Origin of the sequence: Bradyrhizobium rifense, from assembly GCF_008123425.1 — a bacterium.
GTDB classification, from domain to species: Bacteria; Pseudomonadota; Alphaproteobacteria; order Rhizobiales; family Xanthobacteraceae; genus Bradyrhizobium; species Bradyrhizobium rifense.
In genome coordinates this window covers 113,966-171,636 of sequence record NZ_VSSS01000033.1, presented here as the reverse complement: position 1 = coordinate 171,636, position 57,671 = coordinate 113,966, and the positions used below count along the sequence as shown (strand labels likewise).

Annotated in this window: 50 protein-coding genes (1 of these 50 cut by a window edge); 15 read left to right on the top strand and 35 right to left on the bottom strand. The window is 64.1% G+C overall.

Annotated features, from left to right (window positions below; genetic code table 11):
- A protein-coding gene (locus FXB40_RS23060; RefSeq protein ID WP_148774499.1) for a B12-binding domain-containing radical SAM protein crosses the window boundary here: on the bottom strand, positions 1-1,524 show its 5' portion. It extends 63 nt beyond the left edge of the window; the window shows 1,524 of its 1,587 coding nt (coding positions 1-1,524); the start codon lies at positions 1,522-1,524; its stop codon lies beyond the left edge, outside the window.
- Between the two features lie 170 nt (positions 1,525-1,694).
- On the bottom strand, positions 1,695-3,077 hold the full coding sequence (locus tag FXB40_RS23055; RefSeq protein ID WP_148774498.1) for an ethanolamine ammonia-lyase subunit EutB: 1,383 nt from the start codon (positions 3,075-3,077) through the stop codon (positions 1,695-1,697).
- Between the two features lie 275 nt (positions 3,078-3,352).
- Here FXB40_RS23055 and FXB40_RS23050 point away from each other — a divergent pair, with 275 nt between their 5' ends.
- The 3 genes from FXB40_RS23050 to FXB40_RS23040 all read left to right on the top strand — a co-directional run bounded on the left by FXB40_RS23050 (position 3,353) and on the right by FXB40_RS23040 (position 6,518).
- Positions 3,353-5,083, top strand: coding sequence for a methyl-accepting chemotaxis protein (locus FXB40_RS23050; protein WP_148774497.1), 1,731 nt, complete (start codon positions 3,353-3,355; stop codon positions 5,081-5,083).
- Between the two features lie 376 nt (positions 5,084-5,459).
- On the top strand, positions 5,460-5,957 hold the full coding sequence (locus tag FXB40_RS23045; RefSeq protein ID WP_148774517.1) for a YkgB family protein: 498 nt from the start codon (positions 5,460-5,462) through the stop codon (positions 5,955-5,957).
- A gap of 105 nt (positions 5,958-6,062) precedes the next feature.
- Entirely contained in the window at positions 6,063-6,518 is a 456-nt protein-coding gene (locus tag FXB40_RS23040; protein ID WP_148774496.1) for an arsenate-mycothiol transferase ArsC, read from the top strand.
- A 19-nt stretch (positions 6,519-6,537) separates the two neighbouring features.
- On the opposite strand, the gene FXB40_RS23035 is transcribed toward FXB40_RS23040, so the two are convergent.
- Together FXB40_RS23035 and FXB40_RS23030 are read right to left on the bottom strand one after the other, a co-directional pair.
- Positions 6,538-7,554 (bottom strand): zinc-dependent alcohol dehydrogenase family protein, encoded by a 1,017-nt coding sequence (locus tag FXB40_RS23035; RefSeq protein ID WP_148774495.1) that lies wholly within the window; start codon positions 7,552-7,554, stop codon positions 6,538-6,540.
- The gene (locus tag FXB40_RS23030; protein ID WP_148774494.1) at positions 7,551-7,970 is read right to left on the bottom strand and encodes a (R)-mandelonitrile lyase; all 420 of its coding nucleotides are present in this window, start codon (positions 7,968-7,970) and stop codon (positions 7,551-7,553) included. The genes FXB40_RS23035 and FXB40_RS23030 overlap by 4 nt, the downstream gene beginning before the upstream one ends.
- Positions 7,971-8,116: 146 nt before the next feature.
- On the opposite strand from FXB40_RS23030, the gene FXB40_RS23025 reads away from it, so the two are divergent.
- Positions 8,117-9,025, top strand: coding sequence for a LysR family transcriptional regulator (locus FXB40_RS23025; RefSeq protein ID WP_148774493.1), 909 nt, complete (start codon positions 8,117-8,119; stop codon positions 9,023-9,025).
- A 313-nt stretch (positions 9,026-9,338) separates the two neighbouring features.
- Here the strand turns inward: FXB40_RS23025 and FXB40_RS23020 are convergent, their stop codons facing one another.
- The 3 genes from FXB40_RS23020 to FXB40_RS23010 all read right to left on the bottom strand — a co-directional run bounded on the left by FXB40_RS23020 (position 9,339) and on the right by FXB40_RS23010 (position 10,869).
- Complete coding sequence (locus tag FXB40_RS23020) at positions 9,339-10,112, bottom strand: Crp/Fnr family transcriptional regulator (protein WP_148774492.1); 774 nt, start codon at positions 10,110-10,112, stop codon at positions 9,339-9,341.
- Positions 10,113-10,261: 149 nt separating this feature from the next.
- Positions 10,262-10,648 (bottom strand): response regulator, encoded by a 387-nt coding sequence (locus FXB40_RS23015; protein WP_148774491.1) that lies wholly within the window; start codon positions 10,646-10,648, stop codon positions 10,262-10,264.
- Entirely contained in the window at positions 10,645-10,869 is a 225-nt protein-coding gene (locus tag FXB40_RS23010; protein ID WP_148774490.1) for a hypothetical protein, read from the bottom strand. The genes FXB40_RS23015 and FXB40_RS23010 overlap by 4 nt, the downstream gene beginning before the upstream one ends.
- 214 nt (positions 10,870-11,083) lie before the next feature.
- Between FXB40_RS23010 and FXB40_RS23005 the strand changes: the two genes are divergently transcribed.
- Complete coding sequence (locus FXB40_RS23005) at positions 11,084-12,307, top strand: sensor histidine kinase (protein ID WP_148774489.1); 1,224 nt, start codon at positions 11,084-11,086, stop codon at positions 12,305-12,307.
- A 186-nt stretch (positions 12,308-12,493) separates the two neighbouring features.
- Here the strand turns inward: FXB40_RS23005 and FXB40_RS23000 are convergent, their stop codons facing one another.
- From FXB40_RS23000 to hpaR, 21 genes are all read right to left on the bottom strand, one after another.
- Positions 12,494-13,012: a P-loop nucleotide/nucleoside kinase family protein gene (locus FXB40_RS23000; protein WP_187437077.1), complete on the bottom strand. Its 519-nt coding sequence runs from the start codon at positions 13,010-13,012 to the stop codon at positions 12,494-12,496.
- Positions 13,013-13,053: 41 nt separating this feature from the next.
- A complete protein-coding gene (locus tag FXB40_RS22995; RefSeq protein WP_148774488.1) occupies positions 13,054-13,545 on the bottom strand; it encodes a septal ring lytic transglycosylase RlpA family protein in 492 nt (163 codons plus the stop codon).
- A gap of 338 nt (positions 13,546-13,883) precedes the next feature.
- Positions 13,884-14,555: a Rossmann-fold NAD(P)-binding domain-containing protein gene (locus FXB40_RS22990; protein WP_246207841.1), complete on the bottom strand. Its 672-nt coding sequence runs from the start codon at positions 14,553-14,555 to the stop codon at positions 13,884-13,886.
- Between the two features lie 45 nt (positions 14,556-14,600).
- Complete coding sequence (locus FXB40_RS22985; protein WP_148774486.1) at positions 14,601-15,830, bottom strand: acyl-CoA dehydrogenase family protein; 1,230 nt, start codon at positions 15,828-15,830, stop codon at positions 14,601-14,603.
- A gap of 145 nt (positions 15,831-15,975) precedes the next feature.
- Positions 15,976-17,187 (bottom strand): ABC transporter substrate-binding protein, encoded by a 1,212-nt coding sequence (locus tag FXB40_RS22980; protein ID WP_148774485.1) that lies wholly within the window; start codon positions 17,185-17,187, stop codon positions 15,976-15,978.
- Positions 17,188-17,304: 117 nt separating this feature from the next.
- On the bottom strand, positions 17,305-17,880 hold the full coding sequence (locus FXB40_RS22975) for an HdeD family acid-resistance protein (protein WP_148774484.1): 576 nt from the start codon (positions 17,878-17,880) through the stop codon (positions 17,305-17,307).
- A gap of 108 nt (positions 17,881-17,988) precedes the next feature.
- The gene (locus FXB40_RS22970; protein ID WP_187437076.1) at positions 17,989-19,512 is read right to left on the bottom strand and encodes an FAD-dependent oxidoreductase; all 1,524 of its coding nucleotides are present in this window, start codon (positions 19,510-19,512) and stop codon (positions 17,989-17,991) included.
- Positions 19,513-19,590: 78 nt separating this feature from the next.
- Positions 19,591-20,487 carry an alpha/beta fold hydrolase gene (locus FXB40_RS22965; protein WP_148774482.1) on the bottom strand — a complete coding sequence of 299 codons (897 nt, stop codon included), beginning with the start codon at positions 20,485-20,487 and terminating at the stop codon, positions 19,591-19,593.
- A 53-nt stretch (positions 20,488-20,540) separates the two neighbouring features.
- Positions 20,541-21,368 (bottom strand): 3',5'-cyclic nucleotide phosphodiesterase, encoded by an 828-nt coding sequence (locus FXB40_RS22960; protein ID WP_148774481.1) that lies wholly within the window; start codon positions 21,366-21,368, stop codon positions 20,541-20,543.
- Between the two features lie 316 nt (positions 21,369-21,684).
- Positions 21,685-23,319, bottom strand: coding sequence for a tetratricopeptide repeat protein (locus tag FXB40_RS22955; RefSeq protein ID WP_187437075.1), 1,635 nt, complete (start codon positions 23,317-23,319; stop codon positions 21,685-21,687).
- Entirely contained in the window at positions 23,316-23,990 is a 675-nt protein-coding gene (locus FXB40_RS22950) for a formyltransferase family protein (RefSeq protein ID WP_148774479.1), read from the bottom strand. The genes FXB40_RS22955 and FXB40_RS22950 overlap by 4 nt, the downstream gene beginning before the upstream one ends.
- A gap of 160 nt (positions 23,991-24,150) precedes the next feature.
- Positions 24,151-25,029, bottom strand: coding sequence for a transglutaminase family protein (locus tag FXB40_RS22945; RefSeq protein ID WP_148774478.1), 879 nt, complete (start codon positions 25,027-25,029; stop codon positions 24,151-24,153).
- The gene (locus tag FXB40_RS22940; RefSeq protein ID WP_148774477.1) at positions 25,026-27,551 is read right to left on the bottom strand and encodes a circularly permuted type 2 ATP-grasp protein; all 2,526 of its coding nucleotides are present in this window, start codon (positions 27,549-27,551) and stop codon (positions 25,026-25,028) included. Before FXB40_RS22940 ends, FXB40_RS22945 begins: the two co-directional genes overlap by 4 nt.
- A 27-nt stretch (positions 27,552-27,578) precedes the next feature.
- Positions 27,579-30,851, bottom strand: a complete 3,273-nt coding sequence (locus FXB40_RS22935) for a transglutaminase family protein (protein WP_148774476.1) — start codon at positions 30,849-30,851, stop codon at positions 27,579-27,581.
- A 226-nt stretch (positions 30,852-31,077) separates the two neighbouring features.
- Positions 31,078-32,601, bottom strand: a complete 1,524-nt coding sequence (locus FXB40_RS22930) for a UxaA family hydrolase (protein WP_148774475.1) — start codon at positions 32,599-32,601, stop codon at positions 31,078-31,080.
- A gap of 64 nt (positions 32,602-32,665) precedes the next feature.
- Positions 32,666-33,442 carry an HpcH/HpaI aldolase family protein gene (locus FXB40_RS22925; RefSeq protein WP_148774474.1) on the bottom strand — a complete coding sequence of 259 codons (777 nt, stop codon included), beginning with the start codon at positions 33,440-33,442 and terminating at the stop codon, positions 32,666-32,668.
- 251 nt (positions 33,443-33,693) lie between these two features.
- The gene (locus FXB40_RS22920) at positions 33,694-34,422 is read right to left on the bottom strand and encodes an ABC transporter ATP-binding protein (protein ID WP_148774473.1); all 729 of its coding nucleotides are present in this window, start codon (positions 34,420-34,422) and stop codon (positions 33,694-33,696) included.
- Positions 34,422-36,200, bottom strand: coding sequence for a branched-chain amino acid ABC transporter ATP-binding protein/permease (locus FXB40_RS22915; protein ID WP_148774472.1), 1,779 nt, complete (start codon positions 36,198-36,200; stop codon positions 34,422-34,424). The genes FXB40_RS22920 and FXB40_RS22915 overlap by 1 nt, the downstream gene beginning before the upstream one ends.
- Entirely contained in the window at positions 36,197-37,069 is an 873-nt protein-coding gene (locus FXB40_RS22910) for a branched-chain amino acid ABC transporter permease (protein WP_148774471.1), read from the bottom strand. Before FXB40_RS22910 ends, FXB40_RS22915 begins: the two co-directional genes overlap by 4 nt.
- Before the next feature lie 83 nt (positions 37,070-37,152).
- Entirely contained in the window at positions 37,153-38,298 is a 1,146-nt protein-coding gene (locus FXB40_RS22905; protein ID WP_148774470.1) for an ABC transporter substrate-binding protein, read from the bottom strand.
- 305 nt (positions 38,299-38,603) lie between these two features.
- Positions 38,604-39,122, bottom strand: a complete 519-nt coding sequence (gene hpaR / locus FXB40_RS22900) for a homoprotocatechuate degradation operon regulator HpaR (protein ID WP_148774469.1) — start codon at positions 39,120-39,122, stop codon at positions 38,604-38,606.
- A gap of 112 nt (positions 39,123-39,234) precedes the next feature.
- Between hpaR and hpaH the strand changes: the two genes are divergently transcribed.
- From hpaH to FXB40_RS22870, 6 genes are read left to right on the top strand one after another with little or no spacing between them, the layout of a single operon-like run.
- A complete protein-coding gene (gene hpaH / locus FXB40_RS22895; RefSeq protein WP_148774468.1) occupies positions 39,235-40,041 on the top strand; it encodes a 2-oxo-hept-4-ene-1,7-dioate hydratase in 807 nt (268 codons plus the stop codon).
- 32 nt (positions 40,042-40,073) lie between these two features.
- A complete protein-coding gene (locus tag FXB40_RS22890) occupies positions 40,074-40,472 on the top strand; it encodes a 5-carboxymethyl-2-hydroxymuconate Delta-isomerase (RefSeq protein ID WP_148774467.1) in 399 nt (132 codons plus the stop codon).
- The gene (hpaE, locus tag FXB40_RS22885) at positions 40,465-42,003 is read left to right on the top strand and encodes a 5-carboxymethyl-2-hydroxymuconate semialdehyde dehydrogenase (protein ID WP_148774466.1); all 1,539 of its coding nucleotides are present in this window, start codon (positions 40,465-40,467) and stop codon (positions 42,001-42,003) included. The genes FXB40_RS22890 and hpaE overlap by 8 nt, the downstream gene beginning before the upstream one ends.
- 26 nt (positions 42,004-42,029) lie before the next feature.
- On the top strand, positions 42,030-43,013 hold the full coding sequence (gene hpaD, locus FXB40_RS22880) for a 3,4-dihydroxyphenylacetate 2,3-dioxygenase (RefSeq protein WP_148774465.1): 984 nt from the start codon (positions 42,030-42,032) through the stop codon (positions 43,011-43,013).
- A gap of 3 nt (positions 43,014-43,016) precedes the next feature.
- The gene (locus tag FXB40_RS22875) at positions 43,017-43,886 is read left to right on the top strand and encodes a fumarylacetoacetate hydrolase family protein (protein WP_148774464.1); all 870 of its coding nucleotides are present in this window, start codon (positions 43,017-43,019) and stop codon (positions 43,884-43,886) included.
- 25 nt (positions 43,887-43,911) lie between these two features.
- Positions 43,912-45,537, top strand: a complete 1,626-nt coding sequence (locus tag FXB40_RS22870; protein ID WP_148774463.1) for a thiamine pyrophosphate-dependent enzyme — start codon at positions 43,912-43,914, stop codon at positions 45,535-45,537.
- 3 nt (positions 45,538-45,540) lie between these two features.
- Here the strand turns inward: FXB40_RS22870 and alkB are convergent, their stop codons facing one another.
- From alkB to FXB40_RS22850, 4 genes are all read right to left on the bottom strand, one after another.
- Positions 45,541-46,194 carry a DNA oxidative demethylase AlkB gene (gene alkB / locus FXB40_RS22865; protein WP_148774462.1) on the bottom strand — a complete coding sequence of 218 codons (654 nt, stop codon included), beginning with the start codon at positions 46,192-46,194 and terminating at the stop codon, positions 45,541-45,543.
- Positions 46,195-46,203: 9 nt separating this feature from the next.
- Positions 46,204-46,950: a 2OG-Fe(II) oxygenase gene (locus FXB40_RS22860; RefSeq protein ID WP_148774461.1), complete on the bottom strand. Its 747-nt coding sequence runs from the start codon at positions 46,948-46,950 to the stop codon at positions 46,204-46,206.
- Between the two features lie 158 nt (positions 46,951-47,108).
- The gene (locus FXB40_RS22855) at positions 47,109-47,795 is read right to left on the bottom strand and encodes a DUF2848 domain-containing protein (protein ID WP_148774460.1); all 687 of its coding nucleotides are present in this window, start codon (positions 47,793-47,795) and stop codon (positions 47,109-47,111) included.
- Entirely contained in the window at positions 47,788-49,137 is a 1,350-nt protein-coding gene (locus FXB40_RS22850; RefSeq protein ID WP_148774459.1) for an amidase, read from the bottom strand. The genes FXB40_RS22855 and FXB40_RS22850 overlap by 8 nt, the downstream gene beginning before the upstream one ends.
- Before the next feature lie 174 nt (positions 49,138-49,311).
- Between FXB40_RS22850 and FXB40_RS22845 the strand changes: the two genes are divergently transcribed.
- From FXB40_RS22845 to FXB40_RS22830, 4 genes are all read left to right on the top strand, one after another.
- A complete protein-coding gene (locus tag FXB40_RS22845; RefSeq protein WP_148774458.1) occupies positions 49,312-49,725 on the top strand; it encodes a Zn-ribbon domain-containing OB-fold protein in 414 nt (137 codons plus the stop codon).
- A gap of 3 nt (positions 49,726-49,728) precedes the next feature.
- Positions 49,729-50,868 carry a thiolase C-terminal domain-containing protein gene (locus tag FXB40_RS22840; protein ID WP_148774457.1) on the top strand — a complete coding sequence of 380 codons (1,140 nt, stop codon included), beginning with the start codon at positions 49,729-49,731 and terminating at the stop codon, positions 50,866-50,868.
- Positions 50,869-50,873: 5 nt separating this feature from the next.
- Complete coding sequence (locus tag FXB40_RS22835) at positions 50,874-51,788, top strand: SDR family oxidoreductase (RefSeq protein WP_148774456.1); 915 nt, start codon at positions 50,874-50,876, stop codon at positions 51,786-51,788.
- A 116-nt stretch (positions 51,789-51,904) separates the two neighbouring features.
- On the top strand, positions 51,905-53,026 hold the full coding sequence (locus FXB40_RS22830) for an SMP-30/gluconolactonase/LRE family protein (RefSeq protein WP_148774455.1): 1,122 nt from the start codon (positions 51,905-51,907) through the stop codon (positions 53,024-53,026).
- Positions 53,027-53,089: 63 nt separating this feature from the next.
- On the opposite strand, the gene ppc is transcribed toward FXB40_RS22830, so the two are convergent.
- The 3 genes from ppc to FXB40_RS22815 all read right to left on the bottom strand — a co-directional run bounded on the left by ppc (position 53,090) and on the right by FXB40_RS22815 (position 57,507).
- A complete protein-coding gene (gene ppc / locus FXB40_RS22825) occupies positions 53,090-55,879 on the bottom strand; it encodes a phosphoenolpyruvate carboxylase (protein ID WP_148774454.1) in 2,790 nt (929 codons plus the stop codon).
- Between the two features lie 107 nt (positions 55,880-55,986).
- Entirely contained in the window at positions 55,987-56,391 is a 405-nt protein-coding gene (locus FXB40_RS22820) for a YccF domain-containing protein (protein ID WP_148774453.1), read from the bottom strand.
- A gap of 63 nt (positions 56,392-56,454) precedes the next feature.
- Positions 56,455-57,507: a rhomboid family intramembrane serine protease gene (locus FXB40_RS22815; protein ID WP_148774452.1), complete on the bottom strand. Its 1,053-nt coding sequence runs from the start codon at positions 57,505-57,507 to the stop codon at positions 56,455-56,457.
- Positions 57,508-57,671: the final 164 nt, after the last annotated feature.

Here is a 57,671-nt window from a genome sequence, read left to right as displayed (position 1 = left end):
GCTCGTGGCAGCCCGCGCAAAGGTAATGAGGTGATGCGCGATCATGGTGCAGCCGATCAGGCCTTCCATGTCACCGCGGCGGATCCGCCCGAGCGCGAATTTCCAGAACACGCGCCTGTAGTCGCCGAGCACGCCGACCTTCCAGAAGATGTTGCGCATCATGACGAGGCCGCGCCGGATGTTGGCCCAGGTCTTCATCTCGTCGGGCACCGGCATCTTCAGGCGATGGGGATAAACCTCGTCGCATTGATACTGGAAGCGCGCATAGACCTTCTCGGGCTCGTAGGCGACGCTCATGGCGTGCTTCCAGGATGCGACGACCTCGTCATAAGGCAGCAGGAAGTTGACGTTGGAATCGCGGCCGTCGTCATCGACCAGGCGCCCTTCCTTCTCCAACCGATCCCAAAGCGGCGTCTTCGGCAGGGCCTGAAGCAGGTTGATCGTGAGCAGCGGAATCTTGGACTCATCGACGAAGGCAAGCAGTGCCTCCGCCGTGTTCGGCTTATCGGTGTCGAGCCCCATGATGATGCCGGACACCACCTCCATGCCGTAGGAATTGATGGTGCGCACGCCCTCGAGGATCGGGACCATCATGTTGTGGTCCTTGTGCATCGCCTTCAGCGCGTCCGGGTCCGGCGTCTCGATGCCGCAGAAGATCGTAATGAAATAGGCCTCGCGCATCTTCTTGAGGATCTCGGGGCGCTTGGCGATGTTGAGCGTCGCCTCGCAGGCGAGCCGCACGACGTAACCGGTCTTCTTCTGCCACTCGATCAGATGCGGCAACAGGTCCATCGCCGCTTTGCGGTTGCCGATGAAATTGTCGTCGACGAAATAGACCGTGTCGGTCATGCCGCATTCGCGCAGGCGGTCGAGCTCGGCGATGATCTGCTCCGGCGATTTGAGGCGCGGGTTGCGGCCGTAGAGGCCGGGGATGTCGCAGAACTCGCACTCATAGGGACAGCCGCTGGAATACTGGATGCTGCCGAGGAAATACCGTTTCACATCGGCGAGCTCATAGGCCGGGATCGGAAACTCCGTCATCGGAATGCGATCCTTAGTGTTCAGCACGACCTGCTGCTCGGGACGCGAGGTGTCGCGCGCCAAAATTTCGACCAGCTGATTGGTGGCGTCGCCGAGCTCGCCGACATGGAGATAGTCGAACGACGGATAATAATCCGGGCACGCACTGACCGAGGGCCCACCGAGCGCTACCGGAAGATCGAAGTCATGCGCGCGATGACAGATGTCGTTCATCTGCTGGCGCTGGATGTGCATGCCGCTGACGAAGACGGCCTCCGCCCATTCGAACTCTTCCTTCGTCGCACGGCGAAGATTCTCGTCGACGAATTTGACCTGCCACTCCTTCGGCAGATAGGCCGCGAGCAGCAACAGGCCCTGCGGCGGCATGAAGGCGCGGACGCCGTCGGTCAGCGGATAGGCGTGCTCGAAGGTGCCGAAGGACGACGTGTAACGCGGGAAGACACAGAGAATATGCCGGCTCGTTCCGTTGCTTTCAGCGCGCATCGAACTTCCCCCAACCACGTTCTAGGAACGGTACTGACGAGGTCTCCAGAAACATAGCGTAACGCTGCAACCGGAATTCCTCAATATTGTGGCACCGAACTAATTCGTGAGACGCGCCAATGGTTTCCCCGGTTCACGCCGGCGGATGGGTTTTTCGCGCCAATTTCGCTTCACGCAATCAGCCGGGAGGCAAAATCGGGCAAAAGGCCTGCGTCACCGGCAAGCCGGAAGTCGGCACCCGTAATTCCGGTCTGGACCAGCCAGTCATCGAACTCCGGCGCACGGGCCGCGCCGAAGACGTCGCGGACATAGAGCGCATCGTGGAACGAGGTGGACTGGTAGTTCAGCATGACGTCGTCGGCGCCGGGCACCCCCATGATGAAGGTGACGCCGGCAGCGGCAAGAAGCGTCAGCAGATTGTCCATGTCGTCCTGGTCCGCCTCGGCATGGTTGGTGTAGCAGATGTCGATGCCGAGCGGCAGCCCGAGCAGCTTGCCGCAGAAATGATCCTCCAGCCCCGCCCGGATGATCTCCTTGCCATCATAGAGATATTCGGGGCCGATGAAGCCGACCACGCTGTTGACCAGCAGCGGCGCATAAGCACGGGCCACCGCATAGGCGCGTGCCTCGCAGGTCTGCTGGTCGACGCCGTGATGGGCGTTGGCCGACAGCGCCGAGCCCTGCCCGGTCTCGAAATACATCACGTTCTCGCCGACCGTGCCGCGCTTCTGCGACAGCCCGGCCTCCTGCGCCTCCTTCAGCAAAGAGAGGTCGATGCCAAAGCTGCGATTGGCGGCCTCGGTGCCGGCGACAGACTGAAAGACGAGGTCGACCGGCACGCCCTGCCCGATCAGCGCCAGCGTCGTGGTGACATGGGTCAGCACGCAGCCCTGGGTCGGGATCTTCAGCCGCGCGATGACCTCGTCCAGGAGCCGCAGCAATTGCGCGATCACGGCCGGATCGTCGCTGGCCGGGTTGATGCCGATGCAGGCATCGCCGGCCCCCAGCAGCAGGCCGTCAAGGATCGAGGCGGTGATGCCCCTGGCATCGTCGAAGGGATGGTTGGGCTGCAGCCGCGTGCTCATCCGGCCCTTCAGGCCGATGGTGTTGCGGAAGGCGGTGACGACCTCGCATTTCCGCGCCGCCAGGATCAGGTCCTGGTTGCGCATCAGCTTGGACACCGCGGCCGCCATCTCCGGCGTGATGCCGGGCGCGAGCTTGCGCAAGGCCTCCGCCGTGGCGGCGTCCGACAGCAGCCAATCGCGGAAGGCCCCGACCGTCCGCGAGGCCACGGGGGCGAACGCCCTGGCGTCATGGCTGTCGATGACGAGACGGGTGACCTCGTCGGCCTCATAGGGGATGACGGCCTCGTTCAGGAATTGACTTAAGGGAACGTCCGCCAGCGCCATCCGAGCGGCAATCATCTGCTCGGCGCTGCCTGCGGCAATGCCGGCCAGCCGGTCGCCGGAGCGCGGCGGCGTCGCCTTGGCGAGGAGGTCGCGCAGGTCCGGGAAGGTGTAGGTCGTGGCGTCGATAGTGTGGCGGTAGACCAAAGGCAGCTCCGCAGGTTCGTCGGCCAGTGAATACGCGCTTGGCGGCCCGCGTGCACGCCGATGTTTGGGGCATTCCGGACAATCCCCTGGGCGACTTGCCGAGAACCGATAGAATTGCACCAAATCCCTGAGATAGCTCGCCTTTCCTGCGACCTTTGGCGCACACCCCTGACTTGCGCGTTAACGCTGCGTCCATCTTCATTCTGCATAGTTTTGCATCAATTTTAGAAGACCGCGCTGTCCGGCCGCTCCTGGCCATTCGGGCCCCGAACATCATGCAAACCGACCGATCTGGGAATGCCGCCGGCCTGGCAGGCCGTTTTACGCTGACCACCAAGCTCTACGCGATCTTCGCGCTGTTCGCCCTGCTCACCGCTGGAATCGCGATGCTGTCCGACTACAACAGCCGCCGCAGCGCCGAGCTGACCAGCGCGATCGAGACGGCGAATGCGGCCGCGCTGAACGTCGAGCGCGTCAACTCGCTGGTCTATGCGGTCGTGATGGAGTCGCGCGGCGTCTACATGTCGTCCGAGCCGGCCGTCGTGAAGAAATACGGCGAGGGCCTGCTCAAGTTCAACGAGCAAATCCTCAATGTCGTGAAAGGCTGGGAGACCATCGTCAGGTCCGACGATGCCGAGCAGTTCGCCACCTTCAAGAAACGCATCGAGCAATTCGTCGACTTCCGCAAGGAGCTGGTGCGCCGCGGCGTCGAGATCGATGCGGCCGCGGGCCGCGAATGGGGTGACAACGACGCCAACCGCGCCGTGCGCTCGGCGCTGAACAAGGATCTCGAGGCGCTCTCCAAGGTCTATGCCGGGCGTGCCAGGCAGATCGCGCAGGAGACCGAGACCAACCGCACGCTATCCTTCGTGCTGACCTGCCTCGGCGGCGTCGCGCTGGCGCTGGTCGTGATCGGCATCATCATCATCGCCCGCTCGATCGCGCGGCCACTTGCCGCGATCACCGCGACCATCAAGCAGGTCGCCGACGGCGCCGAGAATGTCGTGGTGCCGCACTCCGGCCGTGCCGACGAGATTGGCGCACTGGCCCGCGCCATCGAAGTGTTCCAGGACGCGATGGGGCGCAACCGTAACCTCGCCTCGCAGGTCTCGCAGGATTCCGCGGCACGCGAACAGCGCGCACACCACATCGAGCAATCCGTCGAAGCATTCCGCGAGGCGATCGGCGCGATCATGCGCGGCCTCAGCGACAACGCCTCGGTCATGCGCGAGACCGCGCAGACCATCACCCGCGTCACCGCGGATGCCAATAGCCGCGCCGGCACGGCGGCCAACGCCACCGAGCAGGCCTCGCACAACGTCACAGCCGTGGCCAGTGCCGCCGAGGAGCTGTCGGCGTCGGTGGAAGAGATCGGCCGCCAGGTGCGGGCTTCCGCGGGCGCGGTCGAGCAGACCGGCCAGCGCACCGAGAAATCGATCGCCGAGATCGAGAGCCTCGCCGCGGCCACGCAGCGCATCGACGGCGTGCTGACCCTCATTCAGACCATCGCCGAGCAGACCAACCTGCTCGCGCTCAACGCCACCATCGAAGCCGCGCGTGCCGGTGACGCCGGCCGCGGCTTTGCCGTCGTCGCGCACGAGGTCAAGGCACTGGCGGGACAGACCGCGAAGGCGACCGCCGACATCAGCGCGAACGTCGCCATGATCCAGTCGTCCACTCGCAACGCGGTCGATGCCGTCCGCGAGATCGGCGGCGCGGTGCGCGAGATCAACGAGGTCACCTCCGCGATTGCCGGCGCCGTCGGCCAGCAGGACCAGGCGACGCGCGAGATCTCCTCCAATGCGCAATCGGCCGCCCAGGGCAACGAGACGCTGGTCGCCAACATCACCTCGCTGCGCGACGCTATCGGCGAGACCGACACGGCGGCGACGTCCGTGTTGACGGCCGCGAGCAGCCTGACCGCGACGGCGGACACGCTGTCGCGCGAGGTGGAAAAGTTCTTCCAGAACCTGCGCTCGGACAGCCGCGTCGCGAAGGCGGGATGATCGCGCGCGTCTGCCGTCCACAGAGCAGGCTCGCTTCAACCAAAAACGCGAAAACAACCCCATGCGCAGTAGACGGGATGAGCTAAATCAATGGCTTGACCGCTGGAGCCACACGACTGCTGATTTTACGAAATTTGTTTGACACGTCGGGCAAAACACCGGCATGATGTCATCATGGCGATGCTCCCCGAACCGAACCCCAGGGCGGGCCAGAGACGATCGGGACACACGTACAGCGGACGTGTCCAACGACTATTTTCGTGATCCGAGCCGGGCCGTGCTGCACACAATCGTGAACTGAAACGCGCCCCTCCGCACGTAACGAGCCCAAATGTGCGGCCGTACCGCCAGTAATGCATCATCCAGGGCCGGTGAAATGAAAGAGCTAGCAAGAGCAACCTTCCACATTGCAGAGGACGGGGCGGGGTCCTATCGACCTTTGGCGATCCTGCGCTGGGTCATGGTCGTGATCTTCGTGTCGTTCGGCATGCAGAAGTTCACGCTGCAGTCGGCCCAGGGCATCGCGCAATTCATCAGCAACAGCCCGTTTGTCTCGTGGCTGTCGATCTTCGGATTGAGGGGCGAAGCCTATGTCCTCGGTGTCACCGAATTCGTGATTGCGGCCCTGTTGGTTGCCGGTGCATTCAGCCCGATCCTCTCGGCGCTGGGATCATTGATGGGAGTGGTCACTTTCGCCGTCACCTGGTCGTTCTTTTTCACCACGCCCGGCGTCGTGACATGGAGCATCTCAACCGACCCGATGGCCTGGAATCTGGCAGGCGAGTTCCTGTTCAAGGACATTGTGCTGTTTTGCGTCTGCGTCGTGCTGCTGCTGGCGTCACTGCCACAGGTTGTTACGCGGCTGCGCTGTTAAGAAGCCACGTGTCTTTCGGCACGAACCCGTGTTAGCTTCTTCGAATTGCGGGACCACATGACATGCCTATGGCATGTGGCAGATCGTTGATGGAAATACGACTTGATGAACAAGACCAATCGCGTGCTGTTTCTCTGCACGGGCAACTACTATCGAAGCCGCTATGCCGAGGAGATTTTCAACCATCAGGCCGTGCTCGAAGGGCTGGGTTGGCAGGCCTTCTCGCGCGGCGTCGCCGAAGATCTTCTCTTTCCTGAAAACGTGGGGCCGATGTCGCCCTACACGGTGAATGCCTTGCAAGCCAAAGGCATTGTGCCTGAAGGCGCTGCGCGCGATCCGGTGCTCTGCACTGTCCACGACTTTGCGCAAGCAGCCCTTGTGGTCGCACTGAAGGATGCCGAGCATCGCCCCATGATCGAGCGCCGCTTTGCCGGTGTCGCCCATCGCGTCGAATATTGGAACGTGGACGATATCGAATTCCTCGATCCGCCGACGGCGCTGAGCAAGATCGATGAGCTGGTTGGGCGACTGATCGGGAACCTGCAAAGCCGGGAGCGATAGACAGCGCCCTGCCCCGCCGTCACACCGTCAGCATCGTCTTGATCGCGCGGCGCTGGTCCATCGCCTTGTAGCCTTCGGCGACCTGGTCGATCGGCAGCGTGAGATCGAACACCTTGCCCGGCTGAATCCGTCCATTGAGCACCCGATCCATGAGATCGGGCAGGAACCGCCGCACCGGAGCGGGACCGCCCAGCATGCGCCGCTGCCCGAAGAACAACGCCTGGCCATCGAAAGTCACACCATGGGGAACGCCGACATAGCCGATCGTGCCGCCCGGACGCGTGCATTCGAGCGCTTGTGACATGGCTTCCTGCGTGCCGACGCATTCGAGCACTGAGTCGGCGCCGACGCCCCGGGTCAGTTCCTTGACGCGCGCGATGCCCTCGAGGCCACGCTCGACGACGATATCGGTGGCGCCGAATTCCCGGGCGAGATTCTGCCGCGTCTTGTGGCGGCTCATGGCGATGATGCGCTCCGCGCCCATCTCTTTCGCTGCAAGCACACCCATGAGGCCGACCGCACCGTCGCCGACCACCGCGACCACGGAGCCTTGCTTCACATTCGCAGCGTCCGCCGCGTACCAGCCGGTCCCGAGCACGTCGGAGGTCGCAAGCAGATGCGGGATGAGATCGCGTCCCGGCATCTCCCTGGTCGCGACCAGCGTGCCATCGGCGAGTGCAACGCGCGCGTAAGGGGCCTGCGCGCCCGACATGAATTCGCGCTGCTCACACGACGACTGGAAACCGAATTTGCAGTGCGGGCAAGTGTTGTCCGAAAGACAGAACGAGCCGACGACGAACTGGCCTGGCCTGATGGTCCGCACCGCGCTGCCGACCTCAATGACGACGCCGCAATATTCGTGGCCCATATGCGCGGGGCCATCTTTCGGTTGCAGGCCGCGATAAGGCCAGAGATCGGAACCGCAGATGCAGGTGGCCGACAGCTTGATGATGGCATCGGTCGGGCGAATGATCTTGGGATCGTCAACGCTTTCGTAGCGGACATCGCCGGGTCCGTAGAGGACGGTTGCCTTCATTGTTGGTCTCCGATGGCGGCGGCCGCGCCATACTGTTCGTCTGTTACCTTTTCCATCCACGCGACCGGACTGCCGTCGAGCGCTTCCTGAATCGCGATATGGCTCATGGCTGCCGTCGCTGACGCGCCATGCCAGTGCTTCTCGCCGGGTTCGAACGAGACCACGTCGCCCGGACGGATGTCCTCGATCGGGCCGCCCCAGCGCTGCACGTGGCCGCGGCCGGACGTGACGATCAGCGTCTGGCCGAAAGGATGCGTGTGCCACGCGGTGCGCGCGCCGGGCTCAAAGGTGACGTGATTGCCGGCGACACGAGAGGGATCGACGGCCGGAAACAAGGGATCGATACGGACCGTGCCGCTGAAATACTCCGCCGGAGCCCGGGCCGAGGGCTGGGAGCCTGCGTGCCGGATTTGCATGTCATTCCTCCTCGAGGTGTTCGTTGCAACGATCGAAGCGCCCAGACTGGCGCTGGTCACAGCAATACATAGCGCCGCCGGCAGCATTCGATTAGCCGGTATAATTTGCTTGCATTAATCGATGTGGGCCATAAATAGTGGCGGCCATGGCAGCTCAGGATTTCAACGATCTGCTGGCCTTCGTGGCCGTCGCCCGCGAGCGCAGCTTCACGAAGGCCGCCGCGAAACTGGGGGTCGTACAGTCGACGCTCAGCCATACGATCAAGCGCCTGGAGTCGCAGATGGGCCTGCGGCTGCTCACGCGTACGACCCGCAGCGTCGGTCTGACCGAGGCCGGCGAGCGGCTTCAGCAATCGGTTGCGCCGCGCATCGAGGAGATCGAGCGCGATATCGCCGCGCTGATGTCCCTGCGCGACAAGCCGTCGGGCACCATCCGGATCACGCTCGCGGACCATGCCCTCGAAAAAGCGGTCTGGCCGAAGCTGGCGCCGGTCCTGACGAAATATCCCGACATCAAGGTCGAGTTCAACGTCGACACGGCTTTCCGCAACATCGTCGAAGACGGCTTCGATGCAGGCGTCCGCCTCGGCGAGAGCGTCGAGAAAGACATGATCGCGGTGCGCATCGGTCCGGACTGGCGGCTCGTCGCCGTCGCCTCGCCCGCCTATCTGAAAGAGCATCCGAAGCCGAAGCATCCGCAGGATCTCCTGAAGCATGTCTGCATCAAGCGGCGCGCGGCGGCCGGCGGTCATTATGTATGGGAGTTCGCCAAAAACGGTCCCGACCTCCGGGTGCGGGTCGAGGGGCAACTGACCTTCAACGACTCCCGCGCCATGATCGAAGCCGCGGTCAAAGGCTTCGGCATCGCCTATCTTCCGGAAGACATGGTGACGCCGCATGTCCGGTCCGGCGAGCTCGTCATCGTGCTCGACGACTGGTCGCCGAAATTCGACGGCTATTACATCTATTATCCGACCTCGCGGCAGAACTCGGCTGCATTCAAGGTGATCGTCGACGCGCTCCGCTACAACGAAGCGCGAAGAAAGCGCGGCTAGCCACGCTGATGCTTACATCAAAACGAAAAGCCCCGGCACGAAGGCCGAGGCTTGCGATGCAGTCCGCGTACATCCGGCGAACCAATCGTCACGTGGAAGACTAGCAACGGATTTTGAACGGATGATGACGGGGTTTGACGCCGACAAAATGTCGCGGCGGGGTCGGACCGGATCATGCAGGACAGCAAGCATACGCGATTCGATCGCCTCGCGGCATGGGTCAACCAACAGCGGGGCACCCGATCTCGTCACGAATATGGATCTCCACCCGTTCGAGCAGGCGATCAATTGAATCATGGCGTCGAAGGAGCCCTCAATTCTTTTCGTTCTGGTCGCTTCGGCTTCTGTTGTGGCCCGGGACCGCAGTCGACGGCGGCGTGAGGAATGCATCGAAGCGCTCCTGCACGATCGCGTAGCATTCGCACGAGGCCTTTTCCAGGGCCGGACGATCCAGTACCTGAATCGCTCCCCGGTGATAGCTGATGAGGCCCGCGGTCTGCATCGACTGCGCGGCCAGCGTCACGGATTTCCGGTTGGCGCCCAGGATGTGTGAGAGAAATTCATGGGTGTAGGGAAGAGCTTCGCCCTCGGCCCTGTCGTGCATCATCAGAAGCCAGCGGCACATCCGCTCCTCCGTCGAATGCATCGTATTGCATGCGACCGTCTGCTGGACCTGGGACAGCAGCGTTTCCGAGTAGCTTACGAAGAGATCGCGCACGTGCTCGCTGTTCCTGAACTCATACTGCAACAGCTGAATGGGACAGCGAACCGTATGGCCCTCGAGCTGGACGATGCACCGGTTGAAGGAGACGCGGCTGTACATGGCGGCGAACAGGCCGAACGCCCCCTCCCGGCCGATATTGGCGGTCTCGATCCCCGCGCCATTTTCCAGCACGGTCAGAAGCGACAGCACGGAACCCTGAGGAAAATAGGCGTGCTTGAGCAGGCCTCCCGCGTCGCAGACCATATCGCCAAGCTTGAACGAGATCGGCTCGAGATGGGGATCTATTCGCTTGCGGCTGGCGGACTCCAACGCGCCCAGGAGTCGGTTGCTTCGCAGATCATGGTCCGTTTGCACCTTGGCCATGGCCTCATATCGTTCCGGTTCGCCTTCCTGCCCAATCCGGACAACGGGCATGTCGATGGGAGCGCGTGGGATCGGAACCATGATTTGCGCACTCATTCTGCACTGAGTCTGAGCAAAAACGCTCATTCACCGGCGTGGGATTCGCGCGATCAAGAGGAAGCAATGATCGATCGAAGCTCCTCGACCAATGCCGACGCCTGGTAAGGCTTGCTGAGAAAGCAACTGTTCGACGGGAGATCGGAGAATTGAAATGGCTGTTTGCCCGACACGACAAGGATCTTGATCGGGGGCCAGCGGTTGCGCACCGCATGGGCCAGTTTCAGCCCGTCCATACTGCCGGGCATGTTGATATCCGTGAAAACCAGAGCAATATCTGTACGCAGTTCCAGTAGAGCAACCGCTTCGTCCGCATCGCTGGCCTCGATCGCCGTGAAGCCCGCTTCCTCGACGACTTCGACGGCGAGTATCCGCAGTAGCGGTTCATCCTCCACGACAAGGACGACTGGCAGTGATTTGCCGGCAGGGGCGCTCATCATTCGCCTAAATCCTTATCGACCCCGGTATCGTCCACTTCGGTATCGCTCACTTCGCTATCGTCTTGGGCCGGTTCATTTTCCTCGCCGGACCACTGCCTTGCCATTCGCAGCCAATGTTCTTTCAAATCGGGGGCACTCGTTTCCTTGGCGAGTTGCCTGAGGTCCGAAGCCAAGCGCAGGCGCTCGAGTTCGGATTTACGATCGTTGTCTGAATCAGGCATGGTCCTCCGAAACCGGAGGTGAGTAATCGCACACCGACGTTGCCGGTGTCGGTGGTCCAGACCACAGAGCCGAAGCCGCTACAGGAGCGATTGGAACTCGGCAGGTGATCAATTTTGCTCAGATTTCCCGAAAGAGGACGGCCACACTTCAACTGAACCACATTGAAAGTTTCGGGATGCACTGCCGGGCGCAACCCGTGTTCGGAGAGTTCGTATGCATGAGGTATATGACGCGAGCCGGGAATCACTCGACACATCGTCCGCCCCTCTCAATCGAGACGAACTTCGCTATCGGCTGCGACAACAGTCGCTACTCGGCGAATTCGGTCGCACCGCCATGCAGACCCGCAATTTGCGGGAAATTCTGCAACGCGCCACCGAACTGTGCGCCATCGGATTGCAGGCGCCGTTCGTCAAGGTTCTCGAATATGAACCGGATGAAGAACGTCTGATGGTGCGCGCGGGGGTCGGCTGGGCGCCGGGCACCATCGATGTCGTCTCGCTCGCTTCCGACACGGGATCGCCGGCCGGCTACGCCTATCGGACCGGAGCGCCCGTCATTTCGAACCATGTGGACGTGGATACCCGCTTCCGCATGCCACAGCTGTTGGCGGATCACGGCATCAGGCGCGCCATCAACGTGCTGATCGAAAAGGGCGGAGAAGGTAAGGCATTTTTCGGCGTGCTCGAAGTCGACAGTGCCGATCCCGGCCAGTTCGACCAGGACGACGCCAATTTTCTCGCCGGCTTTGCCGGCCTGCTCGGGATCGCGATCGAGCGTCAACAGGCTGATGCGAGACTTCATGAAGCGCTCAAGCACCAGGCGCTGCTGACGCGGGAGATGAGCCACCGCGTCAAGAACAGCCTCGCATCGGTCGTGGGCCTACTCCGCGTCCAGGCGCGCAGCGCCCAGTCCGAGGATGTCAAAAATGCACTGCAAGACGCGAGTCTGCGGGTGTCGACCATTGCCGAGGTGCACGATCACCTGTGGCGCAGTTCGCACATCGGCTTTGTCGAACTTTCGGACTTCATGACCGAGCTCTGCAAGAAGCTGCGGGGCAATATCGAAGGGCACGCTCTGCACTGCCGCGCCGACCCGATGCTGCTCGCGGCCGACCACGCCATTCCCCTGGGACTGCTGATCAACGAACTGGTCACCAACGCAGTCAAGTACGCCTATCCGGAAGGAAGCGGCGACATCGAAGTCTCGGCCCGGGAAATCGACGGAAACCTCCACGTCGAAATCTCCGACCATGGCGTCGGTCTTCCGGAAGGGTTCGACATCGATCAGCCGCGGGCAAGCCTGGGCTTCAAGGTGGTCACCGGCATGGTGAGGCAGCTTCAGGGCGATCTTACGCTTTCAAGAGATCGAACGGGCACTCATTTCCTGCTCGATCTGCCCATCCTATCCAGCACTCACGGAGACGGTTCGGCTTGACCGACATGGGGATGTGCTTCGATCAGCTTAGAGCAAGTAGAGGCACTCACCATGAGAGCCGAGGCTTGCGATGCAGTTCGCGTACATCCGGCGAACCAAGCGTCGAATGAAAGACCAGCAACGGATTTTTGAACGGATGACGACGGGGGTGGGCATCCGACAAAATGTCGCGGGAGCGGAACCAGATCACCTAATCCCGTCGCGAAGATAGATCTCCGTCAGTTCGAGCAGGCGATCGATCGAATCATTTGCGGTATCGAGCACCAGATGGTCGCGATCCCACGGTTCATAATGCCGGCCGACGATGTCCTGCCAGGTGGGCAGTTTGAGGCCGGCGATATCGGAGGTGCGCGCTTCCGCGCGCTGCCGGTGCAGAGCCACGTCGCTGCAGACCACTTCGATCTCGGCGATGCGCGCCGATGCTTGCATCGCCGTTTGCCGCCAGCCGTCGCGGCTTGCCGGCACCGGATTGACGCAGTCCGCGACAACCACCCGGCCGAGCCGCAGGTTCTCGGCCGCCAGTGCATTGGCGATGACGTAGCCCATCGGGCCGACATCGTGGCCCGCCGCACGTAACGTCTGTTCGATCGCGTCGACGCGGATATAGGTGGCTCCGAGCCGTTTCGTCAGTTCGCGGGAGAGTGTGGTCTTCCCGGTGCCGGGAAGGCCGCCGAAGACGATGAGAATGGGTTGCCCGCCTGTCATGCGTCATCATCCATCGGCCTGCTACGGCCTGCAATGGGCATTCAGCCAACCGGCCCAGGCGTCCAATCGTCGCCGGACAGCGGCCTGACCGTGACGTCGGGAATCACTCCGAGCTCCATGCTCGGATCGAAATGGCGCATCGTCCGCTCATTGAGATCGATGATGCGACCGGGCCTGAGCGGCCCCACGTCATTGATCTTGACGATGACCTTCTTGCCGACGGCCTCGACGAGCGCAAATGTCGGTCTCGCTCCGAACTGAACCCCGCCAAATTTCTGACGCAAGCTCGTCTTGATGGCGGCTGTCCACACCTCGGGATCATAACGCTCGCCGGAGGCTGTTTTCGGGCCACCCTCCTCCTTGCCGGGCTTGAACGGATTATACGTGGATGCTGCGCCAGCGATCGCATCTCCACAGGCGGCATCGACGAGGGTGCTTGAATGAACCCCGCTTGTTTCACTGCGGGCAACGGTAACGGACACGGCAAGCGTAACCAGGGCGCCGCAAATTGCGGCGCTCGAGCGGAACACCATCAGATCTCCTTTGATTTTTCGTACGGTTCCCGATGCCGCAGAACTTGGCCAAGCGAACGCGTCAGCGTTTTCGCACTTGCGCCAGTCTCTTGCGGATTCGCGCCAACCCTTGGGCTGCGGAACCGTTGCGAGAACCTGAGTGGTTCCCGCGTCGTGTTTTCGTTGTCGCCGTCTAAGACAGGGAATGAGTCAGCAACGTGACCTCTGGAGTCATTGGGTCTTGATCCCCGGAGTCTTACGCGCTCAGCGCGTGAGAGCCATTGCGCAACGCCCGTGAAAACCGCAATGACGCGGAACTTCAGGACATTTGCCTATCGTGGTTTTGCAACTGGGGGACTTTAGTCGCGACTCGTCAGAGCGTGAGACCTCTGCCTCATCGCGTCGTTTTCGAGATAGACGATCCCGTCCGGGGCCGCGCCGTCGATGAATTCAGCGACAAAGGCGCGCCCGATATCGTCCTGCTCGATCGTGCCGAAACGTCCGGGAACAAGACGCCCCAACCAGGCGACGTAACCCGGCGTGTGAACATTGCCCGCGATAATTCCGGGGCGAAAAATCGCAAGGCGCTGGAAGCCAATATTTTGGACTGTCTCTTCCTTCAGGCCCATAATTCGCACATAGCGGATTCTGCTTTTCGCGGTGCTTCCCGCAGCCGAGAGCAGCGAAAACCGCGTGGTGCCGCCGGCATGACAACCGCGCGCAAAGCCGCCGACGACGCCGATTTCGAGGGCCGTCAGCTCTTCCTCGCTCCACTTCGTGCTGCCTTTGCCGACGCCGACACAGGACGCCCCGTAGACGGGATCACCTTGCGCAGCCAGGCCCTGCGCGAGCCTGGTCACTTCCGCCGGAAACTGAGGAGATGCCGTATCCAGGACCACCTGCCGCACGCGGGAACCAGCGTTGAGAGACGCCGGTCTGCGATTGACCATTATGACTTCAGCGCACGACGGCTCCGCCGCCAGTGCCCGCACCACCACATCGCCGACCTGTCCCGTGCCGCCGATGATCAAGACGCGAAATGCCATTTTGAGCCTTTGTTGAAGATGCCGTAGCGCCTACCCTATCACCCCGCCGCGCTTGATCAGCTCCTTGCCGACGGCGGCGAGGTGGACCTGGTCCGGGCCGTCACCAATGCGGATGAAGCGGGCATAGACATAGGCGCGGGCGAGGAACGTGTCCTGCGAGACGCCGGCGGCGCCGTGGATCTGGATGGCGCGGTCGATGACGCGGGCGGCCATGCTGGGGACCACGATCTTGGCCGCGGCGATCAGGTCGCGCGCGGCCTTGTTGCCTTCGCGGTCCATCTTGTCGGCGGCTTGCAAGGTCAACAGCCGCGCCTGCGCGATCTCGCAGAAGGAGTGGGCGATGTCCTCGCGCACCGAGCCCTGCTCGGCGAGCGGCTTGCCGAACGCCACGCGCGAGACCGAGCGCTGGCACATCAATTCCAGCGCGCGCTGGGCGCAGCCGATCAGCCGCATGCAATGATGGATGCGGCCCGGACCGAGCCGCCCTTGCGCGATCTCAAAACCGCGGCCCTCGCCGAGCAGCATGTTTTCCGCGGGCACGCGGACGTTCTCGTAGACGATCTCGGGATGACCGACCGGCGCGTCATCATAGCCGTAGGTCAGCATGTCGCGGACGATGCGGACGCCGGGCGTGGCTCTCGGCACCAGGATCATGGATTGCTGGCGATGGCGGTCGGGATGGTCGGGCGCGGTCTTGCCCATCACGATCAGGATCTCGCAATCCTCGTTCATCGCGCCCGAGGTGAACCACTTCCGGCCGTTGATGACGTAGTTGTCGCCATCGCGCGTGATCGCGCACTGGATGTTGGTGGCATCGCTGGAGGCGACCTGCGGCTCGGTCATCGAGAAGCCGGAGCGGATGCGCCCTTCCAGCAGCGGCTTCAGCCAGCGCTCCCGCTGCGCCTTGGTGCCGTAGTTTGCGAGCACCTCCATGTTGCCGACATCGGGCGCCGAGCAATTGAACACTTCGGGCGCCCAGAGGATGCGCCCCATGATCTCCTTCACGGGCGCGTATTCGAGATTGGTCAGGCTTGGATTGGTAAGGTCTGGTCCGTGCTCGCCTGAGAGAAACAGGTTCCAGAGCCCCTGCTCCCGCGCCAGCCGCTTCAAATCCTGCAGCACCTGCGGCGTCTTGTAGCGTGCGGCTTCCGGCTTCACCTGCTCGTAATAGAGCTCCTCGACCGGCTCGACATGCGCCCGCATGAACTGGCGGACGCGCTCCTGCAGCTCCAGCGAACGGGCGGAGTGTTGAAAATCCATGGGGGTCTCTCCACAAGCACCAAGTATCGTAGGGTGGGCAAAGCGAAGCGTGCCCACCATTTCTCTCGAATCATTGATAGGTGGTGGGCACGGCGCAAGTGCGCCTTTGCCCACGCTACGGCACCGAACGCGCGGAGAGCGCCCCTCACGTCCCGCGCAGCAGCTCGCTGGCCACGACCCAATCGTTGCCGTCGAACTGGAGCATATAGCCGTCCTTGATCGGGCGAAAATCCTGCGGCGTGGTGTTGAGGGTGATGCCGGGCAGCAGCAGCGACAGCGGCACGTTCTTCAGGTTGGAGGCCTGCGCCATGATGTTGTCGCGGGTCAGATTGTCCTTGCACTGCTTCAGCACCACCACCAGCGCCTCGGCGACCGTATAGCCGTAGAGCGCGGCGACGTTGTTGATGTCGGCATTGGGCAAACGGCGCTTCATGAAGTCGATATAGGCCGACATTGCCGAATCATCCTTCGGCTCGGCCGTGAACGGCTTGAGCGAGCCGAGCGACAGCACGCCCTTGCCGGCATCGAGGCCGGCCGGCGCCATCACGGTCGCCTTGTTGGCACAGCCGGAAGCGAGAAAGCGCGTCGGCTGCCAGCCGACCTCATAGGCTTTGCGGATCGCCTGCGCGCAGGCGCGCGGCGTCACCGAGTAGATCATGAAGACATCGGCCTTGGTGTTGGCGAGCGTCAGCACCTGGGAGTCGACGGTGGGATCGGTAACCTCGAAGCTCGAGGCCAGCGCGATTGCCTTGTCGGCGTCGGCGCCAAGCGCTTCCTTGACGCCGCGGAAATACTCCTTGCCGGCATCGTCGTTCTGATAGAGCACGGCGAAGCGCGCATTCGGGTTCTTGGCGCGGGCATAGGCGACGTCGATGGCGGCCTCGCTTGTGTAGTTCGGCGCCCACGGCAGCGCCATCGACCACGGCATGTTGGCGGGGTCGTTCCACTTCGAGGCCGAGCTGATCAGGAACAGCTGCGGCACCTTGTTGCTGTTGAGATATTTTGCGATCGCCGAGCTCGGCGCCGTGCCCATGGTCGCGAAGATGAAGGCGACGCCATCGCCCTCGACCAGCCGGCGTGCCGCTTCCATGGTCTTGGGCGGCGAGAACGCGTCGTCGAGCGAGAGCAGATTGAGCTTGCGGCCGTTGACGCCGCCCTTCTCGTTGATCTCTTCAAAATAGGCGGTGAGCACCCGCCCGGTGATGCCGAGCGGCGACGCCGGCCCGCTATAGGGCATGGTGTTGCCGATCTTGATCTCGGTGTCGGTAACCCCTGGACCGTAGGATTTCTGTGCGGAGGCAGGCACGGACAGACAGGCGGCAGCCAGCGCTGCGGCCAGGACCAAAGCGGCTTTCATGGTTTCTCCCCGGAGCTTCATCGTCCGCGCGAGGCGACCACGCGGCGTGCTGCCTTTTGCCAGCACGTCAGATCAGCGGAGTTCCGCAAGATGGTCTTGCGTCGAGTTGCTGATGGATCAGCCGCGCCGCTTCAAGGCGAAGCCCAGGCTGATCCAGCCGGCGCCGGCCATGATGAGATCGATGCCGAGGAACAGGCCGAGGATGTAGACGCTGTTGACCGGCCAGCGCGCCAGGATCAGCAGCCCGAGCAGCAGCGTGATGACGGCCGACAGCGCCACCCACACCCACGGGCTTTCGCGCTTCATGCTGAAGGCGAGAAACAGCCGCACCGCGCCGGAGGCAAGCAGCGAGGCGCCGAGGAACAGGGTCAGCAGCGCTGCTGCAAACAGCGGGTTGTCGAAGGTCAGGAAACCCGCGATGATGTAGAGCACGCCGAGCAAGGCCCAGAGCACGAACTTGCCCCAGTTCTTCATCTGGAAGGCGCCGATCACCTCGGTGAACCCTGCGACGATCATCATCACACCGACCACGAGCACGCTCGCCACCGTGGCCATCACCATGCTGCCGAGCGCGATGAAGCCGGTGACGAGATAGACCACGCCAAGGGCGACGATCCAGCCCCATTTGGCGTGCAGCGCGGCAATGCCTGAGCCCAGGCTTTGGTGTTGAGACGTATCCGAAGCGCTTGTCATGACGGCACCTCCTGCATGTTAAGCCCCAGAGCACAGCTCAGGATAGCACTGATGGCACCGGGACGACAGCCAGCAGATCAGGCCGGCGACCACCGGCGTTGACGCAGATCAAGCGCGCAACCGCTCCATCTCGAGCTCGGCCTTGAGGTTGTCGAGATCGCGATAAATTGAGGCGACCGCAAGCACACGGCCGTCCTTGCGATATCTGAGCAGGCAGTCCTTATCCCTGATGCTGCCGTCGATCGCGATGTCGTCAAAGCTCTCGGCGTGGCCGACATAGTTGATCGGGACGTCGTAATGCTGGCTCCAGAAGAACGGCACCGCGTCGAAGCGCTCGCGCTTGCCGAGCATGTTGCGCGCGGCGGTCTGGCCCTGCCGCTCGGCGACGACCCAGTGCTCGACGCGGATGTTTTGACCCGAATGCGGATCGGGCCAGCGGGCGATATCGCCGGCGGCGAAGATGCCGGATGCGCTGGTTTCGAGATATTCGCTGACGCTGACGCCGCGATCGGCCGCAAGCCCTGCCTGCTCGGCGAGCGCGAGGCGCGGCTTGACGCCGATGCCGACCACGACGAGGTCGGTCTCGATCACGGCGCCGCTCTTCAGCGTCGCGCGGGTGCCATTGAGCTTCTCGACCGTGTCCTTCAGATGAAAATTGACGCCGTTCTCCTCGTGCAGCGCGCGAACGAAGTCGCCCATGTCAGGCCCGAGCACCTTCTGCATCGGCCGCTCCTCCGGCGCGACCACGTGCACCTCGAGCTTGCGCGCGCGAAGCGACGCTGCGACCTCGAGGCCAATAAAACTCGCGCCGATCACCAGCACGCGCTTCGCGCTGCCGGCGGCCTTGATGATGGCGCGGCTGTCGGCCACCGACCGCAAGGTGTGGACATGCGGCTGATCGGCGCCGGGGATCTGGAGCTTGACCGGCTCAGCGCCGGTTGCGAGCAGCAGGCGGTCGAACGGCAGCCTGTCGCCATTGCCGAGCGTGACGCTGCGCGTCTTCGGATCGATCGCGGAGACGTTGGTGTTGAGCCGGAGATCGATGCCGGCGTCCTGATAATAGTCCTCGCCCCGCAGCGGCAGCCAGTCCTCCGGTGCATTGCCGGCGAGATAGTCCTTGGAGAGGTTTGGCCGGTCGACCGGCATCGCGCCGTCACTGCTGAGCATGGTGATGGCGCCGGCAAATCCCTCGCGGCGAAGCGTCTCGGCCGCCGCAAAGCCGGCTGCACCGCCGCCGACAATGACGAATTTGTCCGGCGTCGGGGCGCTGCGATGAGCCATCGAGGGCTTCGGCGCCTCGCGCTTGCGCTGGACGATGATCTTGTCCCGATCGCGCGTGACGTCCCACACCGCGAGCGTATTCAGCGCCGGCGGACGCGTCGCCTCGCCCGAGCGAAGTGAGAAGCAGGCGTGATGCCAGGGACAGCGGATGGTGTCGCCAACCACCAGCCCTTCGGCGAGCGGGCCGTGGTAGTGGCTGCAGGACGGCTCGATGGCAAAGATCTCGCTGCCGGCCTGCACGAGCAGGACGTCCTCCTCGCCGACATGACCGAGCAATTTGCCGTCCTTGAGCTCGGCGAGCGTCACGCCCTTGGTCAGGTCGGGGCCGCTTGGCTTGTTGTCCTCGGTCATGGTCATCTCCCTGGCAGGATAGCGCGCAGCTCAGGATTGGACGACGGCGACAGCGAAAAGTTCCTGCGATCGCGAAAATCAGGCTTTTGCGGCCGCCTTGCGCACGTCGAGCACCGCCTGGGCCCAATCGGCGGGACGCTCCTGCGGCAGATTGTGACCGGCGCCGGCGAAGACGCGCCGCTCGAATAAGCCCTCGAACTTGCGCGCGTGATGCGCGGTGCCGGCATTGACGCCATCGCTGTCGCCGTCGATCGCGATCGTGGGAACGCGGACCGGCGGCTGCTGGGCAAGCTTTGCCTCGATCGCCGCATAGGCGGGATCGCCTTCGACCAGCGCATAGCGGTGGCGATAGGAATGGATCACGACATCGACGAAATCAGGATTGTCGAACGCCGCCGCGCTCTTCTCGAAGGTCGCATCATCGAAGGGCCATGTCGGCGACCACATCGACCAGAGCTGGCGGGCAAAGCCGCGGCGATTGCGCTCGAGCGCGCGGCGGCCACGTTCGTTGTGGAAGAGATATTGATACCACAGCGCCGCTTCCTCCGGCGGCGAGGCCGGCTCCATGGAACGGGCGATGTTCTGGATGTTGTAGGAATTGCCGGAGACGAGAGCGACCACGCGTTCGGGATGCAGCACGGAGACGACGCAGGCCGCGCGCCCGCCCCAGTCATAGCCGCCGACGACGGCGCGCTGGATGCCGAGCGCATCCATGAAGGCGAGGAGATCAGCGCCGAGCGCGGCCTGCTCGCCGGAGCGCAGCGTCGCAGGCGAGCGAAAGCGCGTCGGCCCGTAGCCGCGCAAATACGGCACCAGCACCCGCGCGCCCGCTTGCGCGATCAGCGGCGCGGCTTCGGCATAGGCATTCACGTCATAGGGAAAGCCGTGACCCATAATGCAGGGCCAGCCATCCGGCGCGCCGTAGTCGAGATAGGCGATGTCGAGGATGTCGGTCGTGACGGATTTTTGTTGCATGGCTACAGCAATTCTCTGCGAACCAACTTCGTGCCGCGGCTCGCTGCCTGCCTTTATCTCTGCGGCCCGGACAGCGAGATCTCGCGTTCGGCGCGGAACACGTTGCTGTAGAGATTGGCGATCCACTGCCGGCCAATCTCGGTCTTGTTGAGATAACCGATCTCGGTCTGGATGTGCGGTGCGACGCTATTCCAATAGAATTGTGGATAGCGGTTCACGATGTCGGCGGGCGAGTCGTAGCCGAGTTGACGGTTCATGCCGACCTCCTCGAACTCGTAATAGAGGGCATTGGCCTTGCGCAGATAGTTGGGATCGCCGAGCTGCCCGATGAAGTCGGCGGCGCGCAGGATCGAGGCATCGACGTCATACTCCTGGCCTTCCCGGGCCGGGAAGCGCGTCCCCTCGATGGCGCGGGCGATGCGTTCAGGATCAAGCCCTGGAATGTGCCGCAACCGCCGCGTCACATAGAGCTTCGAGCGATCGACGTGATACGTCATCAAGCTGGCGTCCGATGCACCGCGCGGCAACGAGATCTTGGAATTGGCGGCGTCGATGATAAAGCCGTCGATGTCATCTTCCTCGAACAGGCCGCGCACATAGCCGATATCGTGGGCGAGACAGGCGATCATGACGTGGACGTAGTCCTCGGCCGTCAGGTGGGTATGGAGGCTTCGGCCACTGAGGATGGAATGGCCCGCTAGCGTCACCAGCATCGTATGCTCGATATTATGGTAAAGTGCATCGCTGTTGCCGATGCACTCCATCGCCGTGCGGGTTGCGCTCTCGACTATACTTGCAGTGGTCTCGTCATACCGACGCCGCATGAACGTACCCAGCAACTTCTCCAGGGATTCAGCCGCCAGTCGCGGTAACGTCATCATGGATGCAGCCCCGTCTGTCGGTGATGTCCCACGCAAGCTCCTGACGCCTCATACTCGCCCTCGACGCAGGCTCAGCATAGCCCAATCTGGGGCGACTGGCCAAATCCGGGAACAAAAATACGTAAATATGATATTGTGCCGCCGCGTAGCATCACGGTTGCGGCCACGGTTCGATGCACCCGGCTGCCAGTCCGTGCGGGCGTTCGCCTGCCCGGCCAATGGCCGACTTGTTCATCTTGTGAGGAAGGACGGTGCGCGAGGTGGGCACCCACCGCGATCGGGCTAAGGCGCCTGCACCGCGTTGCGGACGGACGCGTCAATTCCCTCGTGCGAAGCGCGCGAGCATCCCGTCGAACGCGACCTTGATCCTGCGGATGTACGGGTCCTTGTAAGGAAATTCCGGATTCTGGTCGTGCACCAGCATGGAGGCATTGACCTCGAACACGACGAGATGGCCGTCCCGGTCGAGCCCGCAATCGATACCGAAATAGTCGAGACCGATGCGATCGCGAATGACTTGCAAAGCCTTATAACGGGCCATGCCGAAGACGTTCTCGGGCGCGCGCAGAAAACGCTCCTCCTCGTCCTGCATCCAGGCGTGATGCGCCATGTCGGTAGCATCGCGATGGAGCTTCCAGTCGTCTCCGATCGCCAGATGATAGGGCACGATGTCCTCGCCGATGAACAAGAACCGGTATTTGCGAAAGAAGCCGTCGGCGGAGCGATAGTCGATATAATCGATCACGTAGCGGTCATGGTCGGCGTGGGCCGCGAGGAACGCGGTCAGCGCCGCGGCGTCGTCGAGCTTCTCGAAGACGTCGCCGCCATGCATGCCGGCCTGGCGCGCCAGCAGCGGAAAGACAAGCTTGAGGCCGTCGGGAAGCCCGTCGCCGGCCGCAACGCGGATCGTGCGCGGCACCCGGCAGCCCTCGACGTCGGCGAGTGCCAAAGCCGTGGCGTCGCGCGTGGTGTTTTGGATTTTTGCGGGATCGTTAACGACCGGCTTGCCGAGGCTGTGTGCAATCGCCGTGGCGAGCGGAAGCACCTCCGCGCCCTGATCGGCGTCGGAGACGAGATTGACGACGACATCCGCCTCGCGCGCGAGCAGCGCGAGATCCGGCTCGCTGCCGGGCAGCAGCGACAGGATACTGGTCTGGTAGGCGCAATCCCTGAAGAGGAACTCGACCGGGGTGTTGCCGACGAAGGGCGCAAACAGCGCCAGCGCCCGAAACGCCGGCGGCGATTTGGTGGCTTGCCTGCGCAGGATCGGATGCACTTGCGCGGCGAGGGCGTAGGCGGCCTGCGCCGCGGCCTGCTCGCCCCGCGCCTGACGGATCGCCCCGACCCAATAGAAATTCTCGACCTGTCCGGGAGCGATCGCCACGGCCCGCTCGAACTGCGCCACGGCCTCCTCGGTCTCACCAAGCTCGAAGCAGACCTTGCCAAGCTGGCTGCGCAGGTCTGCATCCTCCGGCGTCTCTTCGAGCAATTCGAGCAGCAGCGTCTTCGCGATTGCGAACTGCCGGGTTGCGACCAGCGCCTGGACCAGATTCGTGCGCGACGGCCGATGGCCCGGATTGCGCCGGAGTGCCTCGAGGTAAAGTGCAATCGCGTCCTGCGTCTGGCCGCTGCGCTGATGCACGATGCCGAGATTGCACCAGCAGGCGACGAGATGCGGCGCGATGCGCAAGGCCGCCTTGTAGTGCTCCCCCGCTGACGCGATGTCGTCGCAGAGCATGAAGGCGTTGGCGAGAGCGGCATGAAGATCGGCAACACAATCGACCGCGACACCGATCGACGCCGTGGCCGCACGCGCGAGCCCGACCTGAAAGACGGCGATCGCGTGCCTGATCTCGCCACGCCGGTAGTGCTCGCGACCCGCGCGCAGCATGTCGGAAATATCAGGCGTACCGGTGGCAGGCAGCGGGAGGGCCATCGAGGGTGACGTCATGTGCTCTCCGGAGGTGACGCCGTGAAGGTGACACCATGTAGATTGATCGCCGGCGCGATGCCGTAATGATTGCCGCCGAAGGCGCGCATGCGGCGCCATAGCTCGTCCCTGGAAATGTCCAGCGGGATGTCGCAGGCGTCCTTGTATCTGCGGCGTGTGTTGGCGCGGCCGCTCCAGGACAGCGCGCAGCGCGGCATCAGCGACGTCTCGCGTGCCAAAGGCTCGGCCCACACTTCGAACAATTGCAGCAGATGCGCGTAGGCGAGTTCGCCAAGCCCCATGAGGGTGCTGCCTTGCGGAATCGGGAACGACACGACATCGAGGATCGCGCCGGAATCGACCCGCTCCGCCATGGCGTGAAAGGTCACGCCAAAGCTGTCTGCGCGGTCATAGAGCGCGAAATGGGCCGGAGCCCAGCCCGGATAGTTCGGCGGCCCCGGGTGAAAATTGTAGGCGCCATGGCCGAAGCGCGCGAGCAAATCGGCCGGCACGATGACGCCGGAGGCGAAGGCGACAAGCCGGGCCTTGCGGAGAGACGCGGGCGCGAGCTTGCGAAGCTCGGCGATATCAGACACCGGCCAGATCGTCAGATCCGGCCTGAAACTTCGCAGGATCCGCGACAGGGCCACCTGTTCGGCGGCGTCCGTCAGCAATGCAAGTCCCTCGACCATCGGCTCGGCTTCAGCAGCGTTAAAAGTGAGCCAATATGTCGCGGGGTAGCGTTAACAGCGTGTTAATGAACGGCCGTTCGTCACACCCAGGAAACACGGTGAAACAAATTTCCTGCACTTGGACGCATTCGGTCACAAAATGGAATCGGTGAAACTACGGTCACTCCACCAGTAGCACGTCCACGGCAACGCCAAGCTTCTGCTTCCGCGAGCCGACGATGATGCCGTCCACGGGGGACACATCGGAGAAGTCGCGGCCGACCGCCAGGACGATGTGATCGTTGGCGACCAGCAGATCGTTGGTCGGATCGAAGTCGATCCAGCCGAGCTCCGCCCCGCACCACAGCGACACCCAGGCATGGGTCGCGTCCGCGCCCTGCAGGCGCGGCTGGCCCGCGGGCGGAATGGTGCGCAGATATCCGCTGACATAGGCCGCAGGCAGGCCGAGCCCGCGCAGCCCTGCGATCATCACATGGGCAAAATCCTGACAGACGCCGTGGCGCTTGTCGAAGACCTCGTTGAGCGGCGTCGAGATCACGGTGGCCTTGGGGTCGTAGCGAAACTCGGTGCGGATGCGATGCATGAGATCGACTGCACCGGCGAGGATACCCGCACCTGACGCAAAGCTCTCGGCAGCATAGGCACTGACGGGACGCAGCACCGGCACCAGCGGGCTCGCAAAGACATAACCGACCGGCGAGGACGGCCCGAGGCTTGTCGCTTCAAACGCGATGTCGCGGATGCTCTCCCAGGACGGGCTCGCGGTATCGCGCGCCGGTGGCTTCCGCGCGACGGAGACGCGCGAGCGCGAGTCGATGCGCAAATTGCGATGCGCGGCCTCGATCACGATGCTCTCGGTCAGCGTGCCGAAGAAATCGCGGCGGGCGTTGCGCTCGGACGGACGCGGACGGATCTCGATCTTGTGCGAGATCAGCTCCTGGCCGTTGCCGTCCCTCGGCTCGAGCCGCAGCGTGCAGCGGGCGAAGCTGACCGGGCTCTCATATTCGTAGGTGGTGACGTGCCTTATGTCGTAGATCACGCCAGCCCCGTCAGCTTTTCCGGCCGGCTCGCATTGGTGCCGTGCGGGAAGTAGTGCAGCCCGATCGCCTCGGCGAGGCTGAGCAGATCCTGCTCCAGGGCGAACAGGTTCTTGACCTCGAGCTTCTCGGCTTCAGCCGTGGCCAGCATGGACTGCACCGCGACCGCAAGCCGCTGCGGCTGCTCGATCAGGCCGAGCTCCTTCAGGCTTGGCAGTGCCGCGATATGCTCGTTCAAGGTCGTCACCTGGAACGCTACCGAACGCGGATTGTAGGGATCGAGCACGGCAAGGTCGCGCACCGGCGCCAGGATCGGCGCCAGCAAATAGCGCGAGCGATAAGTGATCTGGGAATCGACCAGCGTCAGCAGGATATCGAGGTCCTCGTCGCCCGCCTCGTCATAAGCGAATTGTCGCGCAAAACGCGCCGTGTTGATGGCGCGCTCGGTGCGGCGGCCGACATCGAGGAAGCGCCAGCCGGCGGCGCGGTTCATGTTCTCCTGTGCAAGGCCCGCAAAGCTCGCAAGCTCCTGCAAGGTCAGTTCGGCCGCGCTCAGCACGCTGTCGTCGTCCTCGACCTCGTAGGAAAGCCGATCGGCCATCTCGGTGATGACCTGCCAGGCATCGGGCGACAGCCGCTCGCGCAAGGAGGTCGCGGTGCGCTGCGCCGAGCGCACCAGCGACAGCGCCGAGCCGAAGCGCTCCGGGCTCTGCAAGGCTTCGGCGACGATGCGTCCCGGTGCCGCGCGCGAGGTCTGCGAGATCGCGCCCCAGGTCACCAGCAGGCGCTGAATCCGCTCGGCCGATTGCAGCGAGGCCGCGGTGCCCTTGTTGGGCCCGCTCGGAGAGCCCAGCGCACGCACCAGCCGCAGCGTCGCTTCGGCGCGCTCGAGATAGCGGCCGAGCCAGAACAGATTGTCGGCGGCGCGGCTTGGCAGCACGCCGGCAATGCGACGAATGCGGACCTTGTCGGTCGCCGGCAGCAGCGACGCGGTCGAGACCTTCTTGTCCGAGACCACCCAGACGTCGGCGGCACGCGCGCCGTCGCCCATCGACACCGCGCGCGCATCCGCCTGCTCTGCGATGCGGCAGAACCCGCCGGGCATGATGGCCCAGCCCTCGGGCGTTGCGGCAGCGAACACGCGCAGCACGAAGGGACGCGGCGTGATCTGCCCCTGCTCCCACACCGGCATCGTGGAGAGGCGCACCACCTCCTGGCCGACATAGTCCATGCCGCGCGCGCCGATGGCGTCGGTCAGGCGCTGGCGTCCGGCGGCGTCGAGTTCACTGGCGAGCACCGGGCCGTTGCTGTCGAAGCCGGGCACGCCGCGCCGGTAGGCGCCTTCGATCGCGACCTGGTCGAGCCGCGACAGCACCTCGTCGCGCGCCGACTTCTGCCCGCACCACCAGGTCGCGATATGCGGCATCTTCAGCTCTTCACCGAGCAGGCGGCGGCTCAAGGCCGGCAGGAAACCGAGCAGCGCCCGCGCCTCCAGCACGCCCGAGCCTGGCATGTTGGCGACGACGACACCGTCCTTGCGCAGCACGTCGATCAGGCCGGGCACGCCGAGATGCGAGGAGGCGTCGAGCTCGAGCGGATCGAGCGAGTTGGAATCGACGCGACGCAGCAGCACGTCGAGCCGCTTCAATCCTGCGACCGTGCGGATGTGGACGCGATTGTCGCTGACGGCGAGATCGTCGCCCTCGACCAGGAGGAAGCCGAGATAGCGCGCGAGCGTCGCGTGCTCGAAATAGGTCTCGCTGAAACTGCCGGGCGAGAGCACGCCGATCCGCGGCTCGTCGCGATCGGCGCGCGCGCGAAGCGAGTCGCGAAACGCCTCGAAGAACGGCGCGACGCGCGGCACGTTCATCGACTTGTAGAGATCGGAGAAGGCACGCGACAGCACCAGGCGATTTTCGAGCGCATAACCCGCGCCTGACGGCGCCTGCGTGCGATCGCCGAGCACCCACCAGCGGCCGTCGGGCCCGCGGCCGACATCGGCGGCATAGAGCGAGAGGTAGCGCCCGCCCGGCGGCGGCACGCCACAGACAGGACGGAGATATTCGGGGCTGCCGGCGATCGCACCCGCAGGCAGCGCGCCTTCCGCGACCAGCCGGCCCTCGCCATAGATGTCGCGCAGCACGAGCTCCAAAAGCTCGGCGCGCTGGGTGATGCCGGCGGAGAGCTGCTTCCAGTCGGCCTCGTCGATCAGCAGCGGCAGATGGCTGAGCGACCACGGCCGGTCGGCGGTGTCGCCGGGGGCGCGGTAGGTAACGCCGGCTTCGCGGAGGTGACGGTCGGCCATGCCGAAGCGCCGCTCGACCTCGTCGGGCGCGAGGGCGCCGAAGGCATCGAAGAATCGGCTCCAGACCGCGCGCGGCGCACCGTCAGGCCCCAGGAACTCGTCCGGGATGCCGGGCAGGCGGCGATAGTCGCGGACCCATTGTGCGAGGCGGCGCTGGCCTTCGCGCTGACCTTGCGCCTTACCCGCCTTGTCATTCTGTTCGGTTGCGCCCTCGCCCATGCGCCTCTCCCTGCCCCTCCATCATACTCATTGCAGGAGCGGTGTCCGCAAGTCGAGGGTCAGCGGAAATTCATTTGTGCGTTCCTCGGGCGGCGGCTGCATGGGACCTGGGGTATGGCCGTGGTCCTGGAAGCGCGCCAGCCGCCGCGCCTCGGCCTCGTAGGTGTTGACCGGCTTGGTGTCGTAGCTGCGGCCGCCGGGATGGGCGACGTGATAGACGCAGCCGCCGAGCGAGCGGCCGTTCCAGGTGTCGATCAGGTCGAAGGTCAAGGGCGCATGGACCGGAATGGTCGGGTGCAGGCCGGAGGCCGGCTGCCAGGCCTTGAAGCGGACGCCGGCCACGGCCTCTCCGGACCGGCCCGTCGACGTCATCGGCAAGCGGCGGCCGTTGCAGCTGACGACGTGGCGCCCCTCGATGAAACCTTCGGCCTTGACCTGGAGCCGTTCGACCGACGAGTCGACATAGCGCACGGTGCCGCCGGCCGAGCCCTCCTCGCCGAGCACGTGCCAGGGCTCCAATGCCTGGCGCAGCTCGAGCGTCACGCCGCCATGATGGATGCGGCCAAAGGCGGGGAAGCGGAATTCGAGCTGGGCCAGATACCATTCCGGCTCGAACGGATAGCCGGAGCTCTTGAGCTCGGAGAGCACATCCTGAAAATCTTCCCAGATGAAATGCGGCAGCATGAAGCGATCATGCAGCGCGGTGCCCCAGCGCACGAACTTGCCCTGTTGCGGCTCGCGCCAGAATTTTGCGATCAGCGCGCGGATCAGGAGCTGCTGCGCCAGCGACATGCGCGGATCCGGCGGCATTTCGAGCGCACGGAATTCGACGAGGCCGAGCCGGCCGGTGGGACCATCCGGCGAATAGAGCTTGTCGATGCAGATCTCGGCGCGATGGGTGTTGCCGGTGATATCGACGAGCAGATGCCGGAACAGCCGGTCGACGAGCCACAGCGGCGTCTGGTAGCCCGGCGGCGGCACGTGCGAGAGCGCAATCTCGAGCTCGTAGATGCTGTCGTGGCGGGCCTCGTCGATGCGCGGCGCCTGGCTGGTCGGGCCGATGAAGAGGCCGGAGAAGAAGTAGGACAGCGACGGATGCCGCTGCCAGTACAGCACCAGGCTCTTCAACAGATCAGGCCGGCGCAGGAACGGCGAATCCTGCGGGCTGGAGCCGCCGACCACGACGTGATTGCCGCCGCCGGTGCCGGTGTGGCGGCCATCGACCAGGAAGCGGTTGGCGCCGAGGCGTATCTTGCCGGCATCCTCATAGAGCCCGACGGTGATGTCGACCGCTTCGCGCCAATTCTTTGCCGGCTGAACGTTGACCTCGATGACGCCGGGGTCAGGCGTCACCTTGATGACCTCGATGCGCGGATCGAACGGCGGCGCATAGCCCTCGACATGGACCTGGAGCTGCATCTCCTCGGCCGTGGCTTCGACCGCCGCGATCATCTCGAGATAATCCTCGATGCGTTCGACCGGCGGCATGAAGGCGCAGATCACGCCGTCGCGGACTTCGATCGACAGTGCCGTGCGGACGGGGATCGATGTGTTGAGCTTCTCGGGCGCGACCCGCGACGGCGGCGCTTTCGGGCGCTCCGGGAGCGTGAACACCGGCAGCTTGCCCCGCGCCTCCATCGGGTCCTGCTCGACGATGTAGGGATATTCACTGGGCGGGACGTAGCCGAGCGAGCCGATCGGCAGGCGCAGGCCGAGAGGGGAATCACCCGGCATCAGGAACAGATGATTGCGCCGGAGTTGCCAGCGCTCGCTGCGCCAGCGCGGCGGCGCGTTCCAGCGCTGCACCGGCAGCACGAAACCGCGTGGCTTGCGGAGGCCCTCATCGAACACTCGCGCCATGCGCGCGCGCTCCTCCGGATTGGACAATTTGGAATCGGAGGGATCGACGTTGACGGGAAGCTCGGCCTCCTTGAGCAGCCAGTAGGCGGTGTCCTCATAGGCCGGAATGATGTAGCCCGGATCAAGCCCGAGCCGCGCGGCCGTGCCTTCCATGAAATCCTCGGCGTCCTCGGTCACGGCGCGCTTGGGATTCTCGATCTTGGCGATGAGGTCGCCATTCTTCCAGATCGGCATGCCGTCCTTGCGCCAGTACAGACCGAACGCCCAGCGCGGCAGGCTCTCGCCCGGGTACCATTTGCCCTGGCCGTAATGCAGCAGGCCGCCCGGCGCGAAACGCGTGCGCAGGCGACGGATCAGATCGTCGCCGAGTGCGCGCTTGGTCGGGCCCACCGCTTCCGTATTCCACTCCGCCGCTTCGAGATCGTCCACAGACACGAAGGTCGGCTCGCCGCCCATGGTGAGCCGCACGTCCTGCGCGGCAAGATCGCCGTCGACCTGCTCGCCGAGATCGTTGAGCCGCGTCCAGGAATCGTCGGAGAACGGCTTTGTGATGCGCGGCGCCTCGCGGATGCGCCGGACGCTCATGTCGAAAGAGAACTCGACTTCGGCAAAACCGGCACCGCCGGAGATCGGGGCGGCCGAACGATAATGCGGCGTGGCGGCGACGGGGATGTGCCCCTCGCCCGCGAGCATGCCGGACGTTGCGTCGAACCCGATCCAGCCAGCACCCGGCAGATAGACCTCGGCCCAGGCGTGCAGATCGGTGAAGTCATTCTCCACCTCCGGCGGCCCCTCGATCGGATCGATGTCAGGGCGGATCTGGATCAGGTAGCCGGACACGAAGCGCGCGGCGAGGCCGAGATGGCGGAAGGTCTGGATCAGGAGCCAGGCGGAGTCGCGACACGAGCCGGCGCTGGAGGTGAGCGTCTCCTCCGGCGTCTGCACGCCGGGTTCCATGCGGATGACGTAGTTGATCTTCTGCTGCAACTCGCGATTGAGATCGACCAGGAAGTTGACCGTGTTCGGCGCTTCGCGCGGGATCGAGGCGAGATATTTTGCGAAGGCGGGATCGGGCTTGATGGTCTCGAGATACGGCGCCAGCTCGGCCTTGAGGTCTTTCGGGTATTCGAACGGAAAGCTGTCGGCGTAAGGCTCGACGAAGAAGTCGAACGGATTGACCGTCGTCATCTGTGCCGTGAAATCGACTTCGATCTTCAGCTCGGTCGTCTTCTCGGGGAAGACGTAACGCGCAATCCAATTACCTAACGGATCCTGCTGCCAGTTCACGAAGTGATTGGCCGGGGTGACCTTGAGCGAATAGCTCAGGATCGGCGTGCGCGTATGCGGCGCCGGCCGCAGGCGGATGGTCTGCGGTCCCAGATCGATCGGGCGGTCGTATTTGTAGTGTGTGACGTGGTGTAATGCGACGTAGATCGACACGGGGTGCGGTACTCCAGCAGCTTTTTTGAGCAGAACACCGCTGGTGACCTCGATCAAGCACTAACAACGGGCAGACCGTGCCTAGGAAGTATCCCCGTAGCCCGGATGGAGCGCAGCGTAATCCGGGAAAGTCTCTCCGCGGCGCGAGGCCCCGGATTTCGCGGAGCCTGTCATCGGTCGGCGCTTCGCGCCGACCCGTTGGCTCCATCCGGGCTACGAGATCACCCTACATCGTCGCGCCAAGCACCCAGGGCGCGAACTCGGCACCGCCGAAATCGAAGCTTTCGCTCTTGGTCGGCTGGCCGGACGCGGTCTTGAGGACCAGATCGAAAATGCGCTGGCCGCACTCCTGGACGCTCTCCTCGCCTTCGAGGATGGTGCCGCAATTGACGTCCATATCTTCTTCCATGCGCTTGTACATGGGCGTGTTGGTGGCGAGCTTGATCGAGGGCGCGGGCTTGCAGCCGAACACGCTGCCGCGGCCGGTGGTGAAGCAGACCAGGTTGGCGCCGCCGGCGACCTGGCCGGTGGCGGCGACCGGATCGTAGCCGGGCGTGTCCATGAACACGAAGCCGCGCTTGGTCACCGGCTCGGCGTAGCGGAGCACGTCAACCAGATTGGTGGTGCCGGCCTTGGCCATCGCGCCGAGCGATTTTTCCAGGATGGTGGTAAGGCCGCCGGCCTTGTTGCCGGGGCTCGGATTGGCGTTCATCTCGGCGCCTTCGCGCTCGGTGTATTCGTCCCACCAGCGCATGAGATCGACCAGCTTCTCGCCGACCTCGCGGCTCACGGCGCGGCGCGTGAGCAGATGCTCGGCGCCGTAGGTCTCGGGCGTCTCCGACAGGATCACGGTGCCGCCGTGACGCACGATGAGATCGCTGGCAGCGCCCAGCGCCGGATTTGCCGACACGCCCGAATAGCCGTCCGAGCCGCCGCATTGCAGCGCCACGGTGAGCTCGCTCACCGGCACGGACTCGCGCTTGACCTTGTTGGAGTCAGCGAGCGCCTCGCGCACGAAGGCAATGCCGGCCTCCACCGTCTTGCGGGTGCCGCCGACCTCCTGAATATCCATCGCGCGCAGGCGTCCGGCGAGCTTCTGCTCTTCCATCAGCCCACCGATCTGGTTCACCTCGCAGCCCAGCCCGAGCACGATGACGTGCGAGAAGTTCACATGACGCGCATAGCCGCCGAGCGTGCGGCGGAGCAGCGCCAGCGGCTCGTTCTGCGTCATGCCGCAGCCGGTCTTGTGGGTCAGCGCGACCACGCCGTCGACGTTGGGGAAGTCGGCGAGCGGATTGTCGCCGGTGAAGGGATTCTTCTTGAAGACATCGGCGACGAGGCCAGCGACATGCGCGCTGCAATTCACCGAGGTGAGGATGCCGATATAGTTGCGCGTGGCGACGCGGCCGTCCGGGCGGCGGATGCCCTCGAAGGTCGCCGGCAGATCGAAGTTCGGCGTCGGCTTGACGTCGGCGCAATAGGCGTAGTCCTTGGCGAAATCGCCCATGCCGATGTTCTGCACGTGCACGTGCTGGCCCGGCGCGATGGCGTGGGTCGCAAAGCCGATGATCTGGCCGTAGCGGATCACAGGCTCGCCCACCGCGATCGGCTTGATCGCGACCTTGTGGCCGGAGGGAATGCGCTCGACCGTGGTCACGCCGTCCGCCACCACGGTGCCGGGCGGCAGGCTCGCGCGCGCGATCAGCACGCCATCAGCGGGATGCAGGCGGATGACGGGGCTGATGGTCATGAGAGTCTCCTTGGGTCTTGGTATTTCGCCTCTCCCCGCAAGAGCGGGGAGAGGAAGAGGATCTTCAGGCCTTGCCGCCCGAATCCTTGCGGGTCGCGTTGACCTGCATCTTGGCGTAGGTCGTCATCAGGCCGACCTCGTTCGAGAGCGTCACCAGCTTGAAGCCCATGTTGATGGCGCGCGCCGCACCTTCGGCGCCGCTGCAATGGATACCGGCGTTGAGGCCGCGCTTGCTGCACTCCTTGATGATCTTGTCGTAGATCGCGAGGATCTCGGGCTCGGTGCGGTCGAGCTTCGGCTCGAGGCCGTAGGAGAAGCCGAGATCGGACGGGCCGATATAGACGCCGTCGATGCCCTCGACGTCGAAGATCGCTTCCATGTTCTCGACCGCGGTCTTGGTTTCCATCATCGGCAGCAGCACGATGTCGTCGTTGGCCGTCTTCTGGTAGGAACCCGCGGTGCCGTACATGCCGGCGCGGATCGGGCCGTTGGAGCGGACGCCCTTCGGCGGATATTTCGAATAGGAAACGAGGTTCTTGGCTTCCTGCGCCGTGTTGACCATCGGGCAGATCACGCCATAGGCGCCGCCGTCGAGCACCTTGCCGATGATGCCGGGCTCGTTCCAGGGCACGCGGACCATCGGGGTCACCGGATGCTTGTCCATGGCCTGGAAGCACTGCACCATCGACTGATAATCCTGAACGCCATGCTGGATGTCGACGGTGACGCTGTCGAAGCCGCATTGCGCGATCATCTCGGCGGAGAAGCCGGAGGGAATGGCGAGCCACGCGTTGACCACGGCCTTGCCCGACTTCCAGATTTCCTTGACCTTGTTCGCCACGTTGCCTTCCTTCTTCGTTGTTTGGACGCGTGTTTTTTGGACCGCGTTGTCTGGACCGTCGTCACCAGCCGAGCGCCGCGACGGCACACCCTCGCTGTTACCGCGAACCGGGCCGCCGCGCTACGCTCGCGATGACGCAAGACCTATGCGCTCGCCCACTGGGTGCGGGCCTCGCGGGCGGCGACACTATCGCCGCCCGGGTGCCGTCCGGCAAGGGGACCCGGATCGGGACCCTGGACGGAACCCTCCTGTTACGCGCTCACCTTGGCATGGCCGCCGAGATAGGCGGCGCGGATGGCCTCGTTGCCCCAGAGCTCGTCGGGCTTGCCGCCGAGCACGATGCGGCCGGTCTCGAGCACATAGCCGTAATCAGCGACCGACAGGCCCATGCGCGCGTTCTGCTCGACCAGCAACACGGTCGTGTTGCGGCGGATCTCGGAAATGATCTTGAACACGGCTTGCACGATGACCGGCGCTAGCCCAAGCGACGGCTCATCCAGCAGCAACAGCCGCGGCTTTGCCATCAGCCCGCGCGCGACTGCCACCATCTGGAGCTGGCCGCCGGACAGCGTCCAGCCGAGCGCGTTGGTGAACTTGCGGATATCCGGGAACAGGTCGAACATCGCATCCGCCTCGCGCGAGATCTCCGAGGTCGCGGCCCGGCGGTTGGACGCGCCGAGCATGATGTTCTCTTTCACCGTCAGCCCGGGGAAGACGCGGCGGCCTTCCGGCACGTGGCTGATACCCATGCGGACGATCGCTTCCGGGCCGAGCCCCGCGATCGACTTGCCGTCGTACAGGATGTCGCCCGACGTTGGTTTTGCGAGCCCCGAGATCGCGCGCAGCGTCGTCGACTTGCCGGCACCATTGGCGCCGAGCAGCGTCACCACCTGTCCCTCTTCGACGGCGCAGGTCACGCCGCGCAGCGCTTCGATCTCGCCGTAGCGCACCACGAGATTGCGGATTTCGAGCAACGGCATCATTCGCTCCCGAGATAGGCGGAGACGACGTCGGGATGACGCAGCACGGCCATGGATTCGCCATCCGCAATGCGGCGTCCGAAGTTGAGCACAGTGATGTGCTGGGCTGCTTCCGAGACCAGCGTCATGTCGTGATCGATGATCAGGATAGTCAAGCCCTGCGCGGCGATACGCTTGAGAAGCTCGTGCAGCTCGAGCTTTTCCGTCGAGTTGAGGCCGGCCGCGGGCTCGTCGAGCAGCAGCAGCGTCGGGTTCGACGCCAGAGCGCGCGCGATCTCGATCAGGCGCTGATGGCCGTAGGAGAAGCTCGAGATCAGCTCGTTGGCGCGGCTTCCCAGGCCGACGAAGGTCAGCGCTTCCATCGCACGCTCGGTGAGCGCATCATCGCCCTTCCCGACCATGGTGTTGCCGGGCCGCTCCGCGCCGATCTCGACATTCTCCAGCGCCGTCATTGAACGGAACAGGCGGATGTTCTGGAAGGTGCGGCCGAGCCCCGACGCCGTGCGCTGATGCGGCGGCATGTGGGTGATGTCGGTGCCGTCGAGCACGATCTTGCCGGCGGTCGCCACATAGAGACCCGAGAGCACGTTGAGCGTCGTGGTCTTGCCCGAGCCGTTCGGCCCGATCAGCGCATGCACGCCGCCGCGCTTCACGGCGATGTCGACGCCATCGACGGCCTTGAGGCCACCGAAATATTTCGAGAGCCCCGTCACTTCCAGCACGATGTCGCCGCCGACCGTCGCGGGCTTGAGCTGCAAGGCCGCTGATGCCGGCGGTGTCTTGATCTTGGCGCGCCAGCGCGTGAAGGCATCCGCGACAAAGCCCCAGATGCCGTCGGGCATGAAGCGGATGATCAGGATCACGAACAGGCCGTAGATCGCGAGATACAGGCCCGGCACGCTCTTGAGGAAGCGCAGCCATTCCGGGATCAGAATCAGGAGACCCGTGCCGATGGCAGAGCCGATCGGCGAGGCCACGCCGCCGAGCAGCGACATCGTCAGGAACACGATCGATTCCGCGAAGGAGAACTGATCGGGGCTGACATAGGCGAAGCCGCCGGCGAACAATCCGCCCGCGAGCCCGCCGAGCAGCGCGCACAGCGCAAACGCGTAGATCTTGGTGCGGAAGACGTCGATGCCGTTGACCCCGGCCGCAAGCTCGTTGTCGCGCACCGCCCGCATAGCGCGGCCGAGCTTGGTGTCGGAGAGATGCCAGACCAGGTAGCCGACGATCGCGAGCATCGCGACGCAGAAGGCGAGATAGCTCTGCGAGCTTTGGAACAGGTCCGGACGCCTGATGTTGGAGACGCCGTCGGGACCATGCGTTAGCCAGATCGCGTTGATCATCACCAGCGTGACGATCTGCTGGAACGAGATCGTCACCATCGCAAGGTAATGACCGCCGAGCCGCAAGGTCGACGCGCCCAGCAGGGCGCCGGCCAGCAGCGAGATCACGCAGCCGCCGATCAGGCACAGCCAGAAGCTGACCTGCAGATCCGTCGTGCCGATGCCGACCGCATAGGCGCCGAGCCCGAAGAACGCGGCCTGCGCCAGATTGATCTGGCCGCACAGGCCGAGCACGACCGAGAGCCCGAACACTGCGATCGCGAACGTGGTCGCCTGGAGCAGGATGTTATGAACGTATCCGTCGAAGTTCATGTTGGCCGCAAGCACGACCAGGATGGCCGCGCCGATGAAATACGGCAGGTGCCGGACGAGCAACGGCTTCGAGTGGATGGCTTGTGCCGGAATCGGCATGTTGTCGCTGGGAGCGCTCATGCCTTCTCCGCCACGCGTTCGCCGAAGATGCCCTGCGGCCGGAAGATCAGGAAGGCGATCAGCACCAGGAAGGCGAAGCCGTCCTTGTAGGGCACAGAGATATAGGCCGCACCAAAGGTCTCGATCACGCCGAGCGCGAGGCCGCCGATGATGGCGCCAGTGACGTCGCCGAACCCGCCGATGATGGTGGCCGCGAACGCCTTCAGCGCGATGGTCGAGCCCATCTGGATCGAGACGAACAGCACGGGCGCGACCAGAATGCCGGCAAGGCCACCGAGCACCGCGGAATAGATGAAGGTGATCATGATCATCGTGGAGACGGAAATGCCGAGCAGGGAGGCCATTTCCTTGTCCTGCGAGGTCGCCTGCAGCTTCTTGCCGAGCAAGGTCTTCTCGAAGAACCAGAAATTGAAGATCACGAGACAGATCGTGACGCCGATGATCAGGAGATACTGGCTGTCGAGATAGACCGGGCCGACCTGAATGCCGGGCGTTTCAAACCAGCCTTCCAGCACCTGCGGCTGCGGGCCGTAGATCGCGAGCACGGAATTGGCGAGCAGGATCGAGGCGCCGATGGTGGCGATGATGACAGGCAGATAGGTGCGGTGGCGCAGCGGATAATAGACGCCGAGATTGAAGACCACACCGAGCAGCGCCATGCCGAGCAGCGCGACGATGAAGGCCGCCCAATAGGGCAAACCGGCCTCGACTGCGACCACCATCAGATAGGCCGCGACCATCGAGAATTCGCCCTGGGCGAAATTCACCACATTGGTGGCACGAAAGATCAGCACGAAGCCGAGCGCGACCAGCGCGTAGACGGCGCCGATACCGATCCCGGTAAAGAGCAGTTGCAGGGCGAGATCCATGACAAGCTTCTGTTGGAGGGTCAGATTCGTCCACTGAATGACGTATCGACCTCCCCGATATCATCGGGGAGGTCGCGAGAACGTCAGTCGTTGAACTCGATGTGCTTGTCGAAGACGATATTCCCCTTCTCGTTCTTCACGATGTTGTAGCCGTGAAGACCGTCGCCGTTCTGGTCGAAATTATATTCGCCCTCGGCGCCGGCGAATTTTTTGGTCGCCAGGATGGCTTCGCGGATCTTGGCGGGATCGGTGGAACCTGCCTTGTTGATCGCCGCCGACAAGACGTTGATCGCATCGAACGTCCAGGAGCTCTGGTTGTCAGGCGCGACCTTGACCGCATCGCGGTAGATCTTGCCGAACGCCTTCGAGCCCTCGCTGGAATCCTCGGCATAGTCGGCGACGCCATAGGTGTTGTAGAGCGCGGGACCGGCGAGCTTCAGCGCGGTGATGTTGACGATCGAGGGCGAGCCAACCCACGGGATGTTGACGCCGAGTTGACGGAGCTGGCGGGCAAAAATGCCGAGGTCGTTCTCGAAGGTGAAGTAGGAACCGAGGATGTCGGCGCCCGACTGCTTGATCGCGAGCACGACCGGCGTGAAGTCCTGGCTCTGGTTGGCGTAGCCCTGGTCGAGCACCGAGGGGGCACCGAGCTTTTCCAGTGCGCCCGTCAGCGCCTTGCCGCCGGCGGTGCCGAAGGCGTCGGTCGAATGCAGCACGGCCCATTTCTTCTTGCCGAGCGTGCTGACGCCGTATTCGGCGATGACGCGGCCGGAATAGCTGTCATTGGGGCGGAAACGGAACAGCCATTGGTTGCCCATATGGGTGAGGTTCGGATCGGTACCGCCGATCATCACGGGCTTGCCGAGCTTGATGACGTCCGGCGCCATCGCGTGGACCTGGGTCGAACGGATCGAACCGAGGAATCCGACGATGTCGGGTTGAGAGGCGAGCTTGGAGAAGGCGAGCACGATACCGGGATTGGTGGTCTGATCGTCCTCGACGATCAACTCGCCCTGCTTCCCCAGAATGCCGCCGGCCTTATTGACGGCTTCAAGCGCGAGCTTGGCGCCCTTGATGGCGTAACCGCCGGATTCAGCGGCGGGGCCGGTGACGGGCGCGCACATGCCGATCTTGATGGTGGCGCCCTGCGCATTCGCGCTCTTGATGAGGTATGGCGCGGCAATACCGGCAGCAATTCCGGCAGCGAAATCGCGTCTCGTCAGTCTCATACATTCCTCCCTGGGGCCGGGCATCCTTGTCGGCCCTTCTTTGTCTTCGCGTTCTTTTGGCTTTGTTCTGAATACAGAGCCGGATGCTACTTACGGACTCTTCCGGCGTGAGTAAATTGATATTGAGATGTCATCGACTAAGTGCGGAGAGGTCACGCCCCAGAAGTGATTAACACCTGCGGCGGCGATCTATTCTCAGCTGCTTTTCCAGGGGATCTCGCGCAATTCACGTCGCGCGCGCTGCCCACGCGTTATGCAATGACGACAGTCATGCGTGACGGGAAAGTCATCATGCAAATTTGCCGTTACGCGTCGTCCGTGATCTCGTCACGCGCTTCCGCGGAAGCGAGGCACAATTCCAACTCTCCGAGCATCTCCTGCAACTCGGCGAGCTTGCGCGCGCCGAAACGCTGCGTGATCTCGGCATAGATCGCCTCCGAGGACGGCGCGACGGAGGCCATCAGTTTCACGCCCTCTTTCGAAATCGAGACCATGCTGCGGCGCTGATCCGCCTTCGCGGTCTTGCGCTCGATCAAATTGCGCGCCTCGAGGTCGCGCAGGATGCGCGACAGGCTCGGCCCCAGGAGAAACGCGGTGCGCGCGAGTTCCGTGACCTCGGCGCCGTCGATGGCGGCGAGCGCGCGCAGAATGCGCCATTGCTGCTCGGTCAGGCCGTGCTCGCGCAGCGATGGGCGAAATTGCCGCATCACCGCCTCGCGTGCCCGCAGCAGCGACATTGGCAGCGATCGCGAGAAATCGCGCATCGGCACCTGGCGCGCGGCAGGCGCGTTTCCGTTGGTGGGATCAGCCGGTCTCTTCGCCATATCGCCCTTTCAAGCCGCAAAAAGTTTGCAGTGCAGCAAGCCCAGATTCAGTTTGACGCATTCACTTAACATGTTAAGTATTTCCGGGCACCACGATTTTGGTCGATCACCAATGGCGCTTTCCAAAGACGATATCCTTGCTTGCGCGAACCGTCTGCACCAGGCGGAAAAGACCCGCGTGCAGATCCGGCAGCTCTCGCAGGATTTCCCTGACATCACTATTGCCCATGCCTACGCGATTCAGAAGGCGTGGGTCGACATCAAGATCGCCGAGGGACGCCTCGTCAAAGGTCACAAGATCGGCCTGACCTCGAAGGCGATGCAGAGCGCGCTCAATATCGACGAACCGGATTCCGGCGTTCTGCTCGACGACATGTTCTTCGCCGACGGCGGCCTCGTCCCGACCGAACGTTTTATCGCGACGCGCGTCGAGGCCGAGCTCGCCTTCGTCATGAGCAAGCGGCTCGAAGGCCCCGACTGCACGATGTTCGACGTGCTCAACGCCACCGACTTCGTGGTGCCGGCGCTGGAGATCCTGGACACGCGGATCGAGCGCGTCGATCCCACGACGAAAGCCACGCGAAAGATCTACGACACCATCGCCGACAATGCGGCGAATGCCGGCATCGTGCTCGGCGGCCGGCCGATCCGCCCGCTCGACGCCGATCTGCGCTGGATCGGCGCGCTCTGCTTCAAGAACGGTCAGCTCGAAGAGACCGGCCTTGCCGCCGGCGTGCTCAATCATCCCGCAACTGCAGTCGCCTGGCTCGCCAACAAGATCGCGCCGCTTGGGCTAGCGCTGGAGCCCGGCCAAATCGTGCTCGCCGGCTCCTTCATCCGTCCGATCGAGACCCGCAAGGGCGACACAATTCAAGCCGATTATGGCGCCTACGGCTCGGTCAGCTGCTACTTCGCCTAAAACAATGAGACGACACAGGGAGTGAAACCGCCATGCCGCATTTCACGATCGAATATTCGGCCAATCTCGACAGCCGTCTCGACATCGGCGCCGTCTGCGAGATCGTGCGCAAGGCCGCCGTCGAAACCGGCATCTTCCCGCTTGGCGGCATCCGCGTTCGTGCCATCCGCTGCGAGCACTACGCGATCGCCGATGCCGAGCGCGATTACGGTTTCCTCGACATGGTGCTGCGCATTGGCGAGGGCCGCGATCTCGCCACGCGGCAGAAGGCCGGCGAGCATGTCTTTCAGGCGCTGTCAAAACATCTCGATCCCGTCTTCGCTGGCAGCAAGTTCGCGTTGTCCTTCGACATGCAGATCAACGACAAGGACACCAGCTGGAAGCGCAACAACATCCACGACGCATTGAAAGTGGTGGCCGCCCATGGATAAGCCCACGCCGAAAGCCGATGTCTTCCAGGCCAACCGCGACCGCGCAGCACCGCTGCTGAAGAAGCTGCAGGCGGACGGCATCGGTCACATGATCGACGGCAAGATCGTCCCGTCGATCTCCGGCGAGAGGTTTGAGACGAAGTCGCCGGTCGATGGCGCGACGCTCGCGAGCGTTGCTCGCGGCAATGCGGAGGATATCGACGCCGCGGCGACGGCCGCTGCGCTCGCCTTCAAGTCGTGGCGCGACATGGGACCAGCGATGCGGAAGAAGCTGCTGCATCGCGTCGCCGACGCCATCGAGGACAATGCCGAAGACATCGCCGTGCTCGAATGCATCGACACCGGGCAAGCCTATCGCTTCATGGCCAAGGCTGCGATCCGCGCCGCGGAAAACTTCCGGTTCTTCGCCGACAAATGCGCCGAGGCGCGCGATGGGCAGAATACGCCGAGCGACGAGCACTGGAATATCTCGACTCGCGTGCCGATCGGCCCCGTCGGTGTGATCACGCCGTGGAACACGCCGTTCATGCTGTCGACCTGGAAGATCGCCCCTGCTCTGGCGGCCGGCTGCACGGTCGTGCACAAGCCCGCCGAATGGTCACCGGTGACGGCCGCCATTCTTGCAAAGCTCGTCAAGGAAGCCGGCGTGCCCGACGGCGTGCTCAACACCGTGCACGGATTTGGCGAAGAGGCCGGCAAGGCGCTGACCGAACATCCCGCGATCAAGGCAATCGGCTTCGTCGGCGAGAGTGCGACAGGATCGGCGATCATGGTTCAGGGCGCGCGGACCTTGAAGCGCGTGCATTTCGAGCTCGGCGGCAAGAACCCCGTGATCGTGTTCGACGACGCCGATCTCGACCGTGCGCTCGATGCGGTGGTGTTCATGATCTACTCGCTCAATGGCGAGCGCTGCACGTCCTCCAGCCGCCTGCTGATCCAGCAGAGCATCTCGGACAAGTTCATCGAGAAGCTGACCGCGCGCGTGAAGGCGCTGAAGGTTGGTCATCCCCTCGATCCCGCCACCGAGATCGGGCCGTTGATCCACGAGCGGCATCTGGCAAAGGTCTGCTCCTATTTCGACGTCGCGCGCCAGGACGGCGCCACGATCGCGGTCGGTGGCAAAGCTTATGACGGCCCCGGCGGCGGACATTATGTCGAGCCCACGCTGGTGACCGGCGCGAGCGGCAAAATGCGCGTGGCGCAGGAAGAGGTGTTCGGCCCTTTCCTCACCGTGCTGCCCTTCAAGGACGAGGCCGAGGCGATCGAGATAGCCAACGACATCCGCTATGGCCTCACCGGCTATGTCTGGACCAACGACGTTGGCCGCGCCTTGCGCGTCGCCGATGCGCTGGAGGCCGGCATGATCTGGCTGAACTCGGAGAATGTCCGCCATCTGCCAACCCCGTTCGGCGGCATGAAGGCGAGCGGCATCGGCCGTGACGGCGGCGATTACTCGTTCGATTTCTACATGGAAACCAAGCACGTCTCGCTGGCGCGGGGCACGCACAAGATTCAAAAACTGGGAATCTGACGCTCGTCGTTCCGAGGGGAAATGCAATGCCCGTACCGCAACACATCTTCGAGCCGCCGTTCAACATCATCCGCTCCAGCCACGTCGTGCTCGACGTGACCGATCTGAAGCTGAGCCGCGCGTTCTATGAGACCATCGTCGGCCTGCATGTCGAGGACGCCGACGACAAGTTCGTTTACCTGCGCGCGGCGGAGGAGCATCAGCATCACTCGCTGGTGCTACGCAAGGCAGCCGCGGCGGCCTGCGCCCGGCTCGGCTTCAAGGTCGGCAATGACGGAGACCTCGACAAGGCGGCCAAGTTTCTTTCCGAGAACGGTCTTGGTTACGCCTTCGCCGATCAGCCCTTCCAGGGCCGCACGCTGCAATTCACCGATCCCTTCGGCTTCCAGATCGAGCTCTATGCGTCGATGGACCGGCGACCGCATCTGCTGCGTCGTTTCGATCTCTACAAGGGCTGTCATCCGCAGCGGCTCGATCATTTCAACGTCTTCGCCGCCGAGGTGCAGGACACGGTGGAGTTCTATGCGCGGCTGGGCTTCCGTCTCACCGAATATGCGGAGGAAGACGGACCGAATGGGCGCATTGCGGCGGCATGGATGCATCGCAAGGGTAACGTCCACGATTTTGCGATCACCAATGGCAAGGGCCCGCGGCTGCATCACTTTGCCTACTGGACCCCGACCGCGATGAACATCATCCATCTCTGCGACGTCATGGCCTCCGCAGGCTTCGTGAAAAACATCGAGCGCGGCCCCGGCCGCCACGGCATCTCGAACGCGTTCTTCCTCTACGTGCGCGATCCCGATGGACACCGCCTCGAGCTCTACACCAGCGATTATTTCACTGGGGATCACGACCACGAGCCGCTGCGCTGGTCGCTGCGCGATCCGCGCCGCCAGACATTGTGGGGCGCGCCGGCGCCGCGCTCATGGTTCGAGCAGGGCTCGCCGTTCTCAGGCCAGGCCGTGCGTGAACCAAAGTTCGTGGCCGACGTGCTGGTGGCGGATTAAGTCATGAAGCTCCCTCGCCTCGCCACCTACTCAGTCAAGGGTGAAACCCGCTATGGCGCCGTCCTGGAGGGCGGCATCGTCGATCTCTCCGCGCGCTACGCAAAAGACTATCCGACGCTGCGCGAAGTCATCGCAGCCGGAAAGCTCGTGAGCCTCGCCGAAGAGGCCGCGGGCCGCACGCCAGTTCACGCGCTCAGCGAGATCACATGGCTGCCGCCAGTGCCGGCGCCGGAAAAGATCATCTGCATCGGCGTCAACTACCCTGATCGCAACGCCGAGTACAAGGACGGCCAGGACGCGCCGAAATATCCGAGCATGTTCATGCGCTCGCCCCGTTCCTTCGTCGGCCACGACACGCCGCTGGTGCGCCCGCGCGCGTCGGAGCAGCTCGACTATGAGGGCGAGATCGTGCTGGTGATCGGCAAGCCCGGGCGGCACATCGCGAAAAGTGCCGCGCTCGACCACATCGCCGCGCTGACGCTCTGCAACGAAGGCTCGGTGCGCGACTGGCTGCGTCACGCAAAATTCAACGTCACGCAGGGCAAGAACTTCGATTCCAGCGGCAGCCTCGGGCCCTGGCTTGTGCCCTACATGAGGGAAGCACAGATCGCCGACATCCGTCTGACCACGCATGTCAACGGCGAGCTGCGGCAGGACGACCGTACCAGCCGGCTGATGTTTCCGTTCCGCTATCTCATCAGCTATATCTCGACCTTCGCGACGCTGGTCCCCGGCGACATCATCGTCACGGGCACGCCGACCGGCGCCGGTGCGCGGTTCGATCCGCCGCGCTATCTGAAGCCCGGTGACGTCATTGAGGTCGCGGCCGAGGGCATCGGATCCTTACGCAACGGCGTCGTCGACGAAGCCTGACCAACAACACGAATGGAATGATGCAATGACCACCCTCACCGGCGGCGAAGCGATCGTAAGCGGGCTCGTCGCCCATGGCGTCGACACCGTGTTCGGCCTGCCCGGCGCGCAGGTCTATGGCCTGTTCGACGCCTTCCACCAGGCCCAGCTCAAGGTGATCGGCGCGCGGCACGAGCAGGCCTGCGGCTACATGGCGTTCGGCTATGCACGCTCCAGCGGCAAGCCCGGCGTGTTCAGTGTGGTGCCCGGCCCCGGCGTGCTCAACGCCAGCGCGGCGCTGCTCACCGCCTATGGCTGCAACGAGCCGGTGCTGTGCGTCACCGGCCAGGTCCCGACGCAGTTTTTAGGCAAGGGCCGCGGCCATCTGCACGAGATGCCGGACCAGCTCGCGACGCTGCGTACCTATGTGAAGTGGGCCGACCGCATCGAACATCCCGGCAACGCGCCGACCACGGTCGCGCGCGCCTTCCAGGAAATGACGTCCGGCCGCCGCGGTCCCGCGTCGGTCGAGATGCCCTGGGACATTTTTACCCAGCGCGCGGACACCGCCGCCGCGCAGGTGCTGGAGCCCCTGCCCGCGCCGCTGCCCGATTCTGACATGATCAAGCAGGCGGCAGCGCTGATCAAAGGCAGCAAGGCGCCGATGATCTTCGTCGGCAGCGGTGCGATCGACGCGCGCGACGAAATCCTCGAGCTCGCCGAGATGATCGATGCGCCCGTGGTCGCCTTCCGCAGCGGCCGCGGCATCGTCTCCAATGCGCATGAGCTTGGGCTCACCATGGCCGCCGCCTACAAGCTTTGGCCGAAGACCGATCTGATGATCGGCATCGGCTCGCGGCTCGAGCTGCCGACCATGTCGCGCTGGCCTTATCGCCCCGACGGGTTGAAGAGCATCCGCATCGACATCGACCCCGTCGAGATGCGGCGCTTCATCTCCGACACCGCGATCGTGGCCGATGCGAAGGCCGCGACGGCCGATCTCACTGCTGCCGTCAGCAAGGCCGGCTACAGCAAGACCGCCGGCCGCCGCGCCGCGATCCGCGAGGCGACCGCGATCGCGCAGCAGGAGATCCAGCGCATCCAGCCGCAGATGGCGTATCTCAACATCCTGCGCGAGGTGCTGCCGGCGAATGCGATCGTCACTGATGAGCTGTCGCAGTTCGGCTTCGCCTCCTGGTACGGCTTTCCGATCTACGAGCCACGTACCTTCATCACCTCGGGCTATCAGGGCACGCTCGGCTCGGGCTTCCCGACCGCGCTCGGCGCCAAGGTCGCGAACCCGGACAAGCCGGTGGTGGCGATCACCGGTGACGGCGGCTTTATGTTCGGCGTGCAGGAGCTTGCCACCGCCGTGCAGTTCAACATCGGCGTGGTGACGCTGGTGTTCAACAACAACGCCTATGGCAATGTCCGCCGCGACCAGCGCGAACGCTTTGATGGCCGCGTGGTGGCATCGGATCTGGTCAATCCGGACTTCGTCAAGCTCGCGGAATCCTTCGGCGTCGCGCCCGCACGCGTCACCGCGCCAGATCAGTTCAAGGCAGCGATGGAGAAGGCGCTTAGCCACAGCGGGCCGTATCTGATTTCGGTCGAGGTGACGCGGGACTCCGAAGTCAGCCCGTGGGCGTTCATTCACCCGCCGAAGCCTTAGACCTCAGCGCGTCCGACGGAAGGTCAAGTTGATCCGCTTCCGGCCGAGCAGCGCGTGCTCGCCCTCGGCGAGTGGCGCCACGCCGTGATAGGCAAGCCGCGACGGTCCGCCCCAGACCACGACGTCGCCATGGACGAGCCGGTAGCGCCGCGGCTTGTCTGCGCGCGCGAGGCCGCCGAAAAGGAAGGTCGCGGGCAGGCCGAGCGAGACCGAGACGATCGGCGCCGAATAATCCAGCTCGTCCTTGTCCTGATGCAGCGACAGCCGCGTGCCGGGCTCGTAGCGGTTGACGAGGCACGCATCGGGCGCAAAGTTCTGGAAGCCGCCCTGCTCCGCCGCGTGACGGGCCAGATCACGGAGCAGCGGCGGCAGCGCCGGCCATGGCGCCTCGGTTCGCGGGTCGATCGGATCATAGCGATAACCGGTGTGATCGGTGATCCAGCCGCGCTCGCCGCAATTGGTCATGGCCACCGACATCAGATGACCGCCGGGAGTGGTCATGCGGCGGAACGGCGACTGCGCCACGATGACGCGCACGGCTTCGATCAGCTCGCGCTCGATCGGCTTGACGAAACCGCGCAGCAGAACGGCGCCGTCGGCGATCTCCTCGCGCGACGGCTGCGCCTCGGCAACGCTGTCGAACAAATCAGCCGTCAATCGTCCCACTCATTTGGCATCATGAAAGATCACACCCACGGTGTGGCGTTGGCCGGACCTGATACGGCTGACGCCATGACGCAGATTAACGCGATACGTGCCGCGTGTCCCCTGCACCGGACGATGATGCACCGCAAAGGCGACCGCGTCGCCCTGCGCGAGTGGCACCACTTCGGCGCGGGACTGCATGCGCGGGCGCTGCTCGGTCAGCACGAACTCGCCGCCACTGAAATCGCGGCCGGGCTCGGACAGGAGGATCGCGACCTGAAGCGGAAACACGTGCTCGCCATAGAGGTCCTGGTGCAGGCAGTTGAAGTCGCCGGCCTCATATTGCAGCAGCAGCGGCGTCGGCCGCGCCTGCCCGGCGTCGTGGCAGCGCTTGAGGAACGTGGCATGCGCTGCGGGATAGCGGATGTCGATCCCCATCGCCTCGTTCCAGCGATTGGCGACGCCCTGGAGATGCGCATAAAGCGCCGGCCGCAACTGCGCGATGAGATCGGGCAGCGGGTAGGAGAAATATTTGTACTCGCCGCGGCCAAAGCCATGGCGGCCCATGACGACGCGGCTGCGGAAGTGCGCGTCGTCGGGATAGAGGGCGGAGACGGCGTGGCATTGGTCCGGCGTGAGCAGGCCCTTGAGGACGGCGCAGCCCTGGGAGTCGAGCTCGGCGGTGATTTGGGACCAGTCGAGGGCGTCGACGCGGGTGGCGGGGTCTGCGGGCGACTGAGAGAGCGATTTGCGTGCTGTTGCTGTCATGGCGACGACCTTCGCAAGACCGGCCCGCGCTCCGCCACCCGATTTCCGACTCTCTCCCCGTCATTGCGAGGAGCCCTTGCGACGAAGCAATCCAGACTGCCGCCGCGGAAAGATTCTGGATTGCTTCGCTACGCTCGCAATGACGGGTGGGGACGGACTTAGCCCCTCACCGGCAGCGTCACCACGTCATACCCGTGCCTGATCGTCCGCTTCAGCACGGGATCCTCAAGCTCGAAATCGAAGCGATCCGCCGGCCGGATGCCGCCCTTGGCCGCAAACGTGCCGCCGAACATGGCGCAACCGTCGGGGAACTTTCCGTCCTCGAAGCCGCGCGCGATGAGGTCGTTGACCGGCAGCATCGCGTCCAACGTGCCTTCCTGGTAGAGCACGCGCTCGCCCTTGATGGTGGCGTAGGAGCGCAAAATCATCTTGTCCCAATGGCCGATGACGTCCTCGAGCTCCCACAGCGTGGAGGCGATCGGCTTGTCGCACATTTGCTTGGACACGGTGACGTTATAGGCCTCGACCTTGCGGTCGGTATGGTCGGAGCCGCAGCCGACGAAGATGCGGCCCTGCCAGCCGATCAGCACGAACTCGACCTCGCCGGAGGAATCGCCGCCACAGCATTCGATGCTGTCTTCCTGGGTCAGTCGGCGCGCCGAGGCGCGGTAGTAGATCGGCGTCGAGGCCGGCCGGGCGATGCCCATGGCCTCGAGCTCGTCGATGTGCTTGTCGCGCGCGATCGCGTCGCGGCCGGTCCAGCCGGCGATGACCATCCGGTCGATCGCCAGCGTCAGCGGCGTGGTGGTGTCCTGGGCGTCGACGGTGAAAGTCAGGTCAAACACGAATGACGGCCTCCATGCCGGCAGCAAGTTCAAAGATACGGCGGTCAGATCCACCCGCGCCTGCAAGCATCAGGCCGACGGGAACATCGCCCTCGCGATGTGCCGGCAGCGAGATGGCGCAGCCGTCGATCATGTTGATCAGGGTGCAATTGCGCAGTGCGCGCATGTTTTGCGCGGTAAACGCCTTGTCGTCGGCGAGATCTGAAATCTTCGGCGGCGTGTTGGCGGTGGTCGGCAGCACCAGCGCGTCGTAGGGCGCGATGCGCGCGTTGACGCGGGCGATCAGCGAGCGGCGCTCGTTGAGGAGATCGATGTAGTCGGCCGCACTCTGCGCCTCGCCGCGCATGATGCGCACGGAAACGCGGGGATCGTAGACGTCGCCCTTGGACGTGATGAGATAGCGATGCCAGGCATAGCTTTCGGACGCCGCAAAGCCGCCCTTGGCGTTCATCGGGCCGATGTCGTGGAATTCGGCCATCTCGATGCGCTCGATGATGGCGCCATGATCGGCGAGCGATTTCAGCGCGCGCTCGAACGTTTCCGACACGGCCGCGTCGAGATCGTCCAGCGCGATCGTGGTCGGCACCGCAAGCCGCATGCCTTTCACGGGGCGCGGCTTCAGCGCGACGATCGGTTCGTTCGCGAGCACGGCGTCGAGAATGGCACAGCAGCTGACCGATCGCGCCAGCGGCCCGATGCTGTCGAGCGAGAACGACAGCGGCACCGCGCCATCAAGCGGCACGCGCCGCTGCGTCGGCTTGTAGCCGACGATGCCGTTATAGGCGGCCGGAATCCGACAGGAGCCACCGGTGTCGGTGCCGAGCGCGCCATGCGCCATGCCGTCGAGCACGGAGACCGCGGCGCCCGAGGACGAGCCGCCGGGCACGTGGCCCTCGGCCCGGTTCCAGGCGCCTTTGGGTGTACCATAGTGCGGATTGATGCCGATGCCGGAATAGGCGAACTCGGTCATGTTGGTCCGCCCGATCACGACGAAGCCGGCCTTGCGCAGCCGCGCCACGGTGGTGGCATCCTGCTCGGCCGGCGGGGAATCGTCGAGCGCGCGGGAGCCGGCGCGCGTCACCTGGCCCTTGATGTCGAACAGATCCTTGATCGAGACGGGGATACCGGCATAGCGCGACGGCGCAGCCTTGGCCTTGCGCAAGGCGTCCATCGCGTCTGCCGTCGCGAGCGCGGCTTCCTTGTCGACGTGGATGAAGGTGCGCTGCCCCTCGCCGGCGGGATCGGCGATCTTGGCGATACACGCCTCGACCAGCTTTCGGGATGTGGTACGGCCGCTTTCGAGGTCGTCGGCGAGCTTCGCCAGTGTCGGAAAATCGGGCATGTCTGTCTCACGGAATATTGCGCGCGCAATCTATAGCGCCGGCTCAGTTCGACACAAGCATTGTGCGCATGATGGCATGCATGCTGTCAGCTGGACCGTTGACGCATAGTCAATTGTCGCATCAAGATCGAAACGGGCAGGCGCGAAGCCTGTTCTCTGGGAGGACCAGCCGACATGGCCGAACCGCAGCGCGCGCGCCCGAAACCGACGCCTGAAACCCAGCATTTCTGGGACGGCACGAAAGCGGGCGAGCTGCGCCTGCAGCGCTGCGACGCCTGCGCGCATGTCTTTTTCCCACCACGCCCGTTCTGCCCGTCCTGCGCCTCGCGCAAGGTCAGCGTCTTCAAGGCGAGCGGCAAGGGTTTCCTTTACAGCTATGTGATCAACCACCGCCCCGCCGCGCCCGGCTTCACGCCGCCTTACGCGATCGCGGTGGTCGAGCTCGCCGAGGGGCCGCGGATGATGAGCAACATGATCGACTGCCCGCAGACACCGGAGGCGCTCGAACTCGACATGAAGCTCGAGGTCGCGTTCGAGGCCCTCGACGACAAGATCACCCTCCCCGTGTTCCGTCCGGCGAAGGGGTAAGCCATGCGCAGCAACCAGGTTGCCGTCGTCGGCGCGGCCGAGACCACCGAGCTCGGTGTCATCCCCAACGTGTCGCAGCTCCAGCTCCACGCGGATGCCGCGCTCAATGCCATTGCCGATGCCGGATTGAAGCTGTCCGACATCGACGGCTTCGCCACCGCGGTCGAGACGCCGCAGCAGGTCTGTCATTATCTGGGCATTAGGCCTACCTGGGTGGACGGCACCTCCGTCGGCGGCTGCTCGTTCATGCTGCACGTCCGCCATGCGGCGGCGGCGATCGAGGCCGGTCTTTGCAAGACCGTGCTGATCACGCATGCCGAGAGCGGCAAGTCGATGATCGGCAAGGCGCCGCGTTCGATCCCCGCCGACAGTTTGCAAGGCCAGTTCGAGGCGCCCTTCGGCGTCTACGGCCCGCCCAGCATGTTCCCGATCCCCGTGCTGCGCTTCATGAAGACCTACGGCATCACGCATGAGCAGCTGGCCTCGGTCGCGGTGGTGCAGCGGGAATGGGCGGCGAAGAATCCGCGGGCGATGATGAAGGACCCGATCACGGTCGCCGACGTCCTCAACTCGCGCATGATCGCCTATCCGTTCCGGCTGCTGCAGTGCTGCCTCGTCACCGACGGCGGCGGCGCGCTGATCCTGACCTCGGCCGACCGCGCCAAGGATTTTCCGCGCAAGCCCGTCTACATCATGGGCACCGGCGAGAGCGTGGAAACGCCGATGGTCAGCCAGATGGAGACTTTTAATTCCTCGCGCGCGTTCAAAACGGCGGGGCCGCTGGCCTTCAAGGAGGCCGGCATCGCCCACAAAGACGTCGATCATCTCATGATCTACGACGCCTTTGCGCATCTGCCGCTGTTCGGCCTCGGCGACCTCGGCTTCATGCCGCACGAAGAAACCGGCAAATTCATCGCCGACGGCAACACCCGCCCCGGGGCTAAGCTGCCGCTCAACACCAATGGCGGCGGCTTGAGCTACATGCATTCCGGCATGTACGGCATGTACGCGCTCCAGGAGAGCGTGCGCCAGATGCGCGGCATCGCGCCGGCGCAGGTGCCGAACGCGAAGATTTCAGTGTGCCACGGCGTCGGCGGCATGTTCGCCGCCAGTGGCACGATCGTGTTTACGAACGAGAGGTAATCCACATGAGCAAATCACTGCAGGACAAGGTCGTCATCGTCACCGGCGCAGGCCGCGGCATCGGGCGCGAGATCGCGCTGCTTTGCGCGGCGGAAGGCGCCAAGGTCGTCGTCAACGATCCCGGCGGGGCCGCCGACGGCGCGGGCTCCAGCGCTTCTCCCGCTGAGGAGGTGGTGGAGGAGATCAAGAAGCGCGGCGGCATTGCCGTCCCCAACTTCGAGTCGGTGGCGGAAGCCGTCCCGGCGAGCAAGATCGTCAAGACCGCGACCGATCATTTCGGCCGGCTCGACGGCGTCGTCAACAATGCCGGCATCCTGCGCGACATGATCTTCCACAAGATGAGCGTGGAGGCGTTCGAGGCCGTCATCAAGGTTCATCTGATGGGCTCGTTCTATGTCAGCCACGCCGCCGCGCGCATCTTCCGCGAGCAGGAGTCTGGCTCCTTCGTGCACTTCACTTCGACCTCTGGCCTGATCGGCAACTTTGGCCAGGCCAACTACGCCGCCGCCAAGCTCGGCATCATCGGCCTGTCCAAATCGATCGCGCTCGACATGGGCCGCTTCAACGTCCGTTCGAACTGCGTCTCGCCGTTCGCCTGGACCCGCATGATCGGCACCATTCCGACCGAGACCGAAGCCGAGAAGGCGCGCGTCGAGAAGATCAAGCAGATGGGTCCGGAGAAGATCGCGCCGATCTGCGCCTATCTGCTCTCGGATGCCGCCAAGGATGTCTCCGGCCAGATCTTCGGCGCGCGCATGAACGAGCTGTTCCTGTTCAGCCAAAACCGCCCGTTGCGCTCGGTCCATCGTAGTGAAGGCTGGACGCCGCAATCGATCGCGGAACACGGAATGCCGGCGCTGAAGGGCTCGTTCTACAAGCTCGACCGCTCCGCCGACATCTTCCCGTGGGATCCCGTCTAGCCACATTTTTGGCATTCCTGCGCCGCGATCTCTGGTTGTCTTGTCCAGAGATCGCCCCGCTTTATGCCTGAATGCGGGCGAATGGTGTCCTCCCAACACAACTTTGGGAGGAAACCATGACAAGAATACTGACCAACCCTAACGACAACTCTTCCACAACGGAACCCGGCGGCCTTGGCCGCCGCGATATTTTGAGAGGCGCGGCGGTGCTCGCGGCGTCCACTGTGCTCGCCTCACAGGCGGACGCGCGCGACTACGGCGCAAATGCCGAGCCGCAGCGCTATCCCGATCCCGATATCATCGCCATCGATCCCAAGCGCTTCAAGGCCAAGGTCGGCAACACCTCGATCAAGCGGCTCTATACCGGCTGTCTGTGGGCGGAAGGACCGGCCTGGAATGCACAGGGCCAGTACCTCGTCTGGAGCGATATCCCCGCCAACCGACAGCTTCGCTACCTCGACGACGACGGCCACATCTCCGAGCAGTTCCACAAGCCGTCGAACGAGGGCAACGGCAATTCGTTCGACACCGAGGGACGCCAGATCACCGCCGAGCGCACCCGCCTCGTCCGCTACGAGCACGACGGTTCGGTGACGGCGCTCGCCGAGCAGGCCAACGGCAAGCCGCTCAATGGCCCGAACGACATGGTCGTGCATCCCAACGACAAGTCGATCTGGTTCACCGATCCCGGCTATGGCGCGATCAGCATCTACGAGGGCAAGCTCGCCAATACCGGCTCCCTGCAGCCCTATCAGAAGGAAGCCGTCTATCGCCTCGACGCGCAGTCCGGCCAGCTGACGAAGGTCGCGGACGAGCCGTTCAAGCCAAACGGCATCGCCTTCTCCCACGACTACAAAAAGGTCTATGTCTGCGACACCGGGATCACACACTATCCGCAAGCGGAAAACGTGGTGTGGTCCTACGACCTCGACGGTCAGAAGCTATCGAACCCGAAGCGGCTGATCGACATGAAGCTCGATGGCAAATCGGGCTTCCCCGATGGCCTGCGTGTCGATACCGAGGGCAATATCTGGGTCGGCGCGGGCTGGGTCGGACCTGGCTATGACGGCGTGCAGGTGTTCGCGTCGACCGACGGCGCGCGCATCGGCCAAATCCTGCTGCCCGAGACCTGCGCCAATCTGTGCTTCGGCGGCAAGAAGCGCAACCGCCTGTTCATGACCGCGAGCCAGTCGCTCTATTCGGTCTATGTGGAGACGCAGGGGGCGCATTTCTGCTGAGTGATGCGAATAGTGAGTGGCGAGTGGAATCCATTCTCCACTCGCCATTTCGCTATTCGGTCCTCAACCCGTATTCCTCAACCCCGCCGAGATTCCGTTGATCGTCAGCTGAATCCCGCGCAGCACCTGCTCGTCCGGATTCTGCGCACGATGCTCCCTCAACAGCTCGACCTGCACGTGGTTGAGCGGGTCGAGATAGGGGAAGCGGTGGCGCACGGAGCGCTCCAGCAGCGGGTTGCCTTGCAGCAGCCGGTCCTGATCCATGATGTCGAGCAACGTCTCGATGCAGGAATGCCATTCGCGGCGGATGCGGCCGAAGATCTTTTCGCGCAGGGCTTCGTCCGGCACCAGCTCGGCATACCGCGAGGCGATCGCGATCGAGCTTTTCGCCAGCACCATGTCCATGTTCGACAACAGCATGCGGAAGAACGGCCATTCCTTGTAGAGCTCTTTCAGGAACGGCATGCCCTTGTCGGGATGCTCCGCGATCCATTGCTCCACCGCGCTGCCAAAGCCGTACCAGCCCGGCAGCATCAGGCGGCACTGCGCCCAGGAGAACACCCAGGGGATCGCACGCAAATCCTCAATCGCACGCGTCTTCTTGCGCGAGGCCGGGCGGCTGCCGATGTTCAGCGTCGCGATCTCGTTGATGACGGTCGAGGACCAGAAATATTCGACGAAGCCGTCGGTCTCGTAGACGAGGCCGCGGTAGGCCTTGAAGGCGAGATTTGAAAGCTCGTCCATCGCAGTGAGATATTCGCGGCGCGGCGCGCTCTGGCTCGGCTGCAACAGGCTGGCATCCAGCGTCGCCGCCGCCAGGATTTCGAGATTGTTGCGGCCGACCTCCGCGTTCGAATATTTCGACGAGATGATCTCGCCCTGCTCGGTGATGCGGATCTGGCCGTTCACGGCCCCGCCCGGCTGCGCAACGATGGCGTCATAGCTGGGACCGCCGCCGCGACCCACCGAACCGCCGCGGCCGTGGAACAGCCGCAGGCGCACGTGGTGGCGCTCGAACACCTCGACGAGGCCGATCTCGGCCTTGTAGAGTTCCCAGCCCGACGTGACGAAGCCGCCATCCTTGTTCGAGTCGGAATAGCCGAGCATGACCTCCTGCACGCTGCCGCGGCTGTCGACGAGGCGGCGGTAATCATGCAGCGACAGCATGCGATCCATGATGCCGCTTGACGCCTGCAGATCCTCGATGGTCTCGAACAGCGGCACGACATTGATCGCACTGCGGCCGGAGGGATGGACCAGGCCCACCTCTTTCAGCAGCACCGCGACCTCGAGCATGTCGGACATGCCCTTGCACATCGAGATGATGCATTGGGGAATGGCGTCAGAGCCGAACTTCGCATGCGCCTCCGCAGCCGCATGGAAGACGTTGAGCTCGCCCATGGTCTCGTCGCTGTACTTGATGAACGGCGACACCAACGCGCGTGTGCTGCGCAATTCGTTGGTCAGCAGCGAGATGCGCGCGTCCTCGCCGAGCGCGAGATAGGACATGCCGGGATTGGCCGCGTCCATCAGCTCGGCGATGGTGCGTTCGTGCACCGCCGAGTTCTGGCGGATATCGAGCCGCGCCAGGTGGAAGCCGAAGCAATCCACCGCGCGTCGCAACAGCCGCAGCCGGCCGCGGGCAATGACGCGGGCGTTGTTGGAGATCAGCGAGCGGTGCAGCACGTCAAGATCAGTCTGCAACTCCTTGACACTGTCATAGGGCGCGCCCTTGCCGACCGGGCGGCGGGTGATCTCGACCTCGAGCTTTTCCGCCGTGGCCGTCAGGCGGGCATAGATGCCGGAGACCGCGAGCCGATAAGGCTCGCCGCTCCGGTGCGGCGAGGTATCAGGCGAATGCTCCGCCAGCGTGCGCAGCTCCTCCGAGACGTCGGCGAGATGGGCTGCGATCGACAGCTCCGAGCCGAGCACGTGCAGCTCGTTCAGATAGAACTGCATCACGCGGCTCGATTGCAGCCGCAGCGTGCCGCGCATGACGTCGGCGGTGACGAAGGGATTGCCGTCGCGGTCGCCGCCGATCCAGCTTCCCATCCGCAGGAACGAAGCGAGCTCGCTGGCGGCCTGCTCGCCGCCCTCCTCCAGCTTGTCTTCCAGCGCGTTGACCAGCCGCGGCACCTCGCGCAGGAAAGTGTAATCGTAGAACGACAGGCCGTTGGCGACCTCGTCGAGCACGGTGAGCTTGGTCCGGCGCAACAGATTGGTCTGCCACAGCGTCAGCACCTCGCGACGCAGCTGCTCGTCGCTGGCGGCGGCCTCGTCTGCGGTCAGCGCCACGCGCTCGCGGCGATCGAGCAGGGCTGCGACCTCCATCTCGCGATCCATCGTGCTCTTACGGCGGACCTCGGTGGGATGCGCGGTCAGGACCGGGCTGACCTGGGCCGTCCTGAAGAAGTTGCGCAGCTGGTCTGTGCCGATTCCAGCACCCTTGGCCTTGGCCAGCGTCTCCGCCAGCACGCCGGAGCCGCCGCCCTTGCCGGCGCGCAACTGGCGGATGTTGTTCTGGTCCTCGGCGATGTTGGCGAGGTGGGAAAAGTAGCTGAAGGCGCGGACGATCCGCACCGTCTCGGAGGTCGACATGCCGTCGAGGATCTGCTCGAGCTCGCGCCGTGCAACCCGGTCCTCGTCGCGGTGGAACCGGATCGAGGTCTGCCGGATGCGCTCGACCAGGTCGAACACATCTGCGCCCTCCTGGTCGCGCACGGTGTCGCCCAGGATGCGCCCGAGCAGGCGGATATCGTCGCGCAGCCGCGCATCAGCCTCCAGCGCCTGGGCGTCCTCAGGCCGGTTCGGGCGAAGCTCGGCGGCGTCGGATGGTATTGTCTGGAGGGACATGGCTCGCTCCCTGGTTCGAGCTCGCTTGGATGCCCGGCCTACCAAGTGTGCAAGTTTTTTGCCGCAGCGCAAGATGAAGTTGGGGGCGGCGCACACCAAGGGCGGAGCTAGGCCGGCACGATCACCTTGCCGATCGGCCAGAGCGCGATGCCCGCGAGCTTCAGATGGGCCCAGGCGAAGGGAATGCCGATGATGGTGATGGCGAAGACCACGGCGGTCAGGACGTGGCCCAGCGCCAGCCACCAGCCGGCCAGCACGAACCAGATGATGTTGCCGATCACCCCGAGCAGACCGGTGCCGATATCACTCACGCCGGTGACCTGGTCGCGGTTGACCGCTCGCGAACCGAACGGCAGCAGCGTGTAGACGGCGATATTGAACGCCGCACGCGCCCAAGGCAGGCCGATAATGGTGATGGCCATGATCACCGCGGCGATCAGCCAGCCGACGGCCATCCAGGCACCGCCGATGAGAATCCAGATGACGTTGAGCAGAATGGAAACGGGGGCCATTAGATTTAGGAACCTTGGGATGATCCGGGGTCTATCAGCCCTCTTATAGCACGACCTCCGCGGTCATAGTCCATGACGCCGGCCGCGTTCGGCACGCAGCGATGTGCCGACAAATCCGACATCCTCGATCCCGCGCGAAATCTCCTTCGCGCAGAGCCACAGCGTCACTGCGGCGGCACCGATCGCGGCCAGTCCCGAGATGAGAACAGGATTGGGACAAAATGTGACGAGAAAATTATCGAGCGGAACGGACCCGGTTGGCCAGCGCGGACTGCAAGAAGATGCCAGAGCCAAACCGCAAAGCAGGACGGTGACGGCGTTCGCGCCAGCCAAAGCGATCACGACGATCGCAAGACCCTTCCTCATGGAGAGGACGAGATCGACGATCTTCACGACTGCACAACATGCGATCACGGCGGCGATGGCCTGGGCCTGACCGCTCCAGGCCCACACTGCCGCAACACAGGCCAACAGGGTGAGATTGACCTTCACAGCTTCGGGAAACTTGCAACGAAGCGCGTAGGGATTCACCTTCTCGATGAGGTCCAGCAATGCGCAGGCGATCAGCCCGGCCGCAAAGCCACCGAGATGCACGCCCCAGTCGATCCGCGAATTGCCGAGCGCAAACGCGATGTTCAATCCGATGTTGATCGCAAAGAAGTCGAACCTGACGTCGAGCTTGCCGAGGATCCACAGGCAGAGCAGCCCGCCCAAAATGCCCGATGTGGCGCCGGACGCGCCGACCGTCAAATAGGGCGTGGCATGGATGCCATTGCCGATGACCGCGCCGAACACCATCGCGCAGAGATAGATGCTGAGGAAATAGGCCGGCCCAACCCGCCGCTCGAGATGCCCGCCCCACAGCACGAGGCACAACATGTTCATGGTGAGGTGGACGAAGTTGACGTGCAGGAAGCCATAGGCGAGCAGGCGCCAGTACTCATGCCGCGCAATTGCGCCCGAATACATGCCGCCGTAGCGATACAGCAGCTCCGCCGGCGCGGCCGGACCGCCGGCCTGGATGAAGCAGAATCCCGACGCGAGGACGGTCACGGTCATCAACGCGTAGACGGCCGCATGTGGGACTTCGAAGAAGCTGGCGCGGTATGAGGGCATCGGCGATCGCAAGCGGCAGGAAACGGGAGCGCCAACCTAGCCGAGCCGATCGATGATTGCTACTCCAGCGCGTGCCGGCGGGCGGCGCCTACCGCCCCTCGAATTTCGGCGCGCGCTTCTCCATGAAGGCCTTCTCACCCCTGTGTTCGTAGCCCGGATGGAGC

Bases quoted from the DNA above. Each gene is read 5' to 3' on its own strand.
- FXB40_RS22965 (WP_148774482.1), bottom strand. From the start codon at position 20,487: ATGCAACAAAAATCCGTCACGACCGACATCCTCGACATCGCCTATCTC.
- FXB40_RS22940 (WP_148774477.1), bottom strand. From the start codon at position 27,551: ATGGGCGAGGGCGCAACCGAACAGAATGACAAGGCGGGTAAGGCGCAA.
- FXB40_RS22910 (WP_148774471.1), bottom strand. From the start codon at position 37,069: ATGGATCTCGCCCTGCAACTGCTCTTTACCGGGATCGGTATCGGCGCC.
- FXB40_RS22860 (WP_148774461.1), bottom strand. From the start codon at position 46,950: ATGACAGCAACAGCACGCAAATCGCTCTCTCAGTCGCCCGCAGACCCC.
- FXB40_RS23015 (WP_148774491.1), bottom strand. From the start codon at position 10,648: ATGATGAGCGCCCCTGCCGGCAAATCACTGCCAGTCGTCCTTGTCGTG.
- FXB40_RS22815 (WP_148774452.1), bottom strand. From the start codon at position 57,507: ATGCCCTCATACCGCGCCAGCTTCTTCGAAGTCCCACATGCGGCCGTC.
- hpaR (WP_148774469.1), bottom strand. From the start codon at position 39,122: ATGGCGAAGAGACCGGCTGATCCCACCAACGGAAACGCGCCTGCCGCG.
- FXB40_RS22995 (WP_148774488.1), bottom strand. From the start codon at position 13,545: ATGGTGTTCCGCTCGAGCGCCGCAATTTGCGGCGCCCTGGTTACGCTT.
- FXB40_RS22845 (WP_148774458.1), top strand. From the start codon at position 49,312: ATGGCCGAACCGCAGCGCGCGCGCCCGAAACCGACGCCTGAAACCCAG.
- FXB40_RS23010 (WP_148774490.1), bottom strand. From the start codon at position 10,869: ATGCCTGATTCAGACAACGATCGTAAATCCGAACTCGAGCGCCTGCGC.
- FXB40_RS22980 (WP_148774485.1), bottom strand. From the start codon at position 17,187: ATGAAAGCCGCTTTGGTCCTGGCCGCAGCGCTGGCTGCCGCCTGTCTG.
- FXB40_RS23035 (WP_148774495.1), bottom strand. From the start codon at position 7,554: ATGAAGGCAACCGTCCTCTACGGACCCGGCGATGTCCGCTACGAAAGC.
- FXB40_RS22905 (WP_148774470.1), bottom strand. From the start codon at position 38,298: ATGAGACTGACGAGACGCGATTTCGCTGCCGGAATTGCTGCCGGTATT.
- FXB40_RS23045 (WP_148774517.1), top strand. From the start codon at position 5,460: ATGAAAGAGCTAGCAAGAGCAACCTTCCACATTGCAGAGGACGGGGCG.
- FXB40_RS22920 (WP_148774473.1), bottom strand. From the start codon at position 34,422: ATGCCGTTGCTCGAAATCCGCAATCTCGTGGTGCGCTACGGCGAGATC.
- FXB40_RS22850 (WP_148774459.1), bottom strand. From the start codon at position 49,137: ATGCCCGATTTTCCGACACTGGCGAAGCTCGCCGACGACCTCGAAAGC.
- FXB40_RS22975 (WP_148774484.1), bottom strand. From the start codon at position 17,880: ATGACAAGCGCTTCGGATACGTCTCAACACCAAAGCCTGGGCTCAGGC.
- FXB40_RS22890 (WP_148774467.1), top strand. From the start codon at position 40,074: ATGCCGCATTTCACGATCGAATATTCGGCCAATCTCGACAGCCGTCTC.
- FXB40_RS22840 (WP_148774457.1), top strand. From the start codon at position 49,729: ATGCGCAGCAACCAGGTTGCCGTCGTCGGCGCGGCCGAGACCACCGAG.
- FXB40_RS23020 (WP_148774492.1), bottom strand. From the start codon at position 10,112: ATGGCCAAGGTGCAAACGGACCATGATCTGCGAAGCAACCGACTCCTG.
- FXB40_RS23050 (WP_148774497.1), top strand. From the start codon at position 3,353: ATGCAAACCGACCGATCTGGGAATGCCGCCGGCCTGGCAGGCCGTTTT.
- FXB40_RS22830 (WP_148774455.1), top strand. From the start codon at position 51,905: ATGACAAGAATACTGACCAACCCTAACGACAACTCTTCCACAACGGAA.
- FXB40_RS23000 (WP_187437077.1), bottom strand. From the start codon at position 13,012: ATGACAGGCGGGCAACCCATTCTCATCGTCTTCGGCGGCCTTCCCGGC.
- ppc (WP_148774454.1), bottom strand. From the start codon at position 55,879: ATGTCCCTCCAGACAATACCATCCGACGCCGCCGAGCTTCGCCCGAAC.
- FXB40_RS22970 (WP_187437076.1), bottom strand. From the start codon at position 19,512: ATGACCGAGGACAACAAGCCAAGCGGCCCCGACCTGACCAAGGGCGTG.
- FXB40_RS22955 (WP_187437075.1), bottom strand. From the start codon at position 23,319: ATGACGTCACCCTCGATGGCCCTCCCGCTGCCTGCCACCGGTACGCCT.
- FXB40_RS23040 (WP_148774496.1), top strand. From the start codon at position 6,063: ATGAACAAGACCAATCGCGTGCTGTTTCTCTGCACGGGCAACTACTAT.
- FXB40_RS22870 (WP_148774463.1), top strand. From the start codon at position 43,912: ATGACCACCCTCACCGGCGGCGAAGCGATCGTAAGCGGGCTCGTCGCC.
- FXB40_RS23005 (WP_148774489.1), top strand. From the start codon at position 11,084: ATGCATGAGGTATATGACGCGAGCCGGGAATCACTCGACACATCGTCC.
- hpaH (WP_148774468.1), top strand. From the start codon at position 39,235: ATGGCGCTTTCCAAAGACGATATCCTTGCTTGCGCGAACCGTCTGCAC.
- FXB40_RS23030 (WP_148774494.1), bottom strand. From the start codon at position 7,970: ATGCAAATCCGGCACGCAGGCTCCCAGCCCTCGGCCCGGGCTCCGGCG.
- FXB40_RS22950 (WP_148774479.1), bottom strand. From the start codon at position 23,990: ATGGTCGAGGGACTTGCATTGCTGACGGACGCCGCCGAACAGGTGGCC.
- FXB40_RS22820 (WP_148774453.1), bottom strand. From the start codon at position 56,391: ATGGCCCCCGTTTCCATTCTGCTCAACGTCATCTGGATTCTCATCGGC.
- hpaD (WP_148774465.1), top strand. From the start codon at position 42,030: ATGCCCGTACCGCAACACATCTTCGAGCCGCCGTTCAACATCATCCGC.
- FXB40_RS22875 (WP_148774464.1), top strand. From the start codon at position 43,017: ATGAAGCTCCCTCGCCTCGCCACCTACTCAGTCAAGGGTGAAACCCGC.
- FXB40_RS22835 (WP_148774456.1), top strand. From the start codon at position 50,874: ATGAGCAAATCACTGCAGGACAAGGTCGTCATCGTCACCGGCGCAGGC.
- FXB40_RS22915 (WP_148774472.1), bottom strand. From the start codon at position 36,200: ATGAGCGCTCCCAGCGACAACATGCCGATTCCGGCACAAGCCATCCAC.
- FXB40_RS22930 (WP_148774475.1), bottom strand. From the start codon at position 32,601: ATGACCATCAGCCCCGTCATCCGCCTGCATCCCGCTGATGGCGTGCTG.
- hpaE (WP_148774466.1), top strand. From the start codon at position 40,465: ATGGATAAGCCCACGCCGAAAGCCGATGTCTTCCAGGCCAACCGCGAC.
- FXB40_RS22985 (WP_148774486.1), bottom strand. From the start codon at position 15,830: ATGGATTTTCAACACTCCGCCCGTTCGCTGGAGCTGCAGGAGCGCGTC.
- FXB40_RS23025 (WP_148774493.1), top strand. From the start codon at position 8,117: ATGGCAGCTCAGGATTTCAACGATCTGCTGGCCTTCGTGGCCGTCGCC.
- FXB40_RS22960 (WP_148774481.1), bottom strand. From the start codon at position 21,368: ATGATGACGTTACCGCGACTGGCGGCTGAATCCCTGGAGAAGTTGCTG.